The 57,464-nt window shown below is 72.4% G+C and carries 54 protein-coding genes (1 of these 54 running past the window's edge); 33 read left to right on the forward strand and 21 right to left on the reverse strand.

Annotation, left to right across the window (positions count from 1 at the left end):
• Positions 1–266: 266 nt before the first annotated feature.
• Positions 267–806, reverse strand: a complete 540-nt coding sequence (locus M8542_RS46495; protein WP_257926837.1) for a hypothetical protein — start codon at positions 804–806, stop codon at positions 267–269.
• 307 nt (positions 807–1,113) lie between these two features.
• Here M8542_RS46495 and groES point away from each other — a divergent pair, with 307 nt between their 5' ends.
• Positions 1,114–1,407, forward strand: a complete 294-nt coding sequence (groES, locus tag M8542_RS46500; RefSeq protein ID WP_007031106.1) for a co-chaperone GroES — start codon at positions 1,114–1,116, stop codon at positions 1,405–1,407.
• A gap of 101 nt (positions 1,408–1,508) precedes the next feature.
• Positions 1,509–3,122 (forward strand): chaperonin GroEL, encoded by a 1,614-nt coding sequence (gene groL, locus M8542_RS46505; protein ID WP_257926838.1) that lies wholly within the window; start codon positions 1,509–1,511, stop codon positions 3,120–3,122.
• Between the two features lie 67 nt (positions 3,123–3,189).
• Here the strand turns inward: groL and M8542_RS46510 are convergent, their stop codons facing one another.
• Entirely contained in the window at positions 3,190–3,510 is a 321-nt protein-coding gene (locus tag M8542_RS46510) for a WhiB family transcriptional regulator (RefSeq protein WP_013222678.1), read from the reverse strand.
• A gap of 191 nt (positions 3,511–3,701) precedes the next feature.
• Between M8542_RS46510 and M8542_RS46515 the strand changes: the two genes are divergently transcribed.
• The 5 genes from M8542_RS46515 to M8542_RS46535 all read left to right on the forward strand — a co-directional run bounded on the left by M8542_RS46515 (position 3,702) and on the right by M8542_RS46535 (position 8,642).
• Positions 3,702–4,679 (forward strand): MerR family transcriptional regulator, encoded by a 978-nt coding sequence (locus M8542_RS46515; RefSeq protein WP_257926839.1) that lies wholly within the window; start codon positions 3,702–3,704, stop codon positions 4,677–4,679.
• Between the two features lie 9 nt (positions 4,680–4,688).
• Positions 4,689–6,011, forward strand: a complete 1,323-nt coding sequence (locus tag M8542_RS50730) for a hypothetical protein (RefSeq protein WP_372508790.1) — start codon at positions 4,689–4,691, stop codon at positions 6,009–6,011.
• Positions 6,012–6,142: 131 nt separating this feature from the next.
• Positions 6,143–6,739 carry a response regulator transcription factor gene (locus tag M8542_RS46525; RefSeq protein WP_003073605.1) on the forward strand — a complete coding sequence of 199 codons (597 nt, stop codon included), beginning with the start codon at positions 6,143–6,145 and terminating at the stop codon, positions 6,737–6,739.
• 388 nt (positions 6,740–7,127) lie between these two features.
• Positions 7,128–7,700, forward strand: a complete 573-nt coding sequence (locus M8542_RS46530; RefSeq protein WP_026468912.1) for a sigma-70 family RNA polymerase sigma factor — start codon at positions 7,128–7,130, stop codon at positions 7,698–7,700.
• Entirely contained in the window at positions 7,701–8,642 is a 942-nt protein-coding gene (locus M8542_RS46535) for an anti-sigma-D factor RsdA (RefSeq protein ID WP_257926840.1), read from the forward strand.
• A gap of 53 nt (positions 8,643–8,695) precedes the next feature.
• On the opposite strand, the gene M8542_RS46540 is transcribed toward M8542_RS46535, so the two are convergent.
• Entirely contained in the window at positions 8,696–9,091 is a 396-nt protein-coding gene (locus M8542_RS46540; RefSeq protein ID WP_257926841.1) for a DUF5319 domain-containing protein, read from the reverse strand.
• Positions 9,092–9,230: 139 nt separating this feature from the next.
• Here M8542_RS46540 and guaB point away from each other — a divergent pair, with 139 nt between their 5' ends.
• From guaB to M8542_RS46560, 4 genes are all read left to right on the forward strand, one after another.
• On the forward strand, positions 9,231–10,742 hold the full coding sequence (gene guaB / locus M8542_RS46545) for an IMP dehydrogenase (RefSeq protein WP_257926842.1): 1,512 nt from the start codon (positions 9,231–9,233) through the stop codon (positions 10,740–10,742).
• Between the two features lie 84 nt (positions 10,743–10,826).
• Positions 10,827–11,264 (forward strand): DUF3574 domain-containing protein, encoded by a 438-nt coding sequence (locus M8542_RS46550; protein ID WP_257926891.1) that lies wholly within the window; start codon positions 10,827–10,829, stop codon positions 11,262–11,264.
• A 74-nt stretch (positions 11,265–11,338) separates the two neighbouring features.
• The gene (locus M8542_RS46555) at positions 11,339–11,866 is read left to right on the forward strand and encodes a hypothetical protein (RefSeq protein ID WP_257926843.1); all 528 of its coding nucleotides are present in this window, start codon (positions 11,339–11,341) and stop codon (positions 11,864–11,866) included.
• A 237-nt stretch (positions 11,867–12,103) separates the two neighbouring features.
• Positions 12,104–13,237 carry a GuaB3 family IMP dehydrogenase-related protein gene (locus M8542_RS46560; protein WP_257926844.1) on the forward strand — a complete coding sequence of 378 codons (1,134 nt, stop codon included), beginning with the start codon at positions 12,104–12,106 and terminating at the stop codon, positions 13,235–13,237.
• Here the strand turns inward: M8542_RS46560 and M8542_RS46565 are convergent.
• Complete coding sequence (locus M8542_RS46565) at positions 13,221–13,415, reverse strand: DUF397 domain-containing protein (protein WP_257926845.1); 195 nt, start codon at positions 13,413–13,415, stop codon at positions 13,221–13,223. The two genes, M8542_RS46560 and M8542_RS46565, sit on opposite strands and share 17 nt — an antisense overlap.
• Before the next feature lie 165 nt (positions 13,416–13,580).
• Between M8542_RS46565 and M8542_RS46570 the strand changes: the two genes are divergently transcribed.
• From M8542_RS46570 to M8542_RS46580, 3 genes are read left to right on the forward strand one after another with little or no spacing between them, the layout of a single operon-like run.
• A complete protein-coding gene (locus M8542_RS46570) occupies positions 13,581–15,290 on the forward strand; it encodes a GMC family oxidoreductase (protein ID WP_257926846.1) in 1,710 nt (569 codons plus the stop codon).
• 10 nt (positions 15,291–15,300) lie between these two features.
• The gene (locus M8542_RS46575) at positions 15,301–16,008 is read left to right on the forward strand and encodes a maleylpyruvate isomerase N-terminal domain-containing protein (RefSeq protein ID WP_257926847.1); all 708 of its coding nucleotides are present in this window, start codon (positions 15,301–15,303) and stop codon (positions 16,006–16,008) included.
• A gap of 47 nt (positions 16,009–16,055) precedes the next feature.
• Positions 16,056–17,582, forward strand: coding sequence for an FAD-binding oxidoreductase (locus M8542_RS46580; protein ID WP_257926848.1), 1,527 nt, complete (start codon positions 16,056–16,058; stop codon positions 17,580–17,582).
• Here M8542_RS46580 and M8542_RS46585 read toward each other — a convergent pair.
• Positions 17,579–19,024, reverse strand: a complete 1,446-nt coding sequence (locus tag M8542_RS46585) for an aldehyde dehydrogenase family protein (RefSeq protein ID WP_257926849.1) — start codon at positions 19,022–19,024, stop codon at positions 17,579–17,581. The two genes, M8542_RS46580 and M8542_RS46585, sit on opposite strands and share 4 nt — an antisense overlap.
• A 55-nt stretch (positions 19,025–19,079) precedes the next feature.
• Positions 19,080–20,114, reverse strand: a complete 1,035-nt coding sequence (locus tag M8542_RS46590; protein ID WP_257926850.1) for a zinc-dependent alcohol dehydrogenase family protein — start codon at positions 20,112–20,114, stop codon at positions 19,080–19,082.
• Positions 20,115–20,188: 74 nt separating this feature from the next.
• On the opposite strand from M8542_RS46590, the gene M8542_RS46595 reads away from it, so the two are divergent.
• Positions 20,189–20,791: a rhomboid family intramembrane serine protease gene (locus M8542_RS46595; protein WP_257926851.1), complete on the forward strand. Its 603-nt coding sequence runs from the start codon at positions 20,189–20,191 to the stop codon at positions 20,789–20,791.
• Here M8542_RS46595 and M8542_RS46600 read toward each other — a convergent pair.
• Together M8542_RS46600 and M8542_RS46605 are read right to left on the reverse strand one after the other, a co-directional pair.
• Entirely contained in the window at positions 20,779–21,243 is a 465-nt protein-coding gene (locus M8542_RS46600) for a hypothetical protein (protein ID WP_257926852.1), read from the reverse strand. The genes M8542_RS46595 and M8542_RS46600 overlap by 13 nt on opposite strands.
• An 81-nt stretch (positions 21,244–21,324) precedes the next feature.
• A complete protein-coding gene (locus M8542_RS46605) occupies positions 21,325–21,876 on the reverse strand; it encodes a DinB family protein (RefSeq protein ID WP_257926853.1) in 552 nt (183 codons plus the stop codon).
• 124 nt (positions 21,877–22,000) lie between these two features.
• Here M8542_RS46605 and guaA point away from each other — a divergent pair, with 124 nt between their 5' ends.
• The gene (gene guaA / locus M8542_RS46610) at positions 22,001–23,557 is read left to right on the forward strand and encodes a glutamine-hydrolyzing GMP synthase (RefSeq protein WP_257926854.1); all 1,557 of its coding nucleotides are present in this window, start codon (positions 22,001–22,003) and stop codon (positions 23,555–23,557) included.
• A 71-nt stretch (positions 23,558–23,628) separates the two neighbouring features.
• Here the strand turns inward: guaA and M8542_RS46615 are convergent, their stop codons facing one another.
• Together M8542_RS46615 and M8542_RS46620 are read right to left on the reverse strand one after the other, a co-directional pair.
• A complete protein-coding gene (locus M8542_RS46615; protein ID WP_257926855.1) occupies positions 23,629–23,871 on the reverse strand; it encodes a hypothetical protein in 243 nt (80 codons plus the stop codon).
• A complete protein-coding gene (locus tag M8542_RS46620; RefSeq protein ID WP_257926856.1) occupies positions 23,864–25,156 on the reverse strand; it encodes a PspC domain-containing protein in 1,293 nt (430 codons plus the stop codon). The genes M8542_RS46615 and M8542_RS46620 overlap by 8 nt, the downstream gene beginning before the upstream one ends.
• 73 nt (positions 25,157–25,229) lie before the next feature.
• Here M8542_RS46620 and M8542_RS46625 point away from each other — a divergent pair, with 73 nt between their 5' ends.
• The 3 genes from M8542_RS46625 (at position 25,230) to M8542_RS46635 (ending at position 28,315) form a co-directional block, all read left to right on the forward strand.
• The gene (locus M8542_RS46625; RefSeq protein WP_257926857.1) at positions 25,230–26,126 is read left to right on the forward strand and encodes a glycoside hydrolase family 6 protein; all 897 of its coding nucleotides are present in this window, start codon (positions 25,230–25,232) and stop codon (positions 26,124–26,126) included.
• A gap of 205 nt (positions 26,127–26,331) precedes the next feature.
• Positions 26,332–27,627 carry a PspC domain-containing protein gene (locus M8542_RS46630; RefSeq protein WP_372508791.1) on the forward strand — a complete coding sequence of 432 codons (1,296 nt, stop codon included), beginning with the start codon at positions 26,332–26,334 and terminating at the stop codon, positions 27,625–27,627.
• Between the two features lie 7 nt (positions 27,628–27,634).
• The gene (locus M8542_RS46635; RefSeq protein WP_257926859.1) at positions 27,635–28,315 is read left to right on the forward strand and encodes a response regulator; all 681 of its coding nucleotides are present in this window, start codon (positions 27,635–27,637) and stop codon (positions 28,313–28,315) included.
• Positions 28,316–28,318: 3 nt separating this feature from the next.
• Here the strand turns inward: M8542_RS46635 and M8542_RS46640 are convergent, their stop codons facing one another.
• A complete protein-coding gene (locus tag M8542_RS46640; protein ID WP_257926860.1) occupies positions 28,319–29,287 on the reverse strand; it encodes a DMT family transporter in 969 nt (322 codons plus the stop codon).
• 98 nt (positions 29,288–29,385) lie between these two features.
• On the opposite strand from M8542_RS46640, the gene M8542_RS46645 reads away from it, so the two are divergent.
• Positions 29,386–30,288, forward strand: coding sequence for a LysR family transcriptional regulator (locus M8542_RS46645; protein WP_257926861.1), 903 nt, complete (start codon positions 29,386–29,388; stop codon positions 30,286–30,288).
• Here M8542_RS46645 and M8542_RS46650 read toward each other — a convergent pair.
• From M8542_RS46650 to M8542_RS46680, 7 genes are all read right to left on the reverse strand, one after another.
• Entirely contained in the window at positions 30,285–31,394 is a 1,110-nt protein-coding gene (locus M8542_RS46650; protein WP_257926862.1) for a serine/threonine-protein kinase, read from the reverse strand. The genes M8542_RS46645 and M8542_RS46650 overlap by 4 nt on opposite strands.
• Before the next feature lie 16 nt (positions 31,395–31,410).
• The gene (locus M8542_RS46655) at positions 31,411–33,030 is read right to left on the reverse strand and encodes a serine/threonine-protein kinase (protein WP_257926863.1); all 1,620 of its coding nucleotides are present in this window, start codon (positions 33,028–33,030) and stop codon (positions 31,411–31,413) included.
• 215 nt (positions 33,031–33,245) lie between these two features.
• Positions 33,246–34,124 (reverse strand): hypothetical protein, encoded by an 879-nt coding sequence (locus M8542_RS46660; RefSeq protein WP_257926864.1) that lies wholly within the window; start codon positions 34,122–34,124, stop codon positions 33,246–33,248.
• A 260-nt stretch (positions 34,125–34,384) separates the two neighbouring features.
• Complete coding sequence (locus M8542_RS46665) at positions 34,385–35,437, reverse strand: hypothetical protein (protein ID WP_257926865.1); 1,053 nt, start codon at positions 35,435–35,437, stop codon at positions 34,385–34,387.
• A gap of 833 nt (positions 35,438–36,270) precedes the next feature.
• On the reverse strand, positions 36,271–36,585 hold the full coding sequence (locus M8542_RS46670) for a hypothetical protein (protein ID WP_257926866.1): 315 nt from the start codon (positions 36,583–36,585) through the stop codon (positions 36,271–36,273).
• Between the two features lie 64 nt (positions 36,586–36,649).
• A complete protein-coding gene (locus M8542_RS46675; protein ID WP_257926867.1) occupies positions 36,650–36,946 on the reverse strand; it encodes a chorismate mutase in 297 nt (98 codons plus the stop codon).
• Positions 36,947–37,105: 159 nt separating this feature from the next.
• The gene (locus M8542_RS46680) at positions 37,106–37,531 is read right to left on the reverse strand and encodes a DUF1707 SHOCT-like domain-containing protein (protein ID WP_257926868.1); all 426 of its coding nucleotides are present in this window, start codon (positions 37,529–37,531) and stop codon (positions 37,106–37,108) included.
• A gap of 182 nt (positions 37,532–37,713) precedes the next feature.
• On the opposite strand from M8542_RS46680, the gene pcrA reads away from it, so the two are divergent.
• Entirely contained in the window at positions 37,714–40,128 is a 2,415-nt protein-coding gene (gene pcrA / locus M8542_RS46685) for a DNA helicase PcrA (RefSeq protein WP_257926869.1), read from the forward strand.
• Positions 40,129–40,838: 710 nt separating this feature from the next.
• Here pcrA and M8542_RS46690 read toward each other — a convergent pair.
• Positions 40,839–41,519 (reverse strand): M23 family metallopeptidase, encoded by a 681-nt coding sequence (locus M8542_RS46690; RefSeq protein ID WP_257926870.1) that lies wholly within the window; start codon positions 41,517–41,519, stop codon positions 40,839–40,841.
• Between the two features lie 1,607 nt (positions 41,520–43,126).
• Here M8542_RS46690 and M8542_RS46695 point away from each other — a divergent pair.
• From M8542_RS46695 to M8542_RS46735, 9 genes are all read left to right on the forward strand, one after another.
• Entirely contained in the window at positions 43,127–44,716 is a 1,590-nt protein-coding gene (locus M8542_RS46695; RefSeq protein ID WP_257926871.1) for a hypothetical protein, read from the forward strand.
• Positions 44,706–45,020, forward strand: coding sequence for a cobalamin-dependent protein (locus M8542_RS46700; protein WP_257926872.1), 315 nt, complete (start codon positions 44,706–44,708; stop codon positions 45,018–45,020). The genes M8542_RS46695 and M8542_RS46700 overlap by 11 nt, the downstream gene beginning before the upstream one ends.
• Before the next feature lie 119 nt (positions 45,021–45,139).
• Positions 45,140–46,309, forward strand: coding sequence for an ADP-forming succinate--CoA ligase subunit beta (gene sucC, locus M8542_RS46705; protein WP_257926873.1), 1,170 nt, complete (start codon positions 45,140–45,142; stop codon positions 46,307–46,309).
• 1 nt (position 46,310) lies between these two features.
• Positions 46,311–47,201: a succinate--CoA ligase subunit alpha gene (gene sucD, locus M8542_RS46710; RefSeq protein WP_257926874.1), complete on the forward strand. Its 891-nt coding sequence runs from the start codon at positions 46,311–46,313 to the stop codon at positions 47,199–47,201.
• 207 nt (positions 47,202–47,408) lie between these two features.
• Positions 47,409–48,182 (forward strand): DUF5336 domain-containing protein, encoded by a 774-nt coding sequence (locus M8542_RS46715; protein ID WP_257926875.1) that lies wholly within the window; start codon positions 47,409–47,411, stop codon positions 48,180–48,182.
• A gap of 143 nt (positions 48,183–48,325) precedes the next feature.
• On the forward strand, positions 48,326–49,783 hold the full coding sequence (locus tag M8542_RS46720; RefSeq protein WP_257926876.1) for a cell division protein PerM: 1,458 nt from the start codon (positions 48,326–48,328) through the stop codon (positions 49,781–49,783).
• Between the two features lie 78 nt (positions 49,784–49,861).
• The gene (gene purN, locus M8542_RS46725) at positions 49,862–50,479 is read left to right on the forward strand and encodes a phosphoribosylglycinamide formyltransferase (protein ID WP_257926892.1); all 618 of its coding nucleotides are present in this window, start codon (positions 49,862–49,864) and stop codon (positions 50,477–50,479) included.
• The gene (gene purH / locus M8542_RS46730) at positions 50,469–52,028 is read left to right on the forward strand and encodes a bifunctional phosphoribosylaminoimidazolecarboxamide formyltransferase/IMP cyclohydrolase (RefSeq protein ID WP_257926877.1); all 1,560 of its coding nucleotides are present in this window, start codon (positions 50,469–50,471) and stop codon (positions 52,026–52,028) included. Before purN ends, purH begins: the two co-directional genes overlap by 11 nt.
• Before the next feature lie 30 nt (positions 52,029–52,058).
• Positions 52,059–52,796 (forward strand): hypothetical protein, encoded by a 738-nt coding sequence (locus M8542_RS46735; protein ID WP_257926878.1) that lies wholly within the window; start codon positions 52,059–52,061, stop codon positions 52,794–52,796.
• Here the strand turns inward: M8542_RS46735 and M8542_RS46740 are convergent.
• A complete protein-coding gene (locus tag M8542_RS46740; protein WP_257926879.1) occupies positions 52,793–53,542 on the reverse strand; it encodes a hypothetical protein in 750 nt (249 codons plus the stop codon). The two genes, M8542_RS46735 and M8542_RS46740, sit on opposite strands and share 4 nt — an antisense overlap.
• A 46-nt stretch (positions 53,543–53,588) precedes the next feature.
• A complete protein-coding gene (locus M8542_RS46745; RefSeq protein ID WP_257926880.1) occupies positions 53,589–54,077 on the reverse strand; it encodes a GNAT family N-acetyltransferase in 489 nt (162 codons plus the stop codon).
• Positions 54,078–54,131: 54 nt separating this feature from the next.
• Between M8542_RS46745 and M8542_RS46750 the strand changes: the two genes are divergently transcribed.
• The 3 genes from M8542_RS46750 to M8542_RS46760 all read left to right on the forward strand — a co-directional run.
• Entirely contained in the window at positions 54,132–54,686 is a 555-nt protein-coding gene (locus M8542_RS46750) for an HD domain-containing protein (protein ID WP_257926881.1), read from the forward strand.
• Between the two features lie 154 nt (positions 54,687–54,840).
• Entirely contained in the window at positions 54,841–55,539 is a 699-nt protein-coding gene (gene imuA', locus M8542_RS46755) for a DnaE2-dependent mutagenesis accessory factor ImuA' (RefSeq protein ID WP_257926882.1), read from the forward strand.
• Between the two features lie 481 nt (positions 55,540–56,020).
• On the forward strand, positions 56,021–57,464 hold the 5' portion of the coding sequence (locus M8542_RS46760; protein ID WP_443643380.1) for a Y-family DNA polymerase. Its footprint extends 164 nt past the window's final position; the window shows 1,444 of its 1,608 coding nt (coding positions 1–1,444); it begins with the start codon at positions 56,021–56,023; the stop codon falls past the right edge of the window.

Genomic DNA, 57,464 nt, shown 5'->3' on the forward strand with positions numbered 1-57,464 from the left:
GGTCACGGTGATCAACACCGAAACCGTCACCCCGAGGCCGCTGACCAGCGCAAACGACGCGCCGACAGGACACCCCAACTGGGGAATTTCAGAGAGCAGGACTGGCCCTATTCAGAGAGCACCATCAACACCGTCCCGCCGGCATCAAGGGCGCCTGCGGCGTCGCTGCGCGATGAGCTGCGCTCACCCTTGACCCCGACGTGCCGTCGCTAACTGCGGCAGGGGCGAGGGGCGGGGCGGGTGTAGGGCGGCGCGGTTCGACCGGCTCAGTTGCGCGCCTGGTCGAGGCGCTTGATGCCGAGGTCAGCGCGGACTGCGCCGACGAGCGCATCGAGTTTCGTGTCGATCTCCGCAGGAGCCAGAGCCAAGAAAGTTGAGAACTTTTCCATGGATCCGCCAGGTCGCAAGGCGTGCCACACGGCTTCGAAGCCCTCTAGCAATGCATGCGCTGCGTCGGTTACTTCGCGGCTCTCTGTCAGGAGCTCAAGCTCGACGACAGTCGTCTGTATCGCTTGATCAAGCTCACGTGCTCGGTCCCTGCGTGCCTGTGCGGCTGTTCGTGCCTCTAGCAGCTGCTTCCCAGTAGCTACTAGTTCGAGATCCATGTTTTCGGCCATCTTCGACCACTCCGCTCGAAGTGACCTTGTCGTCGTCACGATGCGAGCAGCGATCGCACCGGCCTCCTGGCGACGCCACTTCTCGCGCTCGTTCCTGTTGGCGCCCCGATGAGTCAGCAGGACGTTTGCGACGCTGGCCAGGGCTGCAATGACTGCAGCGAGCAGCGTGATCCAGTTTGTGACATTCATGTCCACCTCAGGGTCCGGTCAGGCCTCTAATTTGAACCCGAGGTCGACCTAGATACGGCGAGGCGCGCTGGCAGACTGTCCACGAGCGTCTGGACATCTCCACGGAACCATCGCGGAACAAAAGACCGGGTCAGCGCCTCGCAGGCAGCATTTCCGCATGTCGGGTGGACCCTCCTTGCACGACTGGCACTCACGTGGCTAGAGTGCTAATCGCACGGCCCGACAGCCCCGGCACCCGCGACGGCGGGGGTGGTAGGAGCCGTAACCCATCCTGCCGACGCTTTCGACGACCGTGGAGGTCAACCCGGTGAGCGTGAACATCAAGCCGCTCGAGGACAAGATCGTTGTCCAGACGAGCGAGGCCGAGGAGACGACCGCTTCCGGCCTCGTCATCCCCGACACCGCCAAGGAGAAGCCCCAGGAGGGCAAGGTTCTGGCCGTGGGCCCGGGCCGCATCGACGACAAGGGCAACCGCGTCCCGCTCGACGTTTCCGTCGGCGACGTCGTCATCTACTCCAAGTACGGCGGCACCGAGGTCAAGTACAACGGTGAGGACTACCTCATCCTGTCCGCCCGCGACGTGCTGGCCGTCATCAACTGACGTCCGCTCGCAGCGCAATGACGCCCCGGGCCCCGCACAACGCCGGGGAGCGGGGCGTTTTTGCGTCTCCAAGAGACACTGAAAGGTAAGCGGAACACGCTATGCCCAAGCAGATCAGTTTCGACGAGGACGCTCGTCGCGCGCTGGAGCGCGGGGTGAACAAGCTCGCCGACGCCGTCAAGGTCACCCTCGGCCCGCGTGGTCGCCACGTCGTGCTCGACAAGAAGTTCGGTGGCCCGACCGTCACCCTCGACGGCGTGACCGTCGCCCGTGAGGTCGACCTCGACGACCCGTTCGAGAACCTCGGCGCGCAGCTCGCCAAGAGCGTCGCCACCAAGACCAACGACGTCGCCGGTGACGGCACCACCACCGCGACCGTGCTCGCGCAGTCGCTGGTGAAGGTCGGCCTGCGCAACGTCGCGGCCGGCGCCAACCCGACCTCCATCGGCCGTGGCATCGAAGCCGCCGCGGAGAAGGTCGTCGAGATCCTCAAGAGCAAGGCCACCCCGGTCAAGGGCCGCGAGAGCATCGCCCAGGTCGGCACCGTGACCTCGCGTGACGCCAACATCGGCGCCCTGCTCGGCGAAGCCGTCGAGAAGGTCGGCGAGGACGGCGTCATCACCATCGAGGAGTCGTCGACCCTGGCGACCGAGCTGGTGATCACCGAGGGCGTCCAGTTCGACAAGGGCTTCCTCTCGGCGCACTTCGCGACCAACCCGGAGGAGCAGAAGGCGATCCTCGAGGACGCCTACGTCCTGCTGCACCGCGAGAAGATCTCGGCGCTGGCCGACCTGCTCCCGGTGCTGGAGAAGGTCGTCGAGGCCAAGAAGCCGCTGCTGATCATCGCCGAGGACGTCGACGGCGAGGCGCTGTCCACCCTCGTGGTGAACTCGCTGCGCAAGACGATCACCGCCGTCGCGGTCAAGGCGCCGTTCTTCGGCGACCGCCGCAAGGCGTTCCTGGACGACCTCGCGGTCGTCACCGGCGCCGAGGTCGTCTCCGCGGAGATCGGCCGCAAGCTGTCCGACGTCGACCTCGGTGCGCTGGGCAAGGCCCGCCGGATCGTCGTCACCAAGGACGACACCACGATCGTCGACGGCGCCGGGTCGAAGGACGAGATCGCCGGGCGGGTCGCGCAGATCCGCAAGGAGATCGAGACCACCGACTCCGACTGGGACCGCGAGAAGCTGCAGGAGCGGCTCGCGAAGCTCGGCGGCGGCGTCGCGGTGATCAAGGTCGGCGCGGCCACCGAGACCGAGCTCAACGAGCGCAAGCACCGCATCGAGGACGCCGTGGCTTCGACCAAGGCGGCCGTCGAGGAGGGCATCCTGCCCGGCGGCGGTTCGGCGCTGGTGCACGCGGTCAAGGAGCTCGAAGGCGGCCTCGGCCTCGAGGGCGACGAAGCGACCGGTGTCCGCATCGTGCGCGACGCGCTGTCCGCCCCGCTGTTCTGGATCGCGACCAACGCGGGCCACGAGGGCGCGGTCATCGTCAACAAGGTCCGCGAGCAGGACTGGGGCCACGGCTTCAACGCCGCCACCGGCGAGCTGACCGACCTGCTGGCCGCCGGCATCGTCGACCCGGTCAAGGTGACCCGGTCCGCGGTGGCGAACGCCGCTTCGATCGCGCGTCTCGTGCTGACGACGGAGTCGTCGGTCGTCGAGAAGCCGGCCGAGGAAGAGCCCGCCGCGGCGGGCCACGGCCACTCGCACTGAGTCCGGACCCCGGACAGCACGAAGGGCGGCACCCCACCCGGTGCCGCCCTTCGATGTCTGTGGGGGCTCAGCCGCCGGACATGCTGAGCGCGCGTTTGTCCGCCTTGATGAGGTGCTCGCGTTCGGACTCCGAAAGCCCACCCCAAATGCCGTAGGGCTCGTGCACCGCCAGCGCGTGGCTGCGGCACATCTCCAAGACCGGGCAGCTCAGGCAGACCGCCTTCGCCCGAGCCTCCCGCCGTGCTCGCGCCGGGCCGCGCTCGCCGTCCGGGTGAAAGAAGGACGCGCTGTCCATCCCCCGGCACGACCCTTCGAGCTGCCAGTCCCACATGTCGGCGTTGGGTCCTGGGAGCCTGCGCGTGTCTGCCATCCTGACCGCCTCCGTCATCCGGTCGATGCCGCTAGCTGCTCTGCTGTGGTGCCGATACTCCATTCGGTGCAACGGCGGTAACGTTAGAAGCGCGCCAATAGTTGTTCAAGCGATTCGGGTCGATTCAGCCGTTAGGCATCCCCCGGATGTGTGAGCAGGGGTTTTGCCTCCGGTTGCCGACGGCGCTGGGTGCCTGGATATTGAGGCTCGTGGGAGCTGGGTCGGGCACCGAAGAACCCACCCTGCCGGTGGCCTCGGTCGCCCGCCGGCTCGGGGTCGCCCCGTCCACCCTCCGAACGTGGGACCGCCGCTACGGACTGGGTCCCAGCCGCCACACCGACGGCCGTCACCGCCGCTACGGCACCTCCGACATCGGCCGGCTGGAACTGATGCAGCGAGCGCTGCTGAGCGGCGCGTCGACGGCCGAGGCCGCGCGCTACGCCTTGGAGCAGATGCCGCGGTCCGGCCCGCCCCAGCCATCGGAGCCGGAGCCCGCCGACGCCTCGACGGCCGACGACGGTCTGGAGGTCCGCTCCCGCCTGGCCCGCCGCCTGAGCACGGCGGCGCTGGCGATGGACGTCGGCGCGGTCCAGCGCATGCTCGCGGACACGATCGCGGAGCTGGGCGTGCTCCCGGCGTGGACGGGGGTGGTCGAGCCGGTGCTCTCGGCCCTCGGCGCGCGCTGGCGCGGGGCGAGCGCGGGCGCGGAGGTGGAGTACCTGCTCGCGGAGTGCGTGTTCGCGGCGCTGGTCCGCGCGACGCCGGTGCTGGACGAGCCGCGCAACACGCGCCCGGTGCTGCTGGGCTGCGTCCCGGAGGAGCGCGACTCGATGCCGATGTACGCGCTGGCGGCGTCCCTGGCCGGCCGCCGGATCGGGGCGCAGCTGTTCGGCGTGCCCCTGCCGGCGGAGGTGCTGGCGGTGGCGGTCCGCCGAAGCGCGCCGGCGGCGGTGGTGCTCTGGGCGCACCGGCGCGGGGTGGCGGACACGCGGCTGTTCGCGCGGGTCTCCCGGGGGCGCCAGCGGAGCCGGCTGTTCGCGTGCGGCCCGGGCTGGGACCCGGCGGGGCTGCCGGACAAGGTGGAGCTGCTGACGGACCTCCCGGCGGCGGCGGACCGCCTGGAGCACGTCCTGGTGGGCGGCCGCCGTGAGCGACTCGATCATGATTCTGTCGGTGGTTACCGCTAGAAAGGACGGGTGCACGAAGCCGCCCTCCGAGCTGCCGCCTTCGGCAGCGACCCCCTGCCCGACCCCGCGGCGTTGCGCGGCCCCGGTGGCCCTCGGGAACGGCTGCTCGCGGCGATCGTGCTCGGTGCGCAGGGCCGGTACGCGGCTGCTGCTGCCCTTCTGGACCAGCTGAGGCGGCAGGACGACCCGGTCTTGGCCTCTCTTGCCGCTAGCACTCGTGCTGCCCACCTGAGGCAGCTGGGCGGGCACCGGCAGGCGCGGGCGCTCGATGGTGTGGCCTTCGCGAAGGCTGTAGGCGTGGAGGATGGCTCAGGCGCCCCCGTCGGCCACGGGTTCGCTGGTCGAGCCGCCGCCGACCGCGAGGGCGCTGGCGGCGAGCCCGCCGATCGCAACCTCGCCGATCGCAACCTCGCCGGCCGCGAGCCGGTCGGCGGCACCGCCGCTGGCCGCACCGCCGCTGGCCGCACCCCCGCCAGCCGCGAGCCCGCTGGCGGCACCGCCCCTGGCCGCACCGCTGCCGGCCGCGATCCCGCTGGCCGCGATCCCGCGGATCTCGACCTTGTCGGCCGCGAGCCCGCCGGCCGCACCCTCACCGACCACGCGCCCGCCGACCTCACCCCCACTGGCCGCACCCCCGCTGGCCGCACCGCCGCTGGCCGCGAGCCCGCCGGCCGCACCCTCACCGACCACACGCCCGCCGACCTCACCCCCGCTGGCCGCACCGCCGCTGGCCGCGACCCCGCCGACCCCACCCTCACCAACCACGCGCCCGCCGACCGCGACCCAGACGGCCTCGACGCCGCGGGCGCGAGAGCCGACGCCCTCCTCGGCCTGGCCGCCGACAACCTCGCCCTGGGCCGCCTCCGCGCCGCGCGCCGGCTCGCCGACCGGGCCGCGCACGAAGACACCACCTGGCGCGCCCGGGTCCGCGGCGGCTGGGTCGGCGCCGAGATCGAGCTCGCCGCAGGTCAGGGGGCCGCCGCCGTCCCGCATGCGCGGAGGGCTTTCGAAACCGCCCAGGCCCGTGGTGCGCGGCGGCACGCTGTGAAATCCGGGATTGTGCTGGCCGTGGCCCTCCGGGCCGCCGGGGCTCCCGATCACCGGGAGATTTCGGACGGTCTTGTCGGAAACGCAATGGCGACCGCCGAGGAATGCGAACTGCTTTCACTTTTGTGGCCCGCCGCGCTCGTGCTGGCCGATCTGCGCCCAGGACACGCCGAGGAGTATCGATTCAGAGTGGCAGAGGTGTTGCACGCAGTGTTACGAAGCGCAGATCCTTGCGGGAGGAGGATCGCGGGGGAATCGCCATGGGTCCCCGCCCCGGGTGGTTGAGCCGTCGGAATGGGGTGTTCCGGCATCCGGGCTAAGAAGTTTCAAAAAAAGCCACCGGATCGTGTCAAGGTTCGGGCTAAAGCGTCCGATAGGGGAAGTGGAATGTCACCCGGCTGCAGGAAGGAAACCCCGTGACGACGGTCTTGATCTGCGACGACCGACGCAGTGTCCGTGAAGGGCTCACCCGAGTGATGTCCGCGGTCCCTGGGGTCAGTCGCATCGACTGCGTAGCGCACGGTGACGAGCTGCTGGCCCGGTACTCCCGTCAGCCCGTCGACGTCGTGCTGGTCGGAACGCAACGCGCGGTTCCGACAGGTGTCGAAGCCACTCGACGGCTCGTCTCCGCGAACCCCCAGGCGAACGTCATCGTCTTCGGCGCCCCGGACGACGCGGGCAGCATCGCCGCGGCCATCGCCGGCGGCGCTCGTGGCTACCTCCGCTGGGACGCGTCCCGGCCGGAGCTGGTCGCCGCGCTGGCCCACACCCTGGCGAGCACCTCGGTGCCCGCGCCCCGTCAGCCGTCCGACCCGGGCGTCCAGCTGACCGAGCGCGAGCTTCAGGTGCTCCGCGGGATGAGCCAGGGCAAGAGCAACGGCCAGATCGGCCGCGAGCTGTACCTGTCCGAGGACACGGTCAAGACCCACGCCCGGCGCTTGTTCCGCAAGCTCGGCGTGCGCGACCGCGCGCAGGCCGTGGCCCACGGCTTCCGTCGCGGCCTGGTCAGCTGACCTGTCGCTCTCCCCGTTCCTGACACGGCCGGTTTACAGGTGACGACGGGCCAGGGCGCACCCGCCCTGGCCCGTACCTGTGTGGTCCCCATCACACTCCGGCGCCCAGCTGGGCAGCCCCCGGGGCGGATCCCCGCCCCGGCACCCGTCCCTCCGACGGATCTCGTACCCGTGACGCCGTTCGCTCGTTGAATCGACGATGTTGACCGCGGGTCTGCAGGAAAATCCGTATTTCCGCGCCGCCGGACGGTGCGGCGCGCCGGGGAGCACCGCGCGCGCCGGTCCGAACCGGGCCGAAGGTACGGTAGCGGTCACCGGTTCGGGGTGGAGGCGACCACGGGCCGGGTTCTTTGCACACCTACGCGTAACACTGGGACTGTTGTCTGCGATGGCCAATGTGGGGGATGGACTGGATGAACCGGTCGCCGCTGCTGTCGAGGGAGATCCCCAGGCAGTGGAGCGGCTGCTGGCTGCTATCCGTCCACTGGTAGTGCGGTATTGCCGCGCCCGGGTTGGCAGGCAGGAGCGATCGTTCGCTTCGGCGGACGACGTTGCGCAGGAGGTGTGTCTCGCGGTGCTAACGGCATTGCCCTCGTACCGCGACCAAGGCCGCCCGTTCCTGGCCTTCGTCTACGGGATCGCCCAGCACAAGGTGGCCGACGCGCATCGCGCGGCGGCGCGCAACCGGGCCGAGCCGGTGGCCGAGATCCCCGACGAGGTCGAAGGCGGGGTCGGCCCCGAGCAGCGGGCGCTGCAAGGTGAGCTGAACGAGCGAATGTCCCAGTTGTTGCAGGTGCTGCCGGACAAGCAGCGGGAGATCGTGGTGTTGCGCGTGGTCGTCGGTCTGTCGGCGGAGGAGACCGCGGACGCGGTCGGCTCCACGCCCGGCGCCGTCCGCGTCGCCCAGCACCGCGCCCTCGCGCGGCTGAGAAAGGTCCTGGCCGCGGAGGAGGTGATCTGAGTGACCGGTCACGACAGAGGCATCGAGCCCGACGACGTCTTCGGCAGTGGCTTGTCGGCGTCGGAGGCGGAGTTCGCCGCCGACCTGTCGGCGGTGCAAGCCGACGACGCGTTGCTCGACGCGCTCGGCGGGTCCGACCCGGCCCTGGCCGACGGACTCGGCGACCAGGAGCTGAACGCGTTGCTGGTCGCGTGGCGAAGAGACATCGACAGTGAGCCGCTGGCCGAGCTCGTCGACGTCGACACCGCCGTGCGCACCGTCACCACCGCCGCTTTCGCGAAGCGGCATGCTTCGAGCGGACGCCGCCGCAGGCTGCTCGTCCCGGTCGCCGTCGCCGCCGCTGTGCTGGCGATCGCGTTCACGGGCACCGGGCTGGCCGCGCGCTCCGCGGAACCGGGCGACACCCTCTGGGGTCTCGCGAAGGTCCTCTACTCCGATCACACCCGCTCGGTCGAGGCGGCCGCGAACGCCAAGCTCGACCTCGAGAAGGCGAACCTCGCCCTCGCCGGCGGCAACCTCGACGCCGCGCGCGAAGCCCTCGACGCCGCGCAGGCCGCGCTGTCGCAGGTGAGCGACGAAGACAACCGCGACCAGCTCATGGAGCAGCACCGGCAGCTCGCCGCGCAGCTGCAGAACCCCGAGGCCCCGGTCCAGGGCCCGACCCAGACCAGCTCGCCGCAGGTGCCGCCCGGCGTTTCGTCGACGCAGGTCCCGCCGGCCGGCTCGGCGACGTCGATCCCGGGCAGCGGCAGCGGCACCACCAGCCTGCCGGGCAGCGGGACGCCGACCCCGACGCCCCCGCCGCCGACCACCGAGCCGCCCCCGACCACGCCCACGACGCCGACGACCACGGCCGCGAGCGGCAACGACCCGGGTGCGGGCACGCCGCGCAACGAGTCCGCCGTCGGTGGCGCCGCGCAGGGCGTCGAAGGCGGCCAGTAGCAGACAGCGAAAAGGCCCTGGTGAGCAAACTCACCAGGGCCTTTTTCGTGGTCTTAGTAGGCGCTTTCGTTCGCCGTGACGCCGTCGGCGAAGCCGCGGCAGTAGTCCCAGCTCACGTAGTCGCCGGGGTTCGGGTCGTAGGCCGGCTCGTGCGGGCGCATCCGCCCGTCGGCCAGCAGCTGCTCCAGGCTGGCCCGCAGCAGGTGCCAGTCGTGGTAGTGCGGTTCGTCGCATTCGCCGCAGTCCACGACGATGCCGCGCACCCCGCGGGGCTCGAGCAAGGCCTGGTAGACGGCCAGATCGGAGAGATCGGCCAGCAGCTCGGTGCGTTCGGAGTCGCTGATCGGCTCGTCCAGGCGTTCCTCGTCGACGAGGAACGCCCGGGCCGGGTCGTCCGGGTCGTCCGCGAACGGGTCTGGAGGCAGGACATCATGCGCCACGGCCTGCACGGTACCGGGCGGTCCCGGCGGCTCGCCCACCACCCGGGGCGGGGCCGTGCGCCGGATATCATGAGGGGAAGGCTCCGAGTCGCCGTTGCTCCCGAACGGCGACACGCTCACCCCGCGCCAGGAAGGCCCTTCACCCGCTATGACCAGCGACGGCATCACCGCCCCCGTTCCGGCCAAGTTCGCCATGCTCGGCCTGACCTTCGACGACGTGCTGCTGCTGCCGGCCGAATCGGACGTCGTGCCCAGCGGCGTCGACACCAGCTCCCGGCTGACCCGGAACATCACCCTGGGCATCCCGCTGGTTTCGGCCGCGATGGACACCGTCACCGAGGCGCGGATGGCGATCGCCATGGCCCGCCAGGGCGGCATCGGCGTGCTCCAGCGCAACCTCCCGATCGACGAGCAGGCGGCCGCGGTCGAGGTCGTCAAGCGGTCGGAGGCCGGCATGGTCACCGACCCGGTCACCTGCGCACCCGACGCCACGCTGGCCGAGGTCGACGCGCTGTGCGCCAAGTTCCGCATCTCCGGGGTGCCGGTGACCGACGCGTCCGGCGCGCTGGTGGGCATCATCACCAACCGCGACATGCGGTTCGAGGTCGACCACAGCCGCCCGGTGTCCGAGGTCATGACGAAGGCGCCGCTGGTCACCGCCCAGGTCGGCGTCTCCGCGGACGCCGCGCTCGGCCTGCTGCGCCGGCACAAGATCGAGAAGCTGCCGATCGTCGACGGCGCGGGCAAGCTGCGCGGGCTGATCACGGTCAAGGACTTCGTGAAGACCGAGCAGTACCCGAAGGCGACGAAGGACCCGGACGGCCGCCTGATCGTCGGCGCCGCGGTCGGCGTCGGCCCGGACGGGCACAAGCGCGCGATGGCGCTGGCCGACGCGGGTGTCGACGTCCTGATGGTCGACACCGCGCACGGGCACTCCCGCGCGGTCGTCGAGACGGTCTCGCTGCTGAAGAAGGAGCTGGGCGACGCGGTCGACATCGTCGGCGGCAACGTCGCGACCCGGGCGGGCGCCCAGGCGCTGGTCGACGCGGGCGCGGACGGCGTCAAGGTCGGCGTGGGCCCGGGCTCGATCTGCACCACCCGGATCGTCGCGGGCGTCGGCGTGCCGCAGATCTCCGCGATCTTCGAGGCGGACCAGGCGTGCCGCCCGGCCGGGGTCCCGGTGATCGGCGACGGCGGCATCCAGTACTCCGGGGACATCGCCAAGGCCATCGCCTCCGGCGCGTCCACGGTGATGCTGGGCAGCCTGCTGGCCGGCACCGCCGAGTCGCCCGGCGACCTGATCCTGGTCAACGGCAAGCAGTTCAAGGTCTACCGCGGCATGGGCTCGCTCGGCGCGATGCAGTCGCGCGGGCAGGCGAAGTCGTACTCGAAGGACCGCTACGCGCAGGACGACGTGCTGAGCGAGGACAAGCTGGTCCCCGAGGGCATCGAAGGCCGGATCCCGTTCCGCGGGCCGCTGGCGAACGTCGTGCACCAGCTCGTCGGCGGGCTGCGCTCGGGCATGGGCTACGCGGGCGCCAACACCATCGCCGAGCTGCAGGAAGCCCAGCTGGTGCGGATCACGGCGGCCGGGCTCAAGGAGAGCCACCCGCACGACATCACGATGACCGTCGAGGCGCCGAACTACACCACCCGGTAGTCCGCCCTTTCGATCATTCCGCTCCCCGGCGTGGGCCGCGAGACTCGGCCCATGACCGGGGAGCGACGCACTTCTCGACGGACCATGGTCGCCGTGGCGACCGCCGCCTTGCTCGGCCTCGGCGGTGGCGTGGCCGCTTCGGCGGCTTCAGTGCCTTCAGTGCCTTCGGGCACTCAGGTGGCCACGCCGTCGCCGGGCGAGGTCTGGAAGCGCACCGAGCTGTTCTTCGGCACCGGCAAGCCGGACGGCACCGAGGTGACCGACGCCGAGTTCGCGGCGTTCTCCGACGCGGAGATCACGCCGGCCTTTCCTGACGGCTTCACCCGGCTCGACGGCAGCGGGCAGTGGCGCGGCGGGTCCGGCGCGGTCGTGCGTGAGCACACTCACGTGATCGTGCTGCTGTACCCGTTCGCCGATCAAGCCGCCGAACGGGAGATCGAAGACCTCCGAACCGATTACCGGAAGCAGTTCCAGCAGGAGTCCGTACTGCGTTCGGACTCCGTGGAGCGGGTCTCCTTCTGAGTCACCGTGACCTAGCGTGCTTACGGTAATCGGTCTATCGCCTTGCGTGCGCATGTTGGTGTGCACTAAAGGGCATGACGGTCAGCCGCTTCACGCGCGTGCTGCGCAGAGTGTTCTTCACGGCCGTCGCGCTCGTGTCCCTGGTCCTGGGCGGCGTGGTCTGCCTGATGTGCCAGGCGCTGGCCGGCCGGGACGCGCCGACCTACCGCGTCGAGGGGCACGTGGTGTCCCACGAGCGGGGAGCGCTCCCGGTGGGCGGCGACGAGGACGCGGTGAGCCAGACGATCGCGGTCGACGCGGGCAGCCACCGCTACGACATCACGGCGGTCGACCCGGGCCTCGACCTCCCGCCCGGCCAGCCGGTGATCCTCGACATCTCGAGGGCGGACGGCAGCGTGGCCTACCTCAGCGCGGGCGGCGGGGTGGTCGACCTGCGTTCCGGAGTGGTGCGTCCGGTGCTGCTGATCTTCGCGGCGCTCGTGGCGTTGGGCGCGGTGTACTTCGGCGCGGTCCGGCTGCACGTCTATCCACCGGTGGCGACCTGGCTGGCCCTCGTCCTGGGCGCCCTCCTGGCCCCGGTGGTGGTCTTCGTGCGGGTGTGATGTGCCCGGGTGGGGGTACGGCTGGTCGCCGTGTTCGGGACCGCGCCGCCGCTGCCCACCGAGGCGGTCGCCCGCTGAGTCCGGCCGTCGCCGCGGGGCCGGGACCGCGGGCCGCGGGCCGTGCTCGGAGCGGGCAGCACGCCCGTGTCGTCGCTGTTCCAACCCCCGTGCGCGGGTCACCCACGCGGACTAGCGACAATGGGGCACGGCAGATTGTCGTCGTCGGAGGAGGCTTCAGTGCGGGACCTGGTCGAGATCGGGATGGGCCGCACCGCGCGGCGGGCGTATGACCTCGACGACGTCGAGATCGTGCCGTCGCGGCGGACCCGGTCGTCTTCGGTGGTTTCCACCTCCTGGCAGATCGACGCCTACCGCTTCGACCTGCCGCTCGTCACGCACCCGACCGACGCGATCGTCTCGCCCGGCACCGCGGTCGCCGTCGGCGAGCTGGGCGGCCTGGGCGTGCTCAACGCCGAAGGCCTCTGGGCGCGGCACGCGAACGTCGAGGACGCGATCTTCAAGCTGGTCCGCGCGGCCGAGGACCTCGAGGACCCGACCGCGGTCGGCCGCGTGCTGCAGGAGCTGCACGCCGCGCCGATCCGGCTCGACCTGCTGTCCGAGGCCATCAAGACCGTCCGCGAGTCCGGTGTCACGGTGGCCGCGCGCGTCAGCCCGCAGCACGCCGCCGAGCTGACCCCGGACCTGATCGCGGCCGGCGTCGAGATCCTCGTCGTGCAGGGCACGATCATCTCCGCCGAGCACGTCCAGCGCGACGCCGAGCCGCTGAACCTCAAGGAGTTCATCGGCCGCCTCGACGTCCCGGTGATCGCCGGCGGCGTCAGCGACTACCGCACGGCGATGCACCTGATGCGCACCGGCGCCGCCGGCGTCATCGTCGGCCACGGCTACACGCCCGGCGTCACCAGCACCGACCGCGTGCTCGGCATCGGCGTCCCGATGGCCACCGCGATCATCGACGCCGCGGCCGCCCGCCGCGACTACCTCGACGAGACCGGCGGTCGCTACGTGCACGTCCTCGCCGACGGTGGCATCACGGTGTCGGGCGACGTCGCCAAGGCCATCGCGTGCGGCGCGGACGCCGTCATGCTCGGCTCCCCGCTGGCCGCCGCGTCGGACGCGCCCGGCCAGGGCCTGTACTGGACGGCGGCCGCCGCGCACCCGTCGCTGCCGCGCTCGCGCGTGGCCGCTGGCCCGGACTACGCCGTCGACCTCAAGACCCTGCTGTTCGGGCCGTCGTCCGACGCGGAAGGCGTCGTGAACCTCTTCGGGGCGCTTCGCCGCGCGATGGCGAAGACGGGCTACTCGGACCTCAAGGAGTTCCAGCGGGTGGGCCTCACCGTCCGGCGGTGAGGTGGTCGACGAACGCGGCGAAGGCGGTCGCGGAGTAGACGAGGATCGGGCGGGGCACCGGCTGCTTGGTGTCCCGCACCCCGACCACGCCGGGACCGGTTCCGATCTCGACGCAGGCGTTCTCCTCGAAGTGGCTGTGGCTCGACTTGCGCCAACCGGTGAGCGTTCGTGGGCTCATCGTGGTGCCTCCAGGGATCGTGTCCCGCTCAGCGGTGAATCGCCGACGTGGACATCGAGCACCTTGATAACTACCCACGTCCAGCGGCCGTGAAAGCCGCCAGAAGGGTGACTGGCCAGTAACTTACCTCTGGTCAGAACTTGGACCCCGGGTTACGCTCAAGGTGTGACTGCCAGTAACACCACCACCAGTGCGGGTGCCCTCGACTACGACGTCGTCGTGGTGGGGTCGGGGTTCGGCGGCAGCGTCGCGGCGCTGCGGCTCACCGAGAAGGGCTATCGGGTCGCCGTCGTCGAGGCCGGGCGGAGGTTCGCCGACGACGAGTTCGCGAAGACGTCGTGGGACCTCAAGCGCTACCTGTGGGCACCGCAGGTCGGCTGCTACGGGATCCAGCGCATCCACATGCTCAACGACGTCATGGTGCTCGCGGGCGCCGGTGTCGGCGGTGGGTCGCTGGTCTACGCGAACACGCTCTACCGGCCGCTGAAGCCGTTCTACGCGGACAAGCAGTGGTCGCACATCACCGACTGGGAGGCCGAGCTCGCGCCGCACTACGACCAGGCGAGCCGGATGCTCGGGGTGGTCACCAACCCGACGATCACGCCGTCGGACGTCGTGATGCGCGACGTCGCGAAGGACATGGGGGTCGCCGATTCGTTCCACGCGACACCCGTCGGGGTGTACTTCGGCAAGCCCGGTTCGAAGGCGGCGGACCCGTACTTCGGCGGCGCCGGCCCCGAGCGCGTCGGCTGCACCGAGTGCGGCTCGTGCATGACCGGCTGCCGCGTCGGGGCGAAGAACACGCTGGTCAAGAACTACCTCTACCTCGCCGAGCAGGACGGCGCGAAGGTCATCCCGCTGACCACGGTGACCTCCGTGCGGCCGGTCGAGGGCGGCTACGAAGTCGACCTGAAGAAGACCGGGACGACGTCGCGGCGCTTTCGGACGACGATCACGGCCGAGAAGGTCGTCTTCGCCGCGGGCACCTGGGGCACGCAGAACCTGCTGCACAAGATGAAGGACACCGGCATGCTGCCCGCGCTGTCGCGGCGGCTGGGCGAGCTGACCCGCACGAACTCCGAGGCGATCATCGGCGCGGCCCGCACCGAGGTCGACGAGAGCCGGAACTTCAGCCGGGGCGTCGCGATCACGTCGTCGATCCACCCGGACGAAAACACCCACATCGAGCCGGTCCGCTACGGCAAGGGCAGCAACGCGATGAGCCTGCTGCAGACGATCGCGACCGACGGCGCCTCGCCGGTCCCGCGCTGGCGGCAGGCGGTGTCGTTCATGCTCAAGCACCCGGTGCAGGCGGCGAAGCTGCTCAACGGCTACCGCTGGTCCGAGCGCACGGTGATCCTGCTGGTGATGCAGAGCCTGGACAACTCGATCACGACGTACACGCGGCGTGGGCTGTTCGGCCGCCGTAAGTACACGTCGAAACAGGGCCACGGCGAGCCGAACCCGAGCTTCATCCCGGCGGGCCACGAGGCGAACGAGCGCACGGCGGAGCGCATCGGCGGCATCGCGGGCGGCACGTGGGGCGAGATCTTCGACATCCCGCTGACGGCCCACTTCATCGGCGGTGTCCCGATCGGCGCGTCGCCGGCGGACGGCGTGATCGACCCGTACCACCGCGTGTTCGGCTACCCGGGCCTGTCGGTCGTGGACGGCGCGGCGATCACGGCCAACCTGGGCGTGAACCCGTCGCTGACGATCACGGCCCAGGCGGAGCGGGCGTTCTCGTTCTGGCCGAACAAGGGGGAGGCGGACCAGCGGCCCGCGCAGGACTCGGCGTACGTCCGGCTGGAGCCGGTGGCCCCGAAGAACCCGGCGGTGCCGTCGAACGCCCCGGCGGCCTTGCGGCGGTCCTAAGATCGGTGCCGTGACGGCATCCGAGCAGGCGCGCGCGTTCCTTGACGGCATCCGGAAGCTCGACGACGAGTGGGCGCGGGTCATCGGTGGCCTCGGTGAGCCCGAGCTCCGGGCGCCCAGCGCGTTGCCCGGCTGGTCGCGGGCCCACGTTCTCACGCACGTCGCGCGCAACGCCGACGGGCTCCAGAACCTGCTGACCTGGGCGAACACCGGGGTCGAGACGCCGATGTACGCCAGCGCCGAAGCGCGCGAGGCCGACATCGAGGCCGGGGCCCAGCACCCCTCCGCCGGCATCCTCGCCGACTTCGTCGCCGCCGCCGGACGCTTCGAGCAGTACGCCGCCGCCATGCCGGACGACGCCTGGGCGCGGGAAGCCCGCAACCGGCAGGGCGACCCCGTGAGCGGGACCGTCGTCGCGCGGATGCGGCTGTCCGAGCTCACCATCCACCTCGCCGACCTCGACCGCGGCTACGACCTCGACCGCGTGCTCGGCCTGCTCGGGCCGCTCGCCGACGACGTCGTGCAGCACGCCATCACCTCCCGGGCCGCGCACCTCCCCGCGTTGCGCCTGGTGGCGGACGGCTCCGAGTGGGCGATGGGCGCCGCCCCCGGCGCCACGGTCCGCGGCACCAGCGGGCAGCTGCTGGCCTGGCTCAGCGGCCGCTCCGACGGCGCCGACCTCGACGGCGCCGTCCCGCCGATCCCCGCCTGGGGCTGAACTCACTTCGACCGTCCTCCGTGTAGTGATCAGGGGCGCGGAGGCCGGTGCCCGGTTCTAGACTGAGCCTCCCCGGCAGCGAGGAGTCCGATGTGGACAACGTGAACCGCAGGGCGTTCCTCCGGATCACGGGCGTCTCGGCGGCCGGTGCCGTCGCCGCCGCGTGCGGACCGGGCGGTCCGACGACGCCCGTTGCGTCGAGCGCGCCGACCGCGCCGCCGACGTCCGCACCGCCCGCCACGCGGCCGCCCACCGGCCCGCCGAACTGGGACGACCTGCGCACCAAGCTGACCGGTGACCTGCTCCGCCCGGGCGGCGAGGGCTACAGCACCGCCAAGCGCGCGTTCAACCCGCTCTTCGACGGCGACAACCCGGTCGCCGTGGTGCAGGCGGCCAACGCGCAGGACGTCCAGGCCACCGTCCAGGCCGCCGCGGGCCGCGTGACGCTCGCCGCGCGCAGCGGCGGCCACTGCTACGCCGGCTACTCGGTGCCCGAGAGCGGCCTCGTCGTCGACGTCGCCGGAATGAACAAAGTGGACATCCAGGGCACCCAGGCGGTGATCGGCGCCGGCGCGAAGCTCAAGGACGTCTACGCCGGGCTGGCGCGGGCCGGGCGTGCGCTGCCCGCCGGCTCCTGCCCGACGGTCGGGATCGCCGGGCTGACCCTCGGCGGCGGCATCGGCGTGCTCTCCCGCAAGTACGGCCTCACCTGCGACCACCTGAGCTCCGCCCAGGTCGTCACGGCCGACGGCAAGCTGCTGACGGCGTCCGCGAGCTCCGAACCGGACCTGTTCTGGGGCCTGCGCGGCGGGGGCGGCGGCAACTTCGGCATCGTCACCGAGTTCACCTTCGACACCGACCCGGCGCCGAACCTGACGGTGTTCTCCCTGCACTTCCCGGCCGGCTCGGCCGCCGACGTGCTCGGTGCGTGGCAGCAGTGGATCACCGCGATGCCGCCCGAGCTCTGGGCGAACATCGTCGTCTCGGGTGGCTCGCCGGTGCAGTGCCGCGTCGGCGGCTGCTACGTCGGCGGCGCGTCCGGGCTGAACACGCTGCTGAACAACCTCACGGCCAACGCCGGCGCGCGGCCGACGCAGCGCACCGTGAAGAGCCTCGACTACCTCGGCGCGATGAACTACTTCTCCGGCAGCTCGAACCGGCAGTCGTTCGTGGCGTCGTCGCGGATCATCACGAGCCCGGTCGACCCGGCGAAGGTCGTCGCGCTCGCCGACGGCCGCGCGGGGATGGACCTGCTCATCGACGGCCTCGGCGGCAAGGTCGGCGAGCCGGCGAAGGACGCGACGGCGTTCTGGCACCGCGACGCGCTGGCCAGCGTCCAGATCTACGCGCCCGCGACGGCGAAGACCCGGCCGGCGGCGGCGAAGTCGGTGGGCGAGGTCGTCGCGGGGCTCGCCGCGGCCGGCGCGGGCGGCGGGTACGTCAACTACATCGACCCGGCCCTGCCCGACTGGAAGACCGCCTACTACGGCGACAACGCCAAGCGGCTGCAGGACGTCGCCAAGAAGTACGACCCCTACAGCGTCTTCCGGTTCGGGCAGAGCGTGGTCGTTTAGAGGTCGATGCCGGTGAAGACCGTGACGCGTTCCTCGGTCAGGTCGTGCATCGCGGCGAGGACGCCTTCGCGGCCGACGCCGGAGCCTTTGACGCCGCCGTAGGGCATCTGGTCGGCGCGGTAGGACGGGACGTCGCCGATGATCACCCCGCCGACCTCCAGCTCGGCCGACGCGTGGAACGCCAGCTGCACGTCGGTGGTGAAGACGCCGGCCTGCAGGCCGTACGCGGATTCGTTGACCGAGCGGAAGGCCTCGTCCACACCGTCCACAACGGACACCGCGAGCACCGGCCCGAAGATCTCCTCCGCCCACGCCTTCGTGTCCGGCGGGACGTCGGTGAGCAGCGTCGGGGCGACGGTCGCGCCGTCGCGGGTGCCGCCGGTGAGCACCTTCGCACCCGCGGCGACGGCCTCCTCGATCCACGCGACGATCCGCTCGGCGGCGGCTTCGTCGACGACCGGGCCGACGTCGGTGTTGCGGTCGTACGGGTCGCCCGTCCGCTGGGCTTCGACGGCCTCGACGAGCGCGGGCACGAACTCGGCCGCGACGGCGGCGTCGACGATCACCCGCTGCACGGCGATGCAGGACTGCCCGGCCTGGTAGTTGCCGAAGGTCGCGATGCGGTGCGCGGCACCCTCGGGGTCCGGCCAGTCACGCAGGACGACGGCCGCCGCATTGCCGCCGAGCTCCAGCACGACGTGCTTGCGCGGCGCCGCGTCCTTCAGCGACCAGCCGACCGGGCCCGAGCCGGTGAACGACACGACGGGCAGCCGCGGGTCGGCGACGAGCTTCCCTGTCTCCTCGTTTCCCAGCGGCAGCACCGAAAACGAGCCTTCCGGCAGGTCGGTCTCGGCCAGGATCTCGCCGAGGATCAACGCCGACAACGGCGTCCGCGGCGCAGGCTTGACGATGATCGGCGCGCCGATCGCCAGGGACGGCGCGACCTTGTGCGCCACCAGGTTCAGCGGGAAGTTGAACGGCGCGATGCCGAGCACCGGCCCGCGCGGGACGCGGCGGGTGAGCGCCAGCCGCGCCTCGCCCGCCGGGTCGGTGTCGAGCCGCTGGACGTCGCCGGTGAACCGGCGGGCCTCCTCGGCGGCGATGCGGAAGACCGAGACCGCGCGCTTGACCTCGGCCTCGGCCCACTTGAGCGGCTTGCCGTTCTCGGCCGTGATGACCTCCGCGATCTCGTCGGCGCGGCCGGCGAGCACCCGCGAGACGTGCTCCAGCGCGCCCGCGCGGACGTGCGCCGGAGTGGCGCGCAGCTCCTTAGCGACCGACACGGCGGCGGCGACCGCGCGCTCGACCTGCTCCGGCCCGGGCACGGCGACCGTGACGACCTCGCTGCCGTCGTACGGGTGGTGCACGACGAGGGTGGTGGCGCCCGGCTCCGGGCGGCCGGCGATCCAGGCGGGGCGCGGCTCGGGGGTGATCATGTCCATGCGTACCAACGTAATCCGGGTGGGGGAGCGGGCGTGGGACCCCCACCCGGACGGGTCACGGCTTGATGAGCACCTTCAGCGCCTCGCGGTCCGCCATCGCGCGGTAGCCGTCCGGCACGCCTTCGACGTCGATGGTCCGGTCGAAGACGCGACCCGGCTGGTACTTGCCGTCCAGAACGTCCGGCAGCAGCTCGGGGATGTAGTGCCGCGCCGGGGCGACCCCGCCGGTGATGGTGACGTTGCGGCGGAACACGCCCACGCCGGCGGGCGCGTCCTCGTACTGCGGCAGGCCGACCCGGCTGACCGAGCCACCCGCGCGCACGGCCCCGACGGCCATCTCGAAGGCGCCCAGCGTGCCGACGCACTCGAGGACGGCGTGCGTGCCCCGGCCGTTCGTCAGCTCGCGCACCTTCTCGACGCCTTCCTCGCCGCGTTCGGCGACGACGTCGGTCGCGCCGAACTCGCGGCCGAGGTCGGTGCGGGCCTGGTGCCGGCCCATCAGGACGATCCGGGCGGCGCCCAGGCGCTTCGCCGCCAGGACCGCGGAAAGCCCGACGGCCCCGTCGCCGATCACGGTGACGTTCTGGCCCTCGCTCACCCGCGCCTTCACCGCGGCGTGGTGACCGGTCGAGAAGACGTCCGACAACGTCAGCAGGGACGCGAGCAGGTCGTCGTCCTCGGTGGGCGGCAGCTTGACGAGCGTGCCGTCGGCCTGCGGGACGCGCACGGCCTCGCCCTGGCCGCCGTCGACGCCCTTCGCGCCCCAGCCGCCGCCGTGCAGGCAGGACGTCTGGAGGCCTTCGCGGCAGAACTCGCAGGTGTTGTCGGACCAGACGAACGGCGCGACGGCGAGGTCGCCCTTCTTCACCGTCGTCACGTCGGCGCCGGTCTCTTCGACGATCCCGAGGAACTCGTGCCCGATCCGGCGGCCGTGCTCACGCGGCGGCATGTCGGCGTACGGCCAGAGGTCGCTGCCGCAGATGCAGGACCGCACGACCCGCAGGACGACGTCGGTCGGCTCGGCCAGTTTCGGGTCCGGGACGGTTTCGACTCGCACGTCGCCGGCGCCGTAGATGACTGTCGCTCGCATACTGGGGCCTTCCCGTGGAGGTTCGTGACAAACGTCGGGGGTGCGACGGCGGTGGCGCGCCTAGATTTTCGTCCATGACCACGCGCCCCGCATCCCGCAACCCCTTCGCAGCCCTCGCCGGCGCGGCCCGACGGCCGTACCTGACGGCGGCGGTCTTCGCGGTGACACTGGCGTGCGGGATCGCGCAGCTGGCCCACCCGCCGCTGTACGACGCGGTCGTGCGCGACGCGGCCCGTATCGACGCGGGCGAGTGGTATCGCCTGGTGACGGGCATGTTCTTCCAGGACGGCTGGGCGTTCGGCCTGGTCTCGAACCTGGTCTGGCTGGCGGTGTTCGGCACGCTCGCCGAGCGCGTCTTCGGCCGCGCCCGGTGGCTCCTGCTCTACTTCGGCTGCGGCCTGTTCGGCCAGGTGATGAGCTACCTCTGGCTGAACCCGGTCGGCGCGGGCAACTCGATGTGCGTGGTGGGCCTGCTCGGCGCGCTGGCCGCGGTCGTCACGGTGGCGTCGCGCCGCTACGGCGTGGTGCTGCCGCTCCAGTTCCGGGTGCTGGCGTTCGCGCTGCCGGTGCTGGCCGTGGTCGACACGCTGGTGCACGACAACCACGGCCTGCCCGCCCTGCTCGGCATGGCACTCGGCTACCTGCTCCTGCCGCGGACCGTCGCTCAGTCCGGGTAGCGGCCGCCGAGCCGGAGCCAGTGCGCGACCAGCTCGATCTGCACGGGGACCGCGAGGACCTCGGCGAGGGCCGCCTCGGCCTCGCGGGCCGCTTCTTCGGTGCGTTCCCAGGCTTGCTCTTCGAGGCCGGCGTCCGAGCCGAGCACGCGCACGGACGGCCCGCCCGCCCGCAGCTCCGCCCGGGCCTGGGCGGCGGCGATCAGCTCGCACCGCAGCTCGTCGGCCCGGCCGAGGTCCTCGGTGTGCCGGGCGTCGAGGACGAGCCCGCTGCCCGAGCGCGCGCCGTGCCGGACCGCGATGCGCAGGAGGTCGTTGCTGAACGCGCGCGTTTCGGCGGGCACCCACGACAGCCGTTCCCAGTCGGGCGGCGGCTGGTCGTCGACGCGGCAGACCGCGTACCCGGGCACGTCGCACCAGGTCAGCCGGTCGGGCGGGCGGAGTCGGTAGAGCATGCGCTGGCCCCCTAGGCGGTGGCGGGCCCCGGTCGGAGCCGCCCTCGATACCCGTTGAGTCGGCGCGGTGGTGACTCGGCGTTACAGCGAGCGGCTCCGGTAGAGGTCGCGCAGCAGGAGCACCTCGGCGCAGTGGTGGATCATCTCGCGGTGGATGTGCAGCACCAGCGTGGCCATCGGGTACTCCGCGTACGGGCCTTCCGCCGGCCCGCACGCCCGGGCGAGCGCGTCCTCGTCGAGGGCCTTCACCCCGGCGATCCACCGGGCGTAGTACTCGTCCAGCAACGCCATCGCCTCGGCGGCCGTGCCCGGGTACGGGTAGTCGTCGTACGTCATCGCCGGCCCGCCGAAGTGCGACGCCGACCGCATGCCCAGCACGCCGACGAGGATGTGGTTCAGCCGCCAGGCGATCGTCGTGACCGGCGGCGGGGTCGGCTCGGGGAAGGCGAAGTCGATGGTGAACGGGCCGCTGCCCGGTTCGTCGTCGGACTTCCGGGCGCGCACGGTCCAGCAGTCCGGGACCGGCTCCCAGAAGTACTCGTCGTCGGTGAGCCCCTCGAGCTTCGGCCGCGCGTGCACGGTCCAGTGGAAGTCGAGCTGGTCGGTCAGTTCCTTGGTCCAGTTCACAGCCATACGCAGACCGTAGAACCGCTCGCGGACAGGCGCTGTCCTCGTTCGCAACCAGGGCCGGGGCCCGGGTGACCCGGCCCACCTGGGACGATGGTGGGGAATCCCGCCGCAGCCAGGAGGTCGCCAGGTGCCCAGTCCCACCGGTCCGGTTCTCGTCGTGGACTTCGGGGCGCAGTACGCGCAGCTGATCGCCCGGCGCGTCCGCGAGGCACAGATCTACTCGGAAGTGGTCCCGCACAACGCGTCCACCGAAGAGATCCTCGCGAAGAACCCGGCGGCGATCATCCTCTCCGGCGGCCCTTCGAGCGTGTACGCCGAAGGAGCGCCGGGCATGGACCCGAAGCTCACCGAAGCCGGCGTCCCGATCTTCGGCATCTGCTACGGCCACCAGCTGCTGGCCAGCGCGCTCGGCGGCGTCGTCGAGCCGACCGGTGTCCGCGAGTTCGGCCGCACCGAGGTCCGCGTGACCGGCGACGGCGGTGTCCTGCACGCCGGCCTGCCCGCGCACCAGCCCGCCTGGATGAGCCACAACGACAGCGTCACCAAGGCCCCGGAGGGCTCGGTCGTCACCGCGTCCTCCGACGGCGCCGAGGTCGCCGGCTTCGAAGATGTCGAGCGCCGCTTCGCCGGCGTCCAGTACCACCCGGAGGTCGCGCACTCGCCGCACGGCCAGGAGGTGCTGCGCCGGTTCCTGCACGACATCGCGGGCATCAAGCCGCAGTGGACGACGTCGTCGATCGTCGAGGAGCAGGTCAAGCGGATCAGCGACCAGATCGGTGACGGCCGCGCGATCTGCGGCCTGTCCGGCGGGGTCGACTCCGCCGTCGCGGCCGCGCTGGTCCAGCGCGCCATCGGCGACCGGCTCACGTGCGTGTTCGTCGACCACGGCCTGCTGCGCGCGGGGGAGCGCACCCAGGTCGAGCGCGACTTCGTCGCCGCCACCGGCGTCAACCTGGTCACCATCGACGCGCGCGAGCGGTTCCTCGACGCGCTCGCCGGCGTCACCGACCCGGAGCAGAAGCGCAAGATCATCGGCCGCGAGTTCATCCGCGTCTTCGAGCAGGCCGAGCGCGACCTCAAGGCCCAGGGCGACTACAAGTTCCTGGTCCAGGGCACGCTGTACCCGGACGTCGTCGAGTCCGGCGGCGGCGAGGGCACGGCCAACATCAAGAGCCACCACAACGTCGGCGGCCTGCCGGACGACCTGCAGTTCGAGCTCGTCGAGCCGCTGCGGCTGCTGTTCAAGGACGAGGTCCGCCGGGTCGGCCTGGAGCTGGGCCTGCCCGAGACGATCGTGCAGCGTCAGCCGTTCCCCGGCCCCGGCCTGGGCATCCGCATCATCGGCGCGGTCGACGCCGAGCGCCTCGAGACCCTGCGCGCGGCCGACCTGATCGCCCGCGAGGAGCTGACCGCGGCCGGGCTGGACCGCAGCATCTGGCAGTGCCCGGTGGTGCTGCTCGCGGACGTCCGCAGCGTCGGCGTCCAGGGCGACGGCCGGACGTACGGGCACCCGGTGGTGCTGCGGCCGGTGTCGTCGGAGGACGCGATGACCGCGGACTGGACGCGCCTGCCCTACGACGTCCTGGAGCGGATCTCCACGCGCATCACCAACGAGGTGGCGGAGGTCAACCGGGTGGTGCTGGACGTGACGTCCAAGCCGCCGGGCACCATCGAGTGGGAGTGACCCTCCCCTGAACAGGACTCGAGGCCCTGGCGTGGGATCCAGGGCCTCGAGAGTGAGTGGTGTGTCCGGTGCTAGCGCCGGCGCTTGCCGAACGACGCGCCGAGGAGCATGAGCCCCACGAACACCGCGCCGCCGGCGATCACCCAGCGGAAGTCGAAGTGCGGCAGCCAGCTCGCGCCGTCCGAGAGGACGTAGGCGGAGATCAGCAGCGTCGCGACCCCGACGATCAGGGTGAAGACGTCCAGCCCGCCGCGCTTCGCGGGCGGCTGGGTTTCCGCCGGGTTGTCGTAGGCGTAGGGGTTGTGGTCAGCCACGGCGCACCTCCACGTTGCCCACGCTGTTCTTGACGTGCAGGGTGATCTGCTGGCCGCCGGGGCCGTCCGTGCCGTAGTCGACGCCGGTCAGCGCGTCCTGGCTGATGCCGTCGGTGGAGCGGTCGAAGCAGTCCGCCGAGCCGGCGCCGGTGTGGCAGTCGTAGGTGACGTCGGCGGTCTCCGGGACGGTGACCTTGGTGTCGCCGGCGCCGTTGACCACGTTGGTGGTGATCGGCGACCCGGCGGGCAGCTTGGTCAGGTCGAGGTCGATGTCGCCGGCCGCGTGCTGGTAGAGCGGCTTCAGGGCGGTCACCGTGCGCGGGGTCTCGTTGAGGTCGCCCGCGCCGCCGCGGAAGTCGAAGTTCTGGAACGGCGCGCTCGTCAGCACCATCCCGGCGATCGCCAGCGGCACGGCGAGCCCGATCAGGCCACGCCCGCCGCGGGCGAAGGCGCCGGCGACGAGGCCGATGCCGACCACACCGAGGACCAGGCCGACGATGTGCTGGGCGTCGAACCAGGTGGCGCCGTTGAGGGCGGCCAGGACCCCGCCGCCGGCGGTCAGCACGGCGAGGCCGAAGGTCGCCGAGCCCACCTTGGAGCGGCGGCGCGGCTCGGGCCGGTAGGACGGTGACGGCGGCGGCACGGGCGGCGGCTCGTGCGGGGCGGGCGCGTCGGGCAGGTCCCAGCCGGCCGGATCGGCGGCGAGGGGGTCCCAGCCCCGCTCCGGCGACTTCGCCTCGGCGGTCGCGGTGTCGGTCATCGTGAAAGCTCCGTTCCCGGTGAAGGCTCCGGACCGCGAGCGCGGGGTCACCGGCGCGGGCCGGTTGCTCTGGCCGCGGTTGCGGTGCAGCAGGTAGAGAGCGGTGGCGATGAGCGCGAACCCGATCAACCCGCCGCCGTCGAACCAGCCGCCGCTGAAGCCGCCCCCGAAGCTGACGACGGTGAGCACGGACAGCACGACGGCGAACGCCGGCGACACCGACGACCGGCCGCGGCCGATCAGCCCTTCGAAGCCGGACACCTCGTCGCTCTCGCCCGGCAGGAACAGCCACCCCAGCAGGTAGAAGGTCACCCCGAAGCCACCGAAGACGGTCGCGACGACCAGGGCGATCCGCACGACGACGGGGTCGATCCCGTACCGGTACCCGATCCCCGCGGCGACGCCGGCGACCTTGCGCCCGGCGTGCGGCCGCCGCGGGCGGCTGGCCCAGAAGTCCTTGACGGTCTCCTCGAAACCGTTCAGGGCACCCGGCTTCGGCACCCGTGTCTCACTCGCACCACTCATACCGGAAATCATGCGGCACCCGAGGTCGGCGGACATCCGGGATGGTCCCTGAGGTTTCCCGGAGAATGGCCGGGTGACCCGATGGCTCGCCCTCATCCCGGTGCTCGCGCTGCTGGCGGCGTGCGGCCCCTACGCGGGGGACAAGCGCCCGCCCTCGACCGCGGTGTCGTTCCCGTTGCTGGCCGGCGCCGACGACTTCTACGTCGACCCCGGCAATCCCGCCGCGGCCTGGGTCCGCTCGGCGCCGCCGGGCCCCGCGCGCGAAACGATCGCGACGCGGATCGCGAGCCGGCCGGCGGCCCGGCTGGTCACGGTCCCGGCGGACGCCGGCCCGTTCGTCGCGGCGGCGGCCGCGGCGAAGCGCAAACCCGTCCTGCTGGCCGACGCCACCGGCGACTGCGCGGCCGAGACGTACCACCGGTGGTTCACCGCGCTGGCGGCCGCGATCGCCGGGCGGCCCGCGGTCGTCGTCGTCAGGGTCGCCGCGTGTCCCGCCCTCCGGGCCGCCGCGCTCGCCGACGCCGTCCGCACGCTGCGCGCACCCGCGACGGCCACCCTGCTGGACGTCTCCGACCTCGGCTTCCCGGACGACGCGGCCCGGCTGCTGACCGCCGCGGACGTCCGCGACGCGGCCGGGTTCGCGCTCAACGTCGGCCGCTACGCCGACGACGGCCGGCTGACCGCGACCGCGGAAGCGATCCTTTCCCGCCTGGCGACGTCGACCGGCCGCACCGACTACCTCCCGCTGTTCGACACCGCCCGCAACGGCGCCGAAGTCACCGGCGGCTGCAACCCCGCCGGCGCGAAGACCGGCGCGTGGGAGCGGATCGACCGGGCGGGGAAACCGCAGGGACTCTGGCTCACCACTCCCGGGACGTCCGACGGCCCGTGCGGGACCGCGCCCGGCAGCCGCCGTGGCGAATTCGACCCGGACCTGGCGATCCGTCTCGTTCCCGAGCCCGGGCACTAGGTGGTGTCCGGTGAGTCTGCTCGATGGGCTTCGTGATCCAGGTGGTTCCTGGCGGTGCGGGCGGAGCACCCTCGTACTGGGCCGTACTCGGGTGATCCGCCCGTGCCGTCAGGGGCCGCCTGGGCGCGAAGACCGCGAGCTTGACTCGCAGGACGCCGCCTAGGCGGATCAGGGGTTTCCCCGATGCCACCGCACGCCACGGCGTGTGACCATGGACCCCGTGCAGGACTCCCTCGACCACGTCACCCCCGACCAGGTGGCCATCCCGGAGAAGCCCAAGATGTTCCGGCGCCGGTCCGGGCGGGCGATCGCCGGGGTCGCCGGCGGGCTCGCCGACCACCTCGGCGTGCCGGTCGTCTGGGTGCGGACGGCCTTCGCGCTGCTCGCCGCGCTGAACGGCGCCGGGCTGCTCGCGTACGGCCTGCTCTGGGTGTTCGTCCAGCAGAAGTCCGAAGAGACCGCCGAAGCGCCGACGTCGAAGGAACGGCAGCAGGCGTTCGGCCTGGTCGCGCTGGGCGTCGGCCTCGCCGTCGCCAGCGGGACGCTCACCGGGTTCATCAGCGGCTGGGTCGCCGTGCCGCTCGCGGTCGCGGCGTTCGGTCTCGCCGTCGTCTGGCGCGAGGCCGACGAGTCGCAGCGCCGCCGCTGGCGAGTCGGCGCGAAGGACGGCTTCGCGGGGGCGTTCCTCGGCGGGGGCGGCTGGTCGGCCGCGATCCGGATCGTCGCCGGCGTCGCGCTGGTGATCACCGGCGTCACCGTGGTCGTGCTCCGCAGCGGCACCCTCGACCAGGTCCAGTTCGCGTTGATCGCGGTCGTCGCGACGCTGATCGGCGTCGCCGTGCTGACCGTGCCGTTCTGGCTGCGCCTGGTCCGGGACCTGTCCGACGAGCGCAAGGCGCGCATCCGCACCGACGAGCGCGCCGAAATCGCCGCGCACCTGCACGACTCCGTGCTGCAGACGCTCGCGTTGATCCAGAAGCAGAGCGAGCAGCCGCGTGAGGTCGCGCGGCTGGCCCGCAGCCAGGAGCGCGAGCTGCGCGGCTGGCTCTACGGCCCGAACGGCTACGGCAAGCCCGCCGAGAAGCCCGAGGAAGCGAGCGGCCAGCTCTCCGAAGCGCTGGCGACGGCGTGCGGCGAGGTCGAGGACACGTTCGCGATCTCCGTCGGCCAGGTCGTCGTCGGCGACGCGGAGCTGGACGAGTCGCTGGTGGCGCTGGTCCAGGCGGCGCGCGAAGCGATCGTGAACGCGGCGAAGCACGCGGGCGTCGAGGAGGTCAGCGTCTTCGCCGAGGTCGAGCCGACGTCGGTGACGGTGTTCGTCCGCGACCGCGGCAAGGGCTTCGACCCGGACCTGGTGCCCGAGGACCGGCACGGCCTCGCCGACTCGATCCGCGGCCGGATGACCCGCCACGGTGGCTCGTGCAAGGTGCGCACCGCGCCGGGGGAGGGCACGGAAGTGCAGCTCGCCATGCCGGTGAAAGCGGGCAAGGGGGCAGCGTGAGGCGGCTATGCTCGACGACGTGACTGACACGCGGCGTGAACCGGTGAAGGTGTTCCTGGTCGACGACCACGCGCTGTTCCGCGCGGGGGTGCGCACCGAGCTCGACTCGATCACCGACGAGGTCAAGGTGGTCGGCGAGGCCGGCTCGGTGGCCGAGGCGGTGGCCGGCATCGCCCGCACCAAGCCCCAGGTGGTGCTGCTCGACGTCCACATGCCCGACGGCGGCGGCGCGGAGGTCCTGCGCCGGGTCCGCCCGGAGCTGCCGGACGTGGTGTTCCTGGCCCTGTCGGTCTCGGACGCGGCGGAGGACGTCATCGCGGTCATCCGCGCGGGCGCCCGCGGTTACGTGACGAAGACGATCTCCTCGAAGGAGCTGGTCCGCGCGGTGGTCCGGGTCTCCGACGGCGACGCGGTGTTCTCGCCGCGCCTGGCGGGCTTCGTGCTGGACGCATTCGCCGACCGCCCGGGTTCGGCGCCGATCAACGACCCCGAGCTGGACCTGCTGACCCCGCGAGAGCGAGACGTGCTGCGGCTGCTGGCGCGGGGGTACGCGTACAAGGAGATCGCGTCGGAGCTGTTCATCTCGGTGAAGACCGTGGAGACGCACGTTTCGAGCGTGCTGCGGAAGACCCAGCTTTCGAACCGCTACGAGCTTTCCCGCTGGGCCTCCGACCGCCGTCTCGTCTGAGCTTCAGTCCGCCAGAGGAGCGAGAGGCCTCGGCGTCCGCCCGGTGGTGTCGTCACCAAGCCCATCCGCCTGGTCACCCGGCTCCGCCGTGACCCCTCGCTCCGGCTTCGGGAGGCGGGTCAGCGCGACCCCGCCCAGCACCACGAGCATCCCCGCGATCACCCGCAGGTTCAGCTGCTCACCCAGGAACACCGCGCCCAGCAGCACCGAAACCACCGGCAGCAGGTACCCGACGACCGAAGCCGCCACCGCGCCTTCGCTCGCCAGGAGCTGGTAGTTCAGCGCGAACGCGATGCCCGTCGAGCCGATGCCGAGCACCAGCACCGCGAGCAGCGGCACCGGGGACACGTGCACCGGCGCGAACCCGCCCGCCGGCAGCGCGAGCACCAGCATCCCGCTCGCCAGCAGCATCTGGCCGGCCGAGATCGAGTACGGCGAAAGCTCGGTGGACGACAGGTACTTGCCCTCGTAGACGAACGCGAAGCCGTAGCTCGCCGCCGCCGCGAGGCAGGCCAGGGCACCCCAGCTCAGCAGGCCCGACGCCTGCCAGGGCGCGAAGATCAGCAGGATCCCGGCGAGCCCGATCACCAGGCCCGCGAGCCGGGCGCCGGCCATCCGCGACGACGTCCCCATCAGCGGCGCCGCCAGCAGCACCCACAGCGGCGTCGTCGAGTTCAGCACCCCCGTGATGCCCGAGTCGACCGTCGTCTCGCCGATCGCGAACAGCAGGAACGGCAGCGCGTTGTGGAAGAACGCCGCGACCGCCAGGTGTCCCCACATCCGCCGGCCGCGTGGCAGGCGCGCCCCCTGCAGCCGGCACAGCACCAGCAGCATCGCCGCGCCGAGGACCAGCCGCGCCAGGACCAGCTGCACCGGCGAGAACATGTCCAGCCCGAGCTTGATCCAGAAGAAGCTCGATCCCCACATCAACGCCAGCGCGCCGATCCGCAGCAGGGTCTTCGTCTCGCCCACCAGTCCTCCTTCGATCATCGCCAGCTTCGCGCCGCCGAGACGTAAGGACAAGCGAAAATAACTGCAGGAACGCTTAAGCTCAGCTGTACGATCGGGGCATGCTCGACGTCCGCCGCATGCAGGTCCTGCGCGCCGTGATCACCAGCGGGTCGATCACCGCCGCGGCCCGCAACCTCGGCTACACGCCGTCCGCGATCAGCCAGCAGCTCTCGGCCCTGGAACGCGAAGCCGGCACCGAGCTGCTCGAACGCGTCGGCCGTGGGGTCCGGCCCACCGCGGCGGGCTCACTGCTGTCCGAGCACGCCGAGACGCTGAGCACCGAGCTCGCGAAGGCCGAAGCGGCGCTCACCGAGCTGAAGGCGGGCCGCATCGGCCGCGTCGCCATCCGCTACTTCGCGACGGCCGGCGCGTCCCTCGTCCCGCCCGCCATCGCCGCGGTCCGCCGCGAGCACCCCGGCGTCCGCCTCGACCTCAAGCTCGTCGAGCCGCAGGACCCGATGGCCGACGTCGAGGCGGGCGAAGCCGACGTCGCGATCACCGTCTTCCCGCGCCGGACCCCGCCCGCCAAGGGCGTCGAGCTGGTGCACCTGCTCGACGACCCGTACCGCGCGGTCCTGCCGAAGACGCACCCGCTGGCCCGCAAGCGCGTGCTGGACCTGACGGAGTTCGCCGAAGAGCCGTGGGTCGGCGTCGACGGCCTGCCCGGCGTCTGCCGCGAAATCCTCGACAGCGCCTGCGCGTCCGCCGGGTTCGCGCCGAACGTCGTCGTCGAGTCCGAGGACTACCAGACGGCGCAGGGGTTCGTCGCGGCCGGCATCGGCGTCGGGCTGATCCCCGAGCTCGGGCTCGGCGCGCAGCACCCCGGCGTGGTCGTCCGCAAGATCCGCAACCCGGAGCCCGCCCGCGCGATCCACGCCGCGGTCGCGTCGCGGGCGTGGGGCCACCCGGCCGTCCGCACGCTGCTCGAAGCCATGCGCGCGGCGACCGCCAAGGTGGCTTAGACGAAGAACAGCTCCGAGACGAGGATCCCGACCAGCACGGCCGCCAGGATCGCGGCCACGGTGATCAGCGTCTTCTTCGACACCGGCAGGTTCCACGCCTGGGCCTGGGCCTGGGCCTGCGGTGCCTGCGGCGGCGGTCCCGGCGCGTACTGCGTCGGCGGCGGCACCGGCTGCATGCGCTGCGTCTCTTCCGCCGGCGAGTAGCCGCCGGGCGCGGCGACCGGGATCTGCTGCTGGAACTGCGGTCCCGACGGCGGCATCGGCGGCGGGGCCGCGGGCGCCAGCCCCGGGTTGAACGGCGGGGTCGGCGGCGGCGGGAGCCCCGGCGCGGTCGGCGGGATGAACGCCGTCTCGCGGCCTTCGGTGATCGCGTTCAGCGACCGGACGGTGTCGGCCATCGTCGGCCGGGTGGTCGGGTCGGACCGCAGCATCTTCCGCAGCGCCGCGGTCAGCACCCCCGCGTTCTGCGCGGGCCGTTCCGACGACTGCCCGTCGTCCCCGAAGGGCGGCACGCCCTCGACGGAGGTGTACAGCGTCGCGCCGAGGGAGAAGACGTCCGCGGCCGGCGTCGGCGGCAGCCCCCGCGCGACCTCCGGCGCGACGTACGCCGCGTGCGGCCCGCCGCCGCTGATGCCGATGTCGGTGAGCTTCACGCCGCCGTCGTCGGCCAGCAGCACCGTGCCCGGCTCGAGCGTGCGGTGCACGAACCCGGCCGCGTGGATCGCGGCGAGCGCGTTGCCGAGCTGGATGCCCAGCTGCGCGGCCTGGTCCGGGGTGAGCCGGCCGTGCTCGGCGAGGAACGTCGCCATGCTGCGGGACGGGATGTACTCCATCACCAGCCAGACGTCCTGGCCGTCGGGCAGCACGTCGAACACCTTGATCGCGCTGGGGTGCTCGATCCGGGCGGCGTCCTTGCCCTCCTGCATGGCGCCCGCGCGCGCCTGCTCGGCGCGGTCACCGCCGCCGACCGGGAGGTACATCCGCTTCATCGCGACGGTGCGGAACAGCCGCGTGTCGAACGCGAGCCACACGATGCCCGCGCGGCCGCGGCCGATCGGCTGGTCCAGCCGGAACCGCCCGCCGACGATGGTGCCTTCGGAACTCAACACAAACCTCGGTGCATCAGGTGTTGCCACCGGTCGCCGTGGGCGAGGTCGGCGGCGTCGGAGTTTCGGAATCGGTCGGAGGCGCGGAGGATGACGTAGTCGGTTTTGTGCTCGGCTTGGTCGGCGTCGTCTCCGGCTGTGTCTGCCGCGGCGTTGTGCGCTTCGACGACGAGGTCGTCTCCTCCACCGGCGGCGGGACATCCGCCGTGGTGGTGGGCTCCTCCGTCGTCGAGGGCTGCGACTCCGACGTCGCCACCGGCGTCGGCTTGCTGCTCGACACCGGCGCCGCGGGCGCCTCCGGGTTGTTCGGGCTCAGCAGCCAGACGGCCAGCGCGACCAGGCCCACGACCACGACGCCGCCGATGATCGCCGGGCGCTTCCAGGCGCCGGGCTTCTCGTCGTCGTCATCGACCGGGCCGGTCGCGCGCCGCGGCGGCGGGGGCGGCGGCTCGTCGTCGTAGTCGTCGTACGGCTCGTCCGCGTACGGGCCCTGCTCGTGCGGCGGCACCGGGACGGCCCGCGTCGCGGCCAGGCCGGGCGGCACGCCGCCGGCGTACTGGTTGTCCTCGGGGTAGTGGTCGTACCCGTCGTAGTCGTCCTCCGGGTAGCCGGTGCCCTCCGGGTAATCGTCCTCGTCGTAGTACGGCACGGCCTGCGTGGGCGCCTGGCCGCCGTCGAGGAGGCTGCCCGAGTGCCCCGCCGGGATCTCGTCGAACATCTGCGTCGCGTTCGGGTCGGCCATCGCGGCCGCGCCGAGGACGCCGGCGGACGGCGCCATCATGGTCTCGTCGGCCGGGGCGCCCAGCGGCGTCTCACCGCGGGCGACGGCCGCGAGCAGCTCCTCGCACTCTTCGGCGGTCGGCCGGTGCTGGACGTCCGGGTGCAGCAGCACGGCCAGCACGCTGGCCAGCGGCCCGGACTGGCGCGGCGGGATGATCTGCCCGGCCGCGACCGCGTGCAGCAGGCTCAGCGTGTTCTCCGACAGCCCGAACGGCGGCTGGCCCTCGCAGGCCGCGTACAGCGTCGAGCCGAGGGAGAAGACGTCGGACTCCGGGCCCGGGTCACCACCGATGGCGACCTCGGGGGCCAGGTAGGCGGGGGTGCCGGCGATCATCCCGGTCTTGGTGACCGTGACGTCGTCCTTGGCGCGTGAGATGCCGAAGTCGGTGATCTTCACGGTGCCGTTGCCGGCCAGCAGGATGTTGCCCGGCTTGATGTCGCGGTGCACGATGCCGACCGCGTGCGCCTCGCGCAGCGCCGCGGCGACCTGGGCGCCGATGCGCGCCACCTCGGTCGGCGGCAGCGTGCGGCGTTCCTGCAGCACGGCGGCCAGGCTGGTGGAGTTCAGGTACTCCATGATCAGGCACGGCTGGCCGTTGTCGTCGGTGACGACGTCGAAGACGGAGATCGCGTTCGGGTGGTGCAGCCGCGCCGCGATCCGCCCCTCGCGCATCGTCCGCTGCCGGGCGTCCTCGGCGTCGTGCTCGTCCAGGTGCGGCTGGAGCAGGAGTTGCTTGATCGCCACCGTGCGGCCCAGGACCTCGTCGTGCGCCTGCCAGACGGCCCCCATCGCGCCCGTGCCGATCCGGCCGTCGATGCGATATCGACCGGCGACCAGACGACCCTCGTCGCTCACGCGACCTCCCTTTGGGCTCCGACTTCACCAGGGCGTGAGGATCGGTGCCTGGTGCCGCGGCCGCGAACACGCCGCTTCGCTGGAGCGTATGCACATGTCGTGGGCTGTGTGCCGGCTTCACTGAGACCGGCCCGTGACAAGGCTAGGCGCTCACTCTGCGCACACGAATCCGGTACAGGCACTTGAACCACGGGTGAAGGAGTGATCGCCCAGGGCTACATGTATTGGGCCGAGACGAGCTCGGCTTCGGTGATCAGCCCACCCGTGTCGGCGACCCGGAACAGCTGCGTGACGCGCACGAGCCCGCCGTCCGGCCGCCGCAGTGTCGCGACCGCCAGGATCGAGCCGTCCGGGTTGATCTGCGTGTCGCCCTCCTGGACGTCGATGGCGTCCATCGAGCTCCAGGTGCGGACCAGCTCGCCGGCGGCGCCGTCGGCCAGCGTCGGGCTCAGCTGCGCCAGCGCGCCGGCCGGGTTCTGCGCGATCGCGGCGTAGAACTGCTTGACGGCGTCGATCTTCCGGCTCGCGCTGCGCTGGTCGGCCGCCTTGTCGGGCACCGCGTCGGCCTTGGCCGTCTCGGCCTGCGGCTGCGGGCTGCCCCCGGTGGACTCGGCGGCCGAGGGGCCGCCGCCGGAGTGCGTGCTCGACGTGGCCGGCCCGTGCTGCTCCGGCGTGCCGCCGCCGGCCTGGTGCTGCGGGACGGCGAGGCCGCCGAGCTCCGCGGCGCCGGTGAAGCCGGCGGGCGTGGACTGGCCGTCGGCGGAGACGGCGCGGTGCGCGCTGGTCAGCATCGGCGCGGCGACCACCGCCCCGGCGACGAGGGCGCCGGCGGCGACGAGCCCGGCCAGCTTGGCGCGGCGGGCGAACCGGCTTTCGGGATCTCCGGCGGCCTCGGCCTGCGCCTGCTCCCGCTGCTCCGGCTCACGCTGGCCGGCCTCGGGCCGCTGCGGCACGAACCGCTGCGGGTCGCGGAAGACCTGCTCGAGATAGTCGCGGTCGGCGTCGCCGACGCCGTCGAGAATCTCGGCCGGGATCACGTCCTCGACGCGGACGGCGTGGGGTGTCTCCCGCCGTGTGCGCTGCCGATCAAGCACGAAAGTCCTCGCTCTGGGGTTCCGGGGACGGTCGCTCGGCCGTTCGGCCGGGTTTCCGTTGGTCCGGATGGCCGACTCGTGGCCGGTTCCGGATCCGCTGTCGTCAGGTAACCCTGTGCCGACGGCGATCACCAGGCTCTGTCGCCGGAATGCCGTCGCCATACGACGAGCGGCAGCTTATGTCACCCACCCGGACCAGGGGTAACCGCTTGGCGCACCGCACGTGCATCGGAACGGGCGAACCGCACGTGCGAATGCGGTTACTGACCGTCAGCCGCGATCTTGTCGCCGTCCCCGAACGTCAGCGTGCGTTCCTCGATCGTCTTGGAGCCGTCGGTGTGGGTCACCTCGACGGTGTTGACCGTGACGCCGCGCTGCTGGTCGATGCTGACCTTGCGGACCTCGAAGTAGGCGATGCCGGCGTAGCGCTCGGCGAGCGCGTGCGGCCCCTGGTCGTGCAGGTCGCCGGTGGTCACCGAGGACGCCGCGGCGGGGTCGGTCGTCACCGTGTTGAAGAACTTCTCGGAGTTGTCGCCCATGGTCTGGGCGTCCGGCGGGAAGGAGTACCACCACGGCGGCTTGACCGGGTTTTCGCGCTCGGCGGGTGTCACCGGCGGCTTCTGCGGCACGCCACTGGCCGTGTCCGTGCCCGACGTCGAGGAAGGCCGGCCGGTGCTGTCGTCCCCGGGCACCGTGGTGGTCCCGTCGACCGGGCCGGCACCGCCGCCACTGGTGGTCCCGGCGGCGTTCTCCGGCCGCGTGGCCGAGCTCTCCGGGCCGACGGCGGACCCGCCGTGCCCACTGGGCGGCAGCCGGTCCCCGGTCGGGTCGACGACGGTCGGCGCGCCCTGGTAACCCGGCCAGGCGCCCTGCACGGCCTGGTCCGCGGGCGGTTTCCCGACGAGGTAGGACCCGGCGAACAGCATCCCGACGACCACGGCGCCGGACGCGCCGGTGGCGAACCAGGCGGCCTTGCGCCAGGTCTTGGGCGGGGTCACGGAGGCGGGCACGGACCCGATGGTGAAGCCCCCGAGCCCGTCGATCGGCGGCGCGGCGTAGATCCGCACGTCATCGTCGTCCGGTTCGGCCGGCCCACCCGCCCGCGGCGCGTCGAGCGAGACCCGGGTGCGCCGCGCGGCCTGGTCGGCGCGGGACTCGGTGACCGCCTCGACGTCGTCGTAGCGGCCGTCTTCGCAGGTGTCGGCGTCGTCTTCGAAGCCGAGGGGAAGGCTGCCGTGCGCGGCGGGGAAGAGCGGCCGCCCGTCACGGGGCTGGGGCAGCGACGGCTGGGGCAGTGGCAGCGACCCGGACATCGGCGGGTCGACCGGCAGGGGGTGGCCTGCGCCGGTTGCGGTGGGGTGGCCGAATGGGCCGGTTGTGTCGGTGGGGTGGCCTGCGCCGGTTGCGGTGGGGCGGCCGAGCGGGCCGGTTGTGTCGGTGGGGTGGCCTGCACCGGTTGCGGCGGGGTGGCCGAGCGGGCCGGTTGTGTCGGTGGGGTGGCCTGCACCGGTTGCAGCGGGCCGACCGAACAAGCCGGCTGCGTCGGCGAGAGAGCCGTCGGCGTGACCCGCCCAGGCCGCGTCGGCGAACGAGCCGGCGAGCGACCCGCGCACGAACCCGGCGGCCTCGGCCGGCTGGGGAAGGCGAGCCATCGGCGCGGTGTGCCGCTCCGGCGGAGCGCCCGCGTTGTGCCGGACCGGCCGGTGCTCGGGCAGGGGCGGCGTCCAGCTGTCCGCGCCCCCGCGGCGGTGCCGTCCGGGGTGCGCGGGCGCGGTGGCGCGTCCGGGGAACTCCGTGCCGTAGCTCATGTGGGATCGACCACCAGGCCGTCCGGTCCTGACGCCGAGGAGTGCGTGATCGACCCGATCGGAGCACCGTCCTCACGCGCGAAATCCTGTTCCGAATCCTGCGCAGATGCACGCGCATGCGAGACCGGACGCGCAGGGCCACTGCCCCCGCGCGTCCCGCGGGCTCCGCCCGGCCCAGACGCAAGGGTCCTCACGGCGTCAACCCTAGGAGCATCCGGCGTAGAAAGTCGCCCCCAAACCTGCAAGTTGCAGAGGTTTCACTCGGTCGGGCGCGACCGAAAGGGGGACAGTGACGCTGCGAAGTTTCACGCAGCGCCATCGGCCCAGCTCAGCGGGGTTCAGCCGCCGGTGCGGTAGCGGTCACGCGTCGACTGCAAGGCCTTCGTGGCCACCGCACCGCTACCCGCAGCGAGGATCATGGCCACGATGTCGAGCCCGGTTCCCCCGGACGTGAGCAACCAGGCGAACAACGACGCCGCGGTGGTCCCGCCGGCCACCGCCCACCGGCTGCGGACGTACTGCGCGACCGGCGCGCCGCCGGCCCGCTTACCCGCCGCGTTGTTCAGCATCGCCAGATACCCCACATGGCCCAGCGCGGCCAGCACGCTGACGAGCGCGACGATGACGGCGATGAGGTTCACGAGCCACTCCATGACCCCAGTCTGCCTGCAGCCGGGCCACCGGTGCCTCAGGGAAGACCCGGAATTCGGACAACCGTTACCGGCCGAGCCGGCCCCGGCCGAGGTTCAGCAGCGCCATCGCCAGCTGCCGGCCGTCCGGGCCGAGCTCGCGGTAGCGCGCGAGGACGTCCATCTCGCGGTTGTAGACGATCCGGGTGCCCCCGGCGGCCATCCGCGCGGCCCCGATGGTCTTGGACACCTCGACCCGGCGTTTCACGAGCCGGAGGATCTCCTTGTCCAGCCAGTCGATCTCCTGCCGGAGCGACGCGATGTCGTCTCCGGCAGGGGTGTGCTCGGCGGGCTGGCCGTCGGCGTTCGTCGCTTGTGCGTTCATCGGGACCTCTCCCTCGATGCCCGGACCTGGCCCCTGGGACGGCGACAGCCCCGGGTCCGTGGACTCCGGGGCTGGCTGTGATGGCGGTTCGGGCACTACGCGATCACGGGAGCCGGAGTCCGGGTCCCGTAGAAAAATCGCTCCGCGTGCCGCATGCCTTCAGTATGGCACAGCCGGGCCGAGCCGGTCCCGGGCCGAGCGGACCCGTGCGTGGACGAAGAAGCTGACGGTGAGCCAGAACAAGGGGAAGGCCGGCCAGAAGAACCCGGCGCCCAGCACGGCCCACCGCACGATCAGCAGCACGGCGACCGCGACGACGACGGCGGCGTGCACGCGCAGCGCGGGGTGCCGCCGCAGCATCGCGGCGGTGAGCGGAAAGCCGGGCCGCGGCGGCGCGGGCCGCGGCAGGTCGGCGGTGAGCGCGGTGAGCTCGTCGGTGAACCGCGCGGCGTAGACGTGGGTGAGGCGCTCTTCGACCTCGTCGAGGGTGAGCCGGCCTTCGGAGCCGGCGGTCTGGACGGCGGTGGCGACGCGTTCACGATCGGCGTCGGCGGCCCGGATCCGGGCGGGATGGCTGTCTTCCATGTAGACCGATGCTCCGCTCGCCGGGCAGGCGGCGCGTCGGACACCAGGCGACACCTCCCACTACGCCTGGCGCGGTAGCGGCGTTCGCCGGAGCCGTCGAGCCCGCCCGAGCGCTCGCAAAACCGGCCGGGTCGGCACGCTTTCGCCGGAGCCCGGCCCGCCCGGGGTAGCGTGGACAGACGATGGACACCCTCTTCGATCTCCCCGCCGAGACCCCCGCGCGCAAGCCCGCTTCCGGCGGGCAGGCCGATCTGCTCGACGACCTGAACCCGGCCCAGCGCGAAGCCGTCACCCACGCCGGTGGCCCGCTGCTGGTGGTCGCGGGCGCCGGATCGGGCAAGACCCGGGTGCTGACCCGCCGGATCGCCTACCTGCTCGGGCAACGCCGCGTGCACCCCGGCGAAATCATGGCGATCACCTTCACCAACAAGGCCGCCGCCGAGATGCGCGAGCGCGTCGCCGCGCTCGTCGGGCGCCGCGCGAACGCCATGTGGGTGTCGACGTTCCACTCGATGTGCGTGCGGATCCTGCGTCGTGAAGCCAAGACGCTGGACATGTCGTCGAGCTTCTCCATCTACGACTCCGACGACACCAAGCGGCTCATCACGCTGGTGGCGCGCGACCTCGACATCGACCCGAAGAAGTACGCGGCGCGCACGCTCGCGATCCACATCTCGAACCTGAAGAACGAGCTCGTCGACCCCGAAGAGGCGTCGGCGAACGCAGCCAACGACCTCGAGCGCCGCGTCGCCGAGGTCTACGTCGAGTACCAGCGGCGGCTCAACCAGGCCAACGCCTTCGACTTCGACGACCTCATCATGCGCACGGTCTCGCTGCTGCAGGCGTTCCCCGCCGTCGCCGAGTACTACCGGCGGCGCTTCCGGCACGTGCTGGTCGACGAGTACCAGGACACGAACCACGCGCAGTACACCCTGGTCCGCGAGCTGGCCGGGACCGCGCCGAACGAGGCCGGCGTCGACCCGGCCGAGCTGGTCGTCGTCGGTGACGCCGACCAGTCGATCTACGCCTTCCGCGGCGCGACGATCCGCAACATCGAGGAGTTCGAGCGGGACTTCCCGAACGCGCACACCATCCTGCTGGAGCAGAACTACCGCTCCACGCAGACGATCCTGTCCGCGGCGAACGCCGTCATCGAGCGCAACCCGAACCGCCGCGCGAAGCGGCTGTGGACGGATTCGGGCGAGGGCGAGAAGATCGTCGGCTACGTCTCGGACAACGACCACGACGAAGCCGCGTTCGTCGCGAACGAGATCGACGCGCTGGCGGAGAAGGGCGAAGCCGACTACTCCGACGTCGCCGTCTTCTACCGCACCAACAACCAGTCCCGCGTCTTCGAAGAGATCTTCATCCGGCTCGGCCTGCCGTACAAGGTCGTCGGCGGCGTGCGGTTCTACGAGCGGCGCGAAGTCCGCGACATGATCGCGTACCTGCGCGTGCTGGCGAACCCCGACGACACGGTCAGCCTGCGGCGCGTGCTGAACGTGCCCAAGCGCGGCATCGGCGACCGCGCGGAAGCCGTCGTCGCGACGCACGCCGAGCGCGAGCGGATCTCTTTCGCCGCAGCACTTCGCGACGCCACCGAAGACAAGGTGCCGCTGCTGAACCCGCGCTCGGTCAAGGCCATCAAGGGGTTCGTCGCGTTGCTCGACGAGCTGGGTGTGCTGATCTCCGAAGGCGCGGAGGTGCACGACGTCCTGGAAGCGGTGCTGGAGAAGACCGGCTACCGCATCGAGCTCGAAGAGTCCGAAGACCCGCAGGACCACACGCGCGTCGAGAACCTGGACGAGCTCATCACCGTGGCCCGCGAGTTCACCGAGATCACCGCGGAGATCGTCGCCGACGAGAACGCCGAGCTGGTCGTGGACGAAGGCGTCCCGGCGCCCGGTTCGCTGCCGGCGTTCCTCGAGCGCGTGTCGCTGGTGGCGGACGCCGACTCGGTGCCGTCACCCGACGGCGGCGAAGAAGGCGACGGCGGCGCGGGCGTGGTCACCCTGATGACCGTGCACACCGCGAAGGGCCTGGAGTACCCGGTGGTGTTCTGCACCGGCTGGGAAGACGGCGTCTTCCCGCACATGCGCGCGCTGGGCGACCCGACCGAGCTGGCCGAAGAACGGCGGCTGGCGTACGTCGCGATCACGCGGGCGCGCAAGCGCTTGTACGTCTCGCGCGCGATCACGCGCTCGGCGTGGGGCCAGCCGTCGATGAACCCGGCTTCGCGGTTCCTCGACGAGCTGCCGCCGGACCTCGTCGACTGGCGGCGGCTGGAACCCTCCAGCGGCGGCTTCGGCTCCTTCGGCTCCGGTTCGCGCGGCACGCCCCGCGCGGCGACGACGTGGGGCGGCCGCCGGTCGTCCTCGCCGTCTTCCTCGGGCACGCCGTCGTTCGGCAAGGGCTGGAAGGACACGGTGGCGCTGAAGCTGGACGTCGGCGACCGCGTCAGCCACGACAAGTACGGCCTGGGCACGGTGATCTCGTGCGACGGCGTCGGCCCGCGCGCGACGGCGACGATCGACTTCGGCGCGGCGGGCAAGGTCCGCCTGATGCTGATCGGCAGCGTGCCGATGGTGAAGCTCTAGCAGTAGCGCGTTACCCGGACGAGTGAATCCGGCGGCGATCCCCGCGATCGCCGCCGGAATCGTCGTACCCACCCGGTAGAACTGACCCTGCGATCGAACACAAGTTCGACGGAAGGGGTAGTGTGGTGTGGACGCGGTCCTGTTTCACCTGTTGGCCGAAGGGGTACAAAAATATTTGCGAGGAGTCCTGGAGACGACGGTTCCGGATCGGGGTTCGGTGCCTTCGGGGGCTTCAGGAAGTGCTTCGCACGCGGGAGCGGAGGCGTGCCGGCTGGCCGCCGCCTGGCGAGCGCTGCTCAGGCAGCACGAGCTCGGTGCGGACGGGCGTTGTATTGCCTGCTGGCGCTGTGCCCTCTGCGGTCGGGGACGCCGTTGGGCTACGCGTCGTGCCGCGCGTGTCCGCTCCGCGGGGGGCGCCGGGCTCTGCACCGTGTGGCAGGTCGCGGTGGCGTACTTCGTCCGCCGGCTGCCGGGCGATCGCCGGTGACCTTGTCCGGGCTCACCTTTTCCGGGCTCTCAGCGGCCTTTTGGCGGCCTGGAGGAGGCGGAGTGAGGTCTCGGGTACCTGCGGGGTGTCGGCGCGGCCTCAGAGGTTCTCGCGCCTGACTGTCGCTGGTGGTCCAGACGACTCAGGTGGTTCGGACGACTCAGGTGTTTCAGTCGACTCAGGTGGTTCAGTCGACTCAGGTGGTTCAGTCGACTCGGTCGAGTCAGACCACGATGCCGCGCGCGGCCAGCCAGGGCCGGGGGTCGATCTTCTTGGTGCCGTTCTGCCAGACCTCGAAGTGCAGGTGCGGGCCGGTGCTCTGCCCGCGGTTGCCGATCTCGGCGATCTGCTGGCCGCACTTGACCTTCTGGCCCTCCTTGACGGAGAAGCTGTTCATGTGGCCGTAGACCTGGATCGTGCCGTCGTCGAGCTGGACGCGCACCCAGAGGCCGAAGCCGCTGGCCGGGCCGGCGTCGATCACGGTGCCGTCGGAGGCGGCGTAGATCGGGGTGCCGATCGAGTTGGCGATGTCGATGCCGAGGTGGCTCGTGCCCCACCGGGCGCCGAAGCCCGAGGTGAAGGTGCCGTGCGCGGGCAGGCAGGTCTTGGGGCGAGCGGCTTCCTCGGCGGCCTTCTTGGCGGCGTCGGCTTCACGCTTCTCGCGGGCCGAGGTGATCGAAGCGCTGTCGGAAAGTTTGGCGGCCTCGGCGGAGGCGTCGACGGCGTGTCCGGCGGGCAGGAGCTCGGGGGCACCCCCGGAGCCCGCACCTCCCGCGGTCAGCGCAGCGCTGGCGTCCTGGCTGTTGGCCAGCGGCGTGACTCCGGCGTCGGAGTCGGTGACTGTCTTGAGCGTCTGTCCCGCGGCAGCGGCAGCGAAGGCACCGGCCGCGACAGCGGCAACCACGACACGGCCGCGAAGGGCCGAAGAGGGCGGGGCGATGCGGTGCGCACCCCGGACACGGACGACCGCACCTTCGAGTGCGTCCTTCAGTGCCGGGGAAGGAGCTTGGCCGCCGGGGGAGCGGTGTGAAGCCAAGACAGGGCCTTCCATCGTCGGGGAGCCGGGCCTGAGGACTGCGGGCGGGGGAACCCGGTGAGCCAACCTCGGGGGTGGTTCGCTCGTCGTCCTACTTCGTGACCTGACTGTAATGGGGACCGGGGGACAGTAACGAAGGGGCACCGCTGTAGGCAAGATCTGCCCCGGCCGTCGGCCGATCGGGTGGCCGGGATTTCGCGCCCACCTGTGCTAATTACCCAAAGTTAGAGGGGGTTTACTGCGTTTGGTGTGACTTGGCTTACAGGGGTTTCGGGCAGTAAAGGACCCACTTACGGCCGCGCGGCCGTAAGTGGCCGGAATAACGGTTTGCCAGGGGATGTTTAGGCACTTTCGATGCCTCGCGCCGGCTCGGCGGCCCCAGTCGGACCGCGAGGGCGAGCTTCCACGCTGGGCTGTGGCCGACCGTTCGTCGACGCCTACGAGCCGTTCACCGACTCAGGCCGAAGATCGCCCCGAATCCGCCGGATTTGCCCGTTTCCCGGGCGGCGCCAGGTCGGTCGACCACTCGGCGACTCGCGCCCCGCTGGGGCGTTCGTGATCGCCCGAGCTTGCTAGCGTCGCGGGCGATGCCCCCACGCTCAGAGCCCCCGCCCGGGAGCACCCCCGGCTCCCAGGGCCCCCCGCAAGACCCCGCGGCCACCCGCCCCACCGGTAAGCGGAAGCCTTCCCGCGCCCAGCCACCTCCAAACCCCGCGGCGGAGCAATCACCCACCAGCACCGCCCCTGAGCGGGACGAGCCCGCTGAGGTTCGTAGCGAGGCCGGCCGCGGTCCGAGCGGCTCCACGCGCCCGACCGCAGAGCCCGCCGCGCCGGCCGACGCGCCCGCCGGGCTCGAGCCAGGTCCGGGCGCTGCCCAGCCTGCCGAAGCTCGTCGTGAGTCCGAGCCAAGCCAAGGAACGTCCCCGCGGCCCGCGGCCCAGCCCGCGACCGGCGGCCCCGGCCGCGGTCCGAGCGGCTCCAAGCGCCCGACCGCAGAGCCCGCCGCACCCGCCGGGCTCGAGCCAGGCGCGAGCGCTGCCCAGCGAGCGGCATCCGGCGAGGCCGGCCGCAGTCCGAGTGGCTCTGCCGGCTCCGCTGCCCAGCCTGCGGCATCCGGCGAGGTCGAGCGCGGTTCGAGCGACGCAGCCCAGCCCGCGGCATCCGGCGAGGTCGAGCGCGGTTCGAGCGGCGCAGCCCAGCCCGCAGCATCCGGCAGGCCCAGCCGCGGCCCAAGCGACTCCGCCCGTGCCACCGCCCAGCCCGCGGCAACCAGTGCCCGAAACCCGAGCCGCTCGGCCACCCCGACCGAACCCCCGCTCCCACCCTGGACCGACGAAACCGACCCAACCCCCCTCAAAGCCGCCCTGATCCTGGCCACCCTGGGCGCCCTATCCCTCACAGCCGCGGCCTTCATCCCCGTCTCACCGGAAGCGGCCCCGGGCTTCACCAGCTGGCCCTGGCTGACCGTCCTCGCCTTGGCGCCGGTAATCGCCGCCATCGGGACCGCCGCCCGCCGGCCCGGGCTGGCCGCCGGCCTCCTCCTCGGCCTCGCCGCCCTCGCGCCCGGCCGGCTGGTCCTCGACCTCCAGTTCGCCGTCAACGGCCCCCTAGCCATCCGCCCCGAGCTCTACCTGGCCGACCACTTCGTCGGCGGCTCGGCCGTCGGCGCGGGGTTCTGGCTGCTCGTCGCCGGGCAGGTCCTCACCGGGGCCGCCGGTGTTGCCGCCTGGCGGGCGAGCCGCAGTCACGACGAGCCCGAACGTCGCCGGTGGCGGTTGCTCGTTCCGCTGCTCGCCGTCACCGCCTCCGTCGGGCTGCTCACCGCTCCCGTCCACTCCGGCAACGGCTTCCTGCTCGCCCGCGCCGCCTTCGAAGGGCCGTGGCCCGCGCTTGGCGGCTACCTGCTGCTCGCCGCCGCGTTGCCGCTGACCGCCGTCGTCGCGCTCGCCGCCCCCTCCGACCACGTTGCGCGCGGGGCGCTCGTCGGGCTGGGCGCCGCCGCCTTCGGGGTCGCCGTGCCGCCCGTTGTCGCCGGGCTGGCTCGGGACGACCTGGACGTCGCCTGGGGACCCGTCGTCGTGCTCGTCGCGACCGCCCTCGCCGCCGGCCTCGGCTTCACACGGCTGGCCGAAGCCGCCGAGAAGCCCGAAGGGGACCTCGCCGGCGGGGCGAAACTGCCCGGGCTCTTCTGGTGGCGGCTCACCACCGGACTGCTCGGCCTGGCCACCGCGCTCGCCGCCGTGATCGGCACCTTCGCGCCGCAGGTCGCGGTCACCGCCCTCAACCCGGGCGCCGACGCGCCGGTCAGCGCCGCCGCCGAAAGCCCCGCGCGGTGGTTCCTGCTCACCGCCGCGCTCGTCGTGGCCGTCCTCGCGCTCGGCACCCTCGTCCCGAAGACGGCCGCCGTCGCGCGGCCCGTGCTCGGGCTCGCCTGGGCCGGCATCGTCCTGGCCGGGACCGCCGTGCTGAACACCGCGCTCACCGCCACCCAGGCCGGCAACCTCGCCGGGTTCGGCGGCGCGAACATCGGTGGCACGTCCGGTGCGGCCCCCGCCTTCACCTACGACCTCGGCGCCGGCGCCGCGTGGACGTTCGCCGCCCTCGTGCTCGCCGCCCTCGCCGCGCTCGCCGCCGTCGGCACCGGTGTCGTCGAACGCGAAGACGCCGGTGACGGCGCGCCACCCGGTGGCGGCGTGCTCACCCCGGTCGTCGCCGGCGGGGTGCTGGCGATCGCCGCGTTCGGGCTGCCCGTCTTCACCGTGCCGGGGTACGTCGCGCCCGGGCTGTGGTCGGACTTCGACACCCCGTCGTGGGGGCTGCTCACCGCCGTCGTCGTGGTGGTCGGCGCCCTCGTGCTCGCCCTGCGGTCCCGGCCGAAGCCGGCGGCGGCCCTGCTGACCGGCGCCGCCCTGCTGGCCGCCCTCCACGCGGCCGAGCTGCCCCTGGTCGGCAAGGGCCTCGGCGACGCGAGCCCCGCGACCGGCTTCTGGCTCGCCCTCACCGCCGTGGCCGCGCTGCTCGTCGCGGCCGGCATGTCGGCCGCCGGTGGACGTCGTGAGCCGTGACCGCCCGCGGGTGCTCCTGGTGGAGCTCGAAACGCCCGACCCGGCCGCTGTCGCGCTGGCCCGCCTCCTGCGCGACGAAGGCATGGAAGTCGTCCACGCCGGACCGGTGGACACCGTCGAGCAGATCGTCCGCACGGCCGAGCAGGAGGACCCCGACGCCGTCGGCGTGCTGGGCGGCGAACCACCCGCGGAGCTCGCGCGCGCCCTGGCCGACGTCCCCGTCTTCACGGGCGAAACCGCGGCGGAATGGCTGGCCGGTGGGCGGTCTCACACCTCGGGAACACCGTCTGACCGCGTACGGTGACCGACTTCACCAGGTGCGGAGTCCCCTGCGTCTGCGCAGGTCGCTAACCTCGACTGGTCCGACAGCGCGGTCCGGTCAAGCGGACCACCACAGTGGCGTGTCGTCAGGAGACTGGAGTAGTGGACCTCTACGAATACCAGGCGAGGGATCTCTTCGCCGCCCACGGAGTACCGGTTCTGCCGGGCTCGGTGGCTAGCACCCCCGAAGAAGCCAAGACCGCCGCGGAGCAGATCGGTAACCAGGTCGTCGTCAAGGCGCAGGTGAAGGTCGGCGGCCGTGGTAAGGCGGGCGGCGTCAAGCTGGCCCAGACGCCGGACGAGGCGAAGGAGAAGGCGGAAGCCATCCTCGGCCTCGACATCAAGGGCCACATCACGCGCCGCGTGCTGGTGGCCGAAGCCTCGGACATCGCGTCCGAGTACTACTTCTCCTTCCTGCTGGACCGGTCCAACCGGACCTTCCTGGCGATGGCGTCCTCCGAGGGCGGCATGGAGATCGAGCAGCTCGCCGTCGAGCGTCCCGAGGCGCTCGCCAAGATCCCGGTCGACTCGATCACCGGTGTCGACAAGGCGAAGGCGCTCGAGATCCTGAAGGCCGGCAACTTCCCGGCCGACATCATCGACGAGGCCGCCGACGTCGTCGTCAAGCTCTGGGAGACCTTCGTCTCCGAGGACGCGACGCTGGTCGAGGTCAACCCGCTGGTCCGTGACCCGCAGGACAAGATCATCGCCCTCGACGGCAAGGTCACCCTCGACGAGAACGCCTCCTTCCGCCAGCCGGGCCACGAGGCCCTGGTGGACAAGGACGCGGAGAACCCGCTCGAAGCCAAGGCCAAGGCCAAGGACCTCAACTACGTCAAGCTCGACGGCGAGGTCGGCATCATCGGCAACGGCGCGGGCCTGGTCATGTCCACTTTGGACGTCGTGGCGTACGCGGGCGAGAAGCACGGCGGCGTGAAGCCGGCGAACTTCCTCGACATCGGCGGCGGCGCGTCGGCCGAGGTCATGGCGGCCGGTCTGGACGTCATCCTCAACGACACCGACGTGAAGAGCGTCTTCGTCAACGTCTTCGGCGGCATCACCGCCTGCGACGCGGTGGCGAACGGCATCGTCGAGGCCCTGAAGATCCTGGGTGACGAGGCCACCAAGCCGCTGGTCGTCCGCCTGGACGGCAACAACGTCGTGGAGGGTCGCAAGATCCTGGCGGACGCGAACCACCCGCTGGTCACCGTGGTGGACACAATGGACAACGCGGCCGACAAGGCTGCCGAGCTCGCCGCGGCAGGTGCGTGAGATGTCGATCTTCATCAACGAGAACAGCAAGGTCATCGTCCAGGGGCTCACCGGCTCCGAGGGCATGAAGCACGCGACCAAGATGCTGAAGTCCGGCACGAACATCGTGGGTGGCGTCAACGCCCGCAAGGCCGGCCAGACGGTCACCATCGAGGGCAAGGACCTCACCGTGTTCGGCACGGTCGAGGAGGCCATCAAGGAGACCGGCGCCGACGTCTCGGTCATCTTCGTGCCGCCGAAGTTCGCGAAGGACGCGGTCGTCGAGGCGATCGACGCCGAGATCCCGCTGGCCGTCGTCATCACCGAGGGCATCCCGGTGCACGACTCGGCCTACTTCTGGGCGCACGCCGTCGCGAAGGGCAACACGACCCGGATCATCGGGCCGAACTGCCCCGGCGTGATCAGCCCCGGCAAGTCGAACGCGGGCATCATCCCGGCCGACATCACCAAGGCCGGCGAGATCGGGCTCGTGTCGAAGTCGGGCACGCTGACCTACCAGATGATGTACGAGCTGCGCGACATCGGCTTCTCGACCGCCGTCGGCATCGGCGGTGACCCCATCATCGGGACCACCCACATCGACGCCCTCGCGGCGTTCGAGCAGGACCCCGAGACCAAGGTCATCGTGATGATCGGCGAGATCGGCGGCGACGCCGAAGAGCGCGCCGCGGCCTACATCAAGGAGAACGTGACGAAGCCGGTCGTCGGCTACGTCGCGGGCTTCACCGCGCCCGAAGGCAAGACCATGGGCCACGCGGGCGCCATCGTGTCGGGCTCCTCCGGCACGGCCGCCGCGAAGAAGGAGGCCCTCGAGGCCGCCGGCGTCAAGGTCGGCAAGACCCCGAGCGAGACCGCCGTCCTCGCGCGTGAGCTGTACAACAACCTCGGCTGAGGTTGGCGCATCACTCCTGGTGAGGCCGGGCACCGTCAGGGTGCCCGGCCTTTCCGCGTTTCGGGACGAAACCTCCCGAGGTATTCACGCGTCTGATGGGTCGGCGGCCTCGTAGTGCGCTAGCGTTCTGCGCACGCAAGCCGCCTCGTCTTCCCCCGGGTGTCCTCGTACCCCGGAGTGCCGGTCGAACCGACAGGAGTGCATCCGATGACCTTCCCCAGCGGTGGGCCCGGCTACCCCCAGCAGGGTGGCGGCCAGCAACCCCCCGGACCGCCGTCGAGCGGTTTCCCCGCCCAGCAGCCGCACTCGCACCAGGCGCCCGCGGGCGGTGCCCCGAACCTGGCGCAGAACCTGCCGCTGCTGATCGCCCTGGCGGTTGCCGTGCTGGGGCTCGTCCAGTACTTCCTGGGCTTCGCCGAAAGCGGTGACGTCGGCCTGGGCGGCGTACTCCTGCTCGCGGGTGGCCTGCTCGCCGGGATGCACGCGCTGCCGAAGGGCCCGAAGACGCTGCCGTACGCGGCGCTGCTGAGCGTGCTCGGCGCGCTCGAAGTCCTCGACACGCTGGTCGCGCTGCAGACGAGCCCGGGCGTGGTCACCGTCATCCTGATCCTGGGGATCCTGCAGATGCTCGCGGCGGTCGGCGCGCTGCTGATCGAGCACGGCGTCATCAAGCCGCCGGCGCCGAAGCCGGCCGCGCCGTCCTACGGCGGCCAGTACGGCCAGCAGCAGCCGGGCCAGCAGCAGTACGGCCAGCCGGGCCAGCAGTACGGCCAGCAGCAGCCGGGCCCGGTCGCGCAGACCGGCGAGCCGTCGGCGGCGCCGTTCCCGCAGGGCCAGTACGGCTCGCCGAACCCGCCCTCGACCACGCCGCCGCCGGGGCAGCAGGCCACGACGTACGCGCCGCAGCAGGGCTCGTTCTTCCAGCAGCCGCCGTCGGACAACCCGGGCACGCCGCCCGGTGGGTTCGGCAAGTCGAACTGACGCAGTCCCTGAACACCCGCTGTGACGCAGAGTGTCACAGCGGGTGTTTCGCGTTCCGGGGGCTACTCGACCGGGTGGGTTAGCTCTCCCACGCCGGCCGGTGGCGGCGTGGCTCACCCGGACGGACCAGCCCGGATGTCAGGGTGCGGATCATGGACCTGCTCACCGACTCCCGCGAAGAGCCGGTGGGCGACCTCGAACCCGACGTCGAACTCTCCCGGGCGGCGCGGGTGCGGGTGTTGCTCGCCGCCGCTCTCGGACCGCTGGTCACCGGCTACGCCGTGGTCGCGACCGTGCTGGCCCTGGTCGCGCTCACCGCCGGCCGCGGCGCCTTCTCCGGCACGGGTGCGCTGCTGGCCGCCGGCCCCGGCTGGCTCGCCGCGCACCAGGTCCGCCTCGGCCTCGGCGGTCACCCGATCGGCGTGCTGCCGCTGCTGCCGACGCTGGGCGCGCTCGCGCTGGCCGCGCGGACGGCCACCCACGCCAGCCTGCGGCTCGGCTACCGCGCGCCCCGCGAGGCCCTGCCCGTCTTCGTGACGATCACCGGTGCGCACGCGGTGTTCGGGCTCGTCATCGCGATCGCCGCGCAGGGCTCGCCGGTGAGCGCGAACCCGCTGGCCGCCTTCGCCGTCCCCGGCCTGCTCGCCGCCCTCGCCTCGCTCGCCGGGATCTTCCGCGGGTGCGGGCTGCCGGACGTCGTCGCCGAGCGCCTCGACGCGCTGGCGCTGCGCGGGCTGCGGGCCGGCGCGCTGGGGCTCGCGGTGCTGCTGGCCTGCGGCGCCGCGGTGTTCACCGTCGCGACCGCGGTGTCCTGGCGGACGGTCGCGGACATGTACGAGCCCGCGTTCGGCAGCAGCTTCGGGATGTTCCTGCTCTCGGTGCTGTACGTGCCGAACGCCGTGGCGGCCGCGCTGTCGTTCATCACCGGGCCGGGCTTCTCGATCGGCGCGCTGAACGTCGGGATGTTCGGCTACCGCGGCGGCGCGGTGCCCGGCGTCCCGCTGCTGGGTGGCCTGCCCGAACACCATTCGGCCTGGTGGCCGGCGCTGCTGGTGCTGCCGGCGGCGACCGGCGTGCTGGTCGGCTGGTCGCTGCGCAAGGTCGACGCCGATCCGGCGCAGCGCATCCGCGCGGTCGCGGTGGCCGGCGCGGTGGTCGCGCTGGGCTGCGTCGCGCTGGGCACGCTGGCCGGCGGCCGGCTCGGCGACGGCCCGTTCGACCCGGTGAGCGTGCCGGTCGGGGTCGCGTCGGTGGTCGCGTTCTGCTGGATCGTCATCCCGGGTTCGTTCGTCGCGTTCTTCGCGGGCGAGCACGAGCCGCCCGCGCCGCCCGAGGCCCTCGAAGACAACGAAGCGTTCGAGGACGCCGAAGACGTCGACGTCGAAGAAGCGGCCGAAGCCGTCGAGGAGATCGAAGCGTCCGAAGAGGACGAAGAGCCTTCGGAGGAACCCGAGGCCCCCGAAGAGCCCGATGAGGACACGGAGTTCGACGCCGAAGCCGACGCCGAACTCGGCCTCGAGGACGACCCGGCCGAGGACGAGGCTGTGACCGGAGGCACCGAGACCTGCGGCGACGTCGAGGCGGCCGAGACCGACCGTTAGGGTTGTCGTGACCTGGTGAAGCGCCGTGCGCACCGGCTGCGCACCGCCCGCGGCAAGGAGCCCGCTCTGTCTCAACGGTTGGAGCTGCCCACTCCGGTGAAGCTCGTCGTGCTCGCGTCGGGCTCCGGCACCCTCCTGCAGGCGGTGCTGGACGCCACCGCGCGGTCCGGCTTCCCGGCCAAGGTCCTCGCCGTCGGCGCCGACCGCACCGGCATCGAAGCGCTGACCCGCGCCGAGCGCGTGAGCATCCCGTCGTTCACCGTCCGCGTCGCCGACCACCCCGACCGCGCGGCCTGGGACAAGGCGCTGACCGAGGCCGTCGCGGCCTACGAGCCCGACCTCGTCGTCTCCGCCGGGTTCATGAAGATCCTGGGCGAGCAGTTCCTCGGCCGCTTCACCGTGGTCAACACGCACCCGGCGCTGCTCCCGTCGTTCCCGGGGATGCACGCGGTCCGCGACGCGCTCGAGGCCGGCGTCAAGGTCACCGGCTCGACCGTGCACTTCGCGGACGCCGGGGTCGACACCGGGCCGATCATCGCCCAGGAAGCCGTCGTCGTGGAGCACGACGACACCGAAGACGTCCTGCACGAACGGATCAAGGCCGTCGAGCGCAGGCTGTTGGTGGAAACGATCGAGCGACTCGGCCGCGGTGGCTGCACCGTGGACGGACGAAAGGTGACATTTCGTGAGCACTGACCTGGGACGGCGCCCGGTCCGCCGGGCGCTGATCGGCGTCTCGGACAAGGCGGGCCTGCTGGACCTCGCGACCGGCCTGCACGCGGCCGGCGTCGAGATCGTCTCCACCGGCGGCACGGCGAAGGTCATCGCCGACGCCGGTGTCCCGGTCACGCCGGTCGAAGAGGTCACCGGCTTCCCGGAGTCGCTCGACGGGCGCGTCAAGACGCTGCACCCGCGCGTGCACGCCGGGCTGCTGGCCGACCAGGGCAACGCCGACCACGTCGAGCAGCTGCGCAAGCTCGACATCGCGGCGTTCGACCTGCTCGTGGTCAACCTGTATCCGTTCGAGCAGACCGTGGCGTCCGGCGCGAGCCCCGAGGACTGCGTCGAGAACATCGACATCGGCGGCCCGGCGATGGTCCGCGGCGCGGCGAAGAACCACGGCAGCGTCGCGGTCGTCGTCGACCCGGCCCGCTACGGCTGGGTGCTCGAGCGCGTCGCCGACGGCGGTTTCGACCTGAACGACCGCAAGCGGCTCGCGGCGCAGGCGTACGCGCACACGGCTTCCTACGACATCGCCGTCGCTTCCTGGTTCTCGAACGTCTACGCGCCGGCGGACGACTCCGGCTTCCCCGAGTTCTCGGGCGTCAGCTGGGAACGCGGCGAGGTGCTGCGCTACGGCGAGAACCCGCACCAGAAGGCCGCGCTCTACAAGGGACACCGGGCCGGCCTGGCCCACGCCGAGCAGCTGCACGGCAAGGCCATGTCCTACAACAACTACGTCGACACCGACGCCGCCCGCCGCGCCGCGTTCGACTTCGACGGGCCCGCCGTCGCGATCATCAAGCACGCCAACCCGTGCGGCATCGCGGTCGGCACGGACGTCGCCGAGGCGCACCGCAAGGCGCACGCGTGCGACCCGGTCTCGGCCTACGGCGGCGTCATCGCGACGAACCGGCCGGTCAGCCGCGAGGCGGCCGAGCAGATCGCCGAGGTGTTCACCGAGGTCGTGCTGGCGCCGGACTTCGACGCCGAAGCGCTGGAAATCCTGCAGCGCAAGAAGAACATCCGGCTGCTCAAGCTGCCCGAGACCGCGGCGGCGCCGATCGAGTTCCGCCAGATCTCCGGCGGCGTGCTGGTGCAGACGGTCGACGCGATCGACGCGCCGGGCGACGACCCGGCGTCGTGGACGCTGGCCACCGGCGCCCCGGCCGACGAGCAGACCCTGCGCGACCTCGAGTTCGCGTGGCGCTCGCTGCGCGCGGTGAAGTCGAACGCGATCCTGCTGGCCGCCGACGGCGCGACCGTCGGCGTCGGCATGGGCCAGGTCAACCGCGTCGACTCGTCGCGGCTGGCGGTCTCGCGGGCGGGCGACCGGGCGAAGGGCTCGGTCGGCGCGTCGGACGCGTTCTTCCCGTTCCCGGACGGGCTGGAAGTGCTGGTCGAGGCGGGCGTCCGCGCGATCGTGCAGCCCGGTGGCTCGGTGCGCGACCCCGAGGTCATCGCGGCGGCGGAGAAGGCGGGCGTCACGATGTACCTGACGGGGACGCGCCACTTCGCGCACTGACCCGGGCTTCGCTTCGAGAGGGAGGGCTCGATGCAGCAACCGCCGTACGGCCAGGGCGGGTATCCCCAGCAGCAGCCGGGGTACCCGCCGCCCGGGTACCCGCAGCAGCCGGGATACCCGCCACAGCAGGGATATCCCGGCTACGGCGGGCCGATGCAGCCGCCGAAGAAGAAGCGGACGGGGTTGATCCTCGGCATCATCGGCGGGGTCGTGGTGCTGCTCGGCGCGGGCATCCCGCTCGGCATCTTCGCGAGCGAGTACTTCACGAGCACGGGCGCGGCGCCGGTTTCGTCACCGGCGCCCGCCGAGTGCCAGATCCCGGCACAGGCGCTGGCGAAGGCCGGCTTCCCGAGCTTCGCGGGCAGCAACCCGGGCGGGGCGCAGGACATCCCGGGCCTGAAGCAGATCGGCTGCGGCTTCAAGCCGGGGCCCGACGAGAACGTCCGGGACGCCACCATGAACGTCCGGATCGTCGAGTACTCCGGCTCGGGCGCGGTGGAGCAGGCGAAGAAGAACTTCATGCCGTACCAGCCGGAGGTCCCGCCGACGGCGGTCGGCGGCATCGGCGACCAGGCGGCGCTGGTCCGCCTGGTCACGAACAGCGCGTTCAGCGGCGCCGAACTGCACGTCCGGAAGGGCGCGAACGTCGTCACGGTCGAGGTTTCCGGCTGGGACAAGGGTTTCTTCTCGAACTCCCCGATCCCTCAGCCGGAAGCCGACGACGCCGTGAAGACCGTCGGCTCGGAGATCGTCAAGAAGCTGCGCTAGGCGGGCACGGGCAGCGCTTTGCAGAGCGCGGCCGGGAACTGCGGTTCGGCGGCCCGGATGTCCGTGCAGCCCGCCGTCTTGACCTGCGCGAACGACGTCCAGCCACCGCCGCCCCAGCGGAAGACCGTGCGCAGCGGCGGGTCGGTCTGGCGCACCACCAGGTCGACGGCCAGCCAGTTCGCGTCGCAGGCCCGCGTGGTGCCCGCGTTCTCGGCGCCGATCGCGGACACCGCGGCGCCGATCCACGCCGGGTCGCAGTGGTCGGCGGGCGGGGCGCAGACACCCTGGGGGTCGCAGTGGCCCCAGCCGGCGCCGAGCTGGTGCCAGGCGTTGCGGGCGTCGGCGTTGAGGATCACCGTGCGTTCGGCGACCGGGCCGGCCGCGCTCAGCCGCAGCTCGGCGGGCACCTTGTCCTGGCAGCCACCCGACGCGGGCCGCGTCGAGTAGACGACGTCGGCGCGGATGTCGGTCTTGGTCTCCACGAGCTGCTCGATCCGCGGTTCGCGCACGCAGCCCGGGTCCTTGCCCGGCAGCGCCACCTGCACGAACAGGGTTTTCGGGTCGGGGCCGGGGCGGATGCCGGTGACGTCGGCGCGGAACGAGCGCCACTCCGCGCCCATGGTCGTCGGGCCCGGCGCCTCGGCTTTGGCGCCGGGCACCCCGCCGCCGGCGGTGAGCACGACTGCCGCCACCGCGCCCGCCGCGACCAGTGCGCCGGCGATCCACAGAACCGGTCGTTTGGTCATCGTCACCCCCAGAAGTCCACCGGGGAATCTAGCCGACGCCGCAGCGTCAGGCGGGCGGACCGGGATATTCGCGGAGGGTGACGTCCTTCTCCAGGTACACGGCGCCGCGGATGTGCCCGGCGGCGGCCGGGGCGTCGGTGAGCCGGTAGCCGGCACGCTGGTACATCGCGATGTTGCGGGCGCTGCGGGCCCCGGTGAACAACGCGAACCGGCGGGCTTCGGCGGGAGCGTGCGACTCGGCGTGCGCGAGCAGGCGGCGGCCCAGCCCGCGCCCGGCGAGGTCCGGCGCGACCATCAGCCGGCCGAGCTCCCAGCTGTCGCCCTCGAGCCGGGCGCGCACCGCCCCGACCAGCCGGTGCTCGTGGCGCAGCACCCACACCGACCAGGTCTTGGCCCAGTCGCGCACGTCCTCGAGGGTTTCGTGCAGGGCCGGGATGTCGAGGGTGTCGTTGAGGACGGCCTCCTGGACCCAGCAGCAGCGTTGCAGGACCAGCAGTTCCGGGCAGTCGTCCGGCCGGACTTCGGTGAGCTCCACGGGGCTTGTCTAGCGAGCCGCCGCCTGGGCGGGCAACTTCATTACTTTGGCGGGGTGACCGATCTGCTGCGCGCCGCGTTGGACGCTCCCGGTTTCGCCCCGCTCCCGCCGTCGGCGCGAACCTTGCTGGAGGAGCTGGGCGCGCCGCCCCGGCTGGGGGCGCACCTGCGGGTGGTGCACGACGTCGCCGTTTCCCTCACCCGGTGGGTGCGTGTTCCGGTCGACGTCGATGCCGTGCTTTTCGGCGCGGCCACGCACGACATCGGGAAGGTCCTGCACCCGGCGGAGCTGTCCGGGCCGGGGTCCGCGCACGAGGCCGCCGGGTATGCGCTGCTGGTGTCGCACGGGGTTCCGCCGGAGCTGGCGCGGTTCGCGCGGACGCATGGCTCCTGGTCCGCCGCGGACGTGACGGGGGAGGACCTGCTCGTCAGCCTCGCGGACAAGGTGTGGAAGGCCAAGCGGGTGCCGGACCTGGAGGAACGGGTCGTCGAGTGGCTCGGCGGGCCGGGGTGGGAGACGTTCATGGCCTTGGACGACGAGCTCGCGCAGATCGCCGAGGGGGCGGATTCCCGGCTGGCGTTCCAGGGTTCGTACCCCACGAGTGGGTGACTTGACACCTCGGGTGGTTCGCGGTTGACTTGTCCATGTCGAACACGTGTTCGACATGGAACCGCCGCCTTCCCCGCGGCGAACCAGTGCCGTCGGTCGCGGTTTTGGGAGAGGCTCGACCGCCGGCCTAGTCCGTTGTGGGGAGGTGCGTGCGGTGACCGCTGTGGTGGAGCCGCCGGTGGCCCGGCTGGCGGCCCTGCCCGGGGTGAGCACGGCGAGCCGGGTCGCGGCCCAGGCCGAGCGGGCCAGGGTGACGGGAAGGGTGCTCCCGGTCGCCCCGGCGCTGGCCGGGCTGCTGCCCGCCGCCGGTCTGCGGCGGGGGAGCACCGTGGCGGTCCACGGGGCGACTTCGCTGCTGCTCGCCCTGCTCGCCGAGGCCACCGCCGCCGGGTCGTGGGCGGCCGTGGTCGGCATGCCGTCGCTGGGGCTGGCGGCGGCGGCCGAGTACGGCGTGGACCTCGGCCGGGTCGCACTGGTCCCGCGCCCGGGCGCGGAGCTGCCGTCGGTGGTGGCGGCGTTGCTCGACGGCGTGGACCTGGTGGCGGTCCATTCGGAGACGGTGCAGACCGCCGTGGCGCGGCGGTTGTCTGCCCGAGCCCGCCACCGCGGCGCGGTCCTGCTGGCGTTCGGCGCCTGGCCGGGCGCGGACGTCGAGCTGTCGTGCCGCTTGTCACCGTGGTCAGGCCTTTCGGGCGGCTACGGCCACCTGAGCGCGCGAGAGGCGGCGGTGCGTGCCCACGGCCGCGGCGCGGCGGCCCGCCCCCAGACGGCCCCCCTCCTGCTCCCGGCCCCCGGCGGCGCCCCGGCCCCAGCAGAACCTCGCCTGACACTGCACAAAGAGGCCACAGCATGACCCCGGCAACCCGACCACCCAGGCACACAACCCGACTGTCCGGGCACGCGAGCCGACCGTCCAGGTACGTGGGTCGTCCGGCTGGGTACGCGAGCCGACTGTCCGGGTACGCGGGTCGTCCGGCGGGGTACGCGAGCCGGCCGTCCAGGCACGCGAGCCGACCGTTCGGGTACGCGGGTCGTCCGGCTGGGTACGCGAGCCGACCGTCCAGGCGCGCAGGCCGACCGTCCAGGTACGTGGGTCGTCCGGCGGGGTACGCGAGCCGGCCGTCCAGGCACGCGAGCCGACCGTTCGGGTACGCGGGTCGACCGGCGGGGTACGCGAGCCGGCCGTCCAGGCGCGCAGGCCGACCGTCCAGGTACGTGGGTCGTCCGGCTGGGTATGCGAGCCGTCCGGTCAGGTGCGCGAGTCGTCCCTCCGATCACGTGTGTCGACCTCTCCTGCACGACCGGGCCGGCCGGCGGCCCCGGCGGGAGGCCGCATGACCGTCCCCGCTCAACGTGGTGCCCCGGACCTTCCCGCCCGGATGCTCGTCCTCTGGTGTCCGGACTGGCCCGTCGTCGCCGCCGCGGCCACCGAGGCCGTGTCCGTCACCCAGCCCGCCGCCGTCTTCAGCGCGAACCGGGTGGTGGCCTGCAACGCCGTCGCTCGGCGGGGTGGTGTGCGACGGGGGATGCGGCGGCGGGAGGCGCAGTCGAACTGTCCGGAGCTCGCCGTCTTCACCGCCGACGACGGCCGGGACGCGCGGCTCTTCGAAGCCGTCGCGCGGGCCGTCGAGGGGCTCGTCGTCGGCGTCGAGGTCGTGCGGCCCGGGCTCGTCGCCGTGCCCGTCGCCGGGGCCGCCGGGTACTTCGGGGGTGAGCACGCGCTCGTCGAACGACTTGTCGACGAAGTGTCGGCCGCCGCCGGCGTCGAGTGTCAGGTCGGTGTCGCCGAGGGGCTCTTCGCCGCGACGCTCGCCGCGCGGCGCGGGGAGTTCGTCGAACCCGGGCGGGTCGCCGAATTCCTGGCGACGCTGCCGATCACCGAGCTCGACCAGCCCGGCGCCGACCGCGCGGAGCTCGTCGACCTGCTGCGCCGCCTCGGCCTGCGCACGCTCGGCGCGTTCGCCGACCTCCCGGAACGCGACGTCGCCAACCGCTTCGGCACCACCGGGATCTTCGCGCACCGGCTGGCGCGTGGCCGCTCCGAACGGCCGCCGCTGCGCCGCCGGCCACCACCGGAACTGACGCTCACCGAGGAGTTCGACCCGGTCGTCGAGCGCGTCGACGTCGCGGCGTTCCTCGCCAAGAACCTCGCGACGCGGTTTTGCACCGGGCTCGCCGGCCACGGTCTCGCCTGCACCCGGCTCGGCATCTACGCCGTCACCGAAGAAGGCGAGCACCTCGGCCGGGTCTGGCGGTGCGCGGACCCGTTGACACCCACCGGCGTCGCCGATCGCGTGCGCTGGCAGTTCGAAGGCTGGTTGCGCGCGGCGCCCGGCCGGCGCCCGACGTCCGGCGTGGTGCGGCTCCGGCTGGAGCCCGAGGAGACCGTCGAAGGGCGGTCGCTGCAGCTCGACCTCTGGCAGAACGGCGGCTCGGAGGAGGAAGACGAACGAGCCGCGCGGGCGTTCGTGCGCGTCCAGGGCCTGCTCGGCCCCGAAGGCGTGGTGACACCGCTGCTCGACGGCGGCCGCGACCCGGCGGGCCGCGTCCGGCTGGTGCCGTGGGGCGACCCGCGCGAGCACACGACGCCGCCGGACGCGACCTGGCCGGGTCGCCTCCCGGCGCCGTCCCCGGCGACGGTCCTCGACCGCCCGGTGCCCGCGCAGGTCTTCGACGCCGACGGCGCGGCGGTCGGCATCACGGCCCGCGAGCAGGTCACGGCCCCGCCGGCCCACCTGAGCATCGCGGGTGGCGGGCGCCGGGACGTCGTGGGCTGGG

Source organism: Amycolatopsis iheyensis, assembly GCF_024703995.1.
GTDB classification, from domain to species: Bacteria; Actinomycetota; Actinomycetes; order Mycobacteriales; family Pseudonocardiaceae; genus Amycolatopsis; species Amycolatopsis iheyensis.

What these genes read in the sequence shown, in the direction of transcription:
- M8542_RS46495 (WP_257926837.1), bottom strand. Translation starts at nt 806, where the DNA reads ATGAATGTCACAAACTGGATCACGCTGCTCGCTGCAGTCATTGCAGCC.
- groL (WP_257926838.1), top strand. Translation starts at nt 1,509, where the DNA reads ATGCCCAAGCAGATCAGTTTCGACGAGGACGCTCGTCGCGCGCTGGAG.
- M8542_RS46510 (WP_013222678.1), bottom strand. Translation starts at nt 3,510, where the DNA reads ATGACGGAGGCGGTCAGGATGGCAGACACGCGCAGGCTCCCAGGACCC.
- M8542_RS46530 (WP_026468912.1), top strand. Translation starts at nt 7,128, where the DNA reads ATGGCCAATGTGGGGGATGGACTGGATGAACCGGTCGCCGCTGCTGTC.
- guaB (WP_257926842.1), top strand. Translation starts at nt 9,231, where the DNA reads ATGACCAGCGACGGCATCACCGCCCCCGTTCCGGCCAAGTTCGCCATG.
- M8542_RS46550 (WP_257926891.1), top strand. Translation starts at nt 10,827, where the DNA reads ATGGTCGCCGTGGCGACCGCCGCCTTGCTCGGCCTCGGCGGTGGCGTG.
- M8542_RS46555 (WP_257926843.1), top strand. Translation starts at nt 11,339, where the DNA reads ATGACGGTCAGCCGCTTCACGCGCGTGCTGCGCAGAGTGTTCTTCACG.
- M8542_RS46565 (WP_257926845.1), bottom strand. Translation starts at nt 13,415, where the DNA reads ATGAGCCCACGAACGCTCACCGGTTGGCGCAAGTCGAGCCACAGCCAC.
- M8542_RS46585 (WP_257926849.1), bottom strand. Translation starts at nt 19,024, where the DNA reads ATGGACATGATCACCCCCGAGCCGCGCCCCGCCTGGATCGCCGGCCGC.
- M8542_RS46590 (WP_257926850.1), bottom strand. Translation starts at nt 20,114, where the DNA reads ATGCGAGCGACAGTCATCTACGGCGCCGGCGACGTGCGAGTCGAAACC.
- M8542_RS46595 (WP_257926851.1), top strand. Translation starts at nt 20,189, where the DNA reads ATGACCACGCGCCCCGCATCCCGCAACCCCTTCGCAGCCCTCGCCGGC.
- M8542_RS46600 (WP_257926852.1), bottom strand. Translation starts at nt 21,243, where the DNA reads ATGCTCTACCGACTCCGCCCGCCCGACCGGCTGACCTGGTGCGACGTG.
- M8542_RS46605 (WP_257926853.1), bottom strand. Translation starts at nt 21,876, where the DNA reads ATGGCTGTGAACTGGACCAAGGAACTGACCGACCAGCTCGACTTCCAC.
- M8542_RS46620 (WP_257926856.1), bottom strand. Translation starts at nt 25,156, where the DNA reads ATGAGTGGTGCGAGTGAGACACGGGTGCCGAAGCCGGGTGCCCTGAAC.
- M8542_RS46635 (WP_257926859.1), top strand. Translation starts at nt 27,635, where the DNA reads ATGCTCGACGACGTGACTGACACGCGGCGTGAACCGGTGAAGGTGTTC.
- M8542_RS46645 (WP_257926861.1), top strand. Translation starts at nt 29,386, where the DNA reads ATGCTCGACGTCCGCCGCATGCAGGTCCTGCGCGCCGTGATCACCAGC.
- M8542_RS46665 (WP_257926865.1), bottom strand. Translation starts at nt 35,437, where the DNA reads ATGTCCGGGTCGCTGCCACTGCCCCAGCCGTCGCTGCCCCAGCCCCGT.
- M8542_RS46670 (WP_257926866.1), bottom strand. Translation starts at nt 36,585, where the DNA reads ATGGAGTGGCTCGTGAACCTCATCGCCGTCATCGTCGCGCTCGTCAGC.
- M8542_RS46675 (WP_257926867.1), bottom strand. Translation starts at nt 36,946, where the DNA reads ATGAACGCACAAGCGACGAACGCCGACGGCCAGCCCGCCGAGCACACC.
- M8542_RS46680 (WP_257926868.1), bottom strand. Translation starts at nt 37,531, where the DNA reads ATGGAAGACAGCCATCCCGCCCGGATCCGGGCCGCCGACGCCGATCGT.
- pcrA (WP_257926869.1), top strand. Translation starts at nt 37,714, where the DNA reads ATGGACACCCTCTTCGATCTCCCCGCCGAGACCCCCGCGCGCAAGCCC.
- sucD (WP_257926874.1), top strand. Translation starts at nt 46,311, where the DNA reads ATGTCGATCTTCATCAACGAGAACAGCAAGGTCATCGTCCAGGGGCTC.
- M8542_RS46715 (WP_257926875.1), top strand. Translation starts at nt 47,409, where the DNA reads ATGACCTTCCCCAGCGGTGGGCCCGGCTACCCCCAGCAGGGTGGCGGC.
- M8542_RS46735 (WP_257926878.1), top strand. Translation starts at nt 52,059, where the DNA reads ATGCAGCAACCGCCGTACGGCCAGGGCGGGTATCCCCAGCAGCAGCCG.
- M8542_RS46740 (WP_257926879.1), bottom strand. Translation starts at nt 53,542, where the DNA reads ATGACCAAACGACCGGTTCTGTGGATCGCCGGCGCACTGGTCGCGGCG.